This is a genomic window from Verrucomicrobiia bacterium, from assembly GCA_035946615.1.
Lineage (GTDB): Bacteria > Verrucomicrobiota > Verrucomicrobiia > Limisphaerales > UBA8199 > DASYZB01.
Window position 1 is genome coordinate 1 of the sequence record DASYZB010000065.1, and the last position, 50390, is coordinate 50390.

At 58.0% G+C, this 50390-nt stretch carries 40 protein-coding genes and 1 pseudogene; 14 read left to right on the plus strand and 27 right to left on the minus strand.

Translation table 11 applies throughout. The features are described from left to right. Positions 1-103: 103 nt before the first annotated feature. Positions 104-1537, minus strand: a complete 1434-nt coding sequence (locus tag VG146_10060; protein ID HEV2392692.1) for a hypothetical protein — start codon at positions 1535-1537, stop codon at positions 104-106. Positions 1538-2472: 935 nt separating this feature from the next. On the opposite strand from VG146_10060, the gene VG146_10065 reads away from it, so the two are divergent. After that, positions 2473-3705: a DUF1015 family protein gene (locus VG146_10065; protein HEV2392693.1), complete on the plus strand. Its 1233-nt coding sequence runs from the start codon at positions 2473-2475 to the stop codon at positions 3703-3705. Positions 3706-3813: 108 nt separating this feature from the next. After that, a complete protein-coding gene (locus VG146_10070; protein HEV2392694.1) occupies positions 3814-5040 on the plus strand; it encodes an acyltransferase family protein in 1227 nt (408 codons plus the stop codon). A gap of 107 nt (positions 5041-5147) precedes the next feature. Here VG146_10070 and VG146_10075 read toward each other — a convergent pair whose 3' ends face one another. The 6 genes from VG146_10075 to VG146_10100 form a co-directional block, all read right to left on the minus strand. After that, positions 5148-5618 (minus strand): hypothetical protein, encoded by a 471-nt coding sequence (locus VG146_10075; protein HEV2392695.1) that lies wholly within the window; start codon positions 5616-5618, stop codon positions 5148-5150. A 58-nt stretch (positions 5619-5676) separates the two neighbouring features. Then, positions 5677-5856 carry a hypothetical protein gene (locus VG146_10080; GenBank protein ID HEV2392696.1) on the minus strand — a complete coding sequence of 60 codons (180 nt, stop codon included), beginning with the start codon at positions 5854-5856 and terminating at the stop codon, positions 5677-5679. Between the two features lie 227 nt (positions 5857-6083). Further along, a complete protein-coding gene (locus VG146_10085; protein ID HEV2392697.1) occupies positions 6084-10424 on the minus strand; it encodes a PA14 domain-containing protein in 4341 nt (1446 codons plus the stop codon). A gap of 176 nt (positions 10425-10600) precedes the next feature. After that, a complete protein-coding gene (locus tag VG146_10090) occupies positions 10601-11734 on the minus strand; it encodes a beta-propeller fold lactonase family protein (GenBank protein ID HEV2392698.1) in 1134 nt (377 codons plus the stop codon). 303 nt (positions 11735-12037) lie between these two features. Beyond that, on the minus strand, positions 12038-13432 hold the full coding sequence (gene lpdA, locus VG146_10095; protein ID HEV2392699.1) for a dihydrolipoyl dehydrogenase: 1395 nt from the start codon (positions 13430-13432) through the stop codon (positions 12038-12040). 187 nt (positions 13433-13619) lie between these two features. Further along, positions 13620-13781 carry a hypothetical protein gene (locus VG146_10100; GenBank protein ID HEV2392700.1) on the minus strand — a complete coding sequence of 54 codons (162 nt, stop codon included), beginning with the start codon at positions 13779-13781 and terminating at the stop codon, positions 13620-13622. A 216-nt stretch (positions 13782-13997) separates the two neighbouring features. Between VG146_10100 and VG146_10105 the strand changes: the two genes are divergently transcribed. Continuing rightward, positions 13998-14513, plus strand: coding sequence for a response regulator (locus VG146_10105; GenBank protein HEV2392701.1), 516 nt, complete (start codon positions 13998-14000; stop codon positions 14511-14513). Here VG146_10105 and VG146_10110 read toward each other — a convergent pair. The 5 genes from VG146_10110 to VG146_10130 form a co-directional block, all read right to left on the minus strand. After that, positions 14445-15221, minus strand: a complete 777-nt coding sequence (locus VG146_10110) for a beta-ketoacyl-ACP reductase (protein ID HEV2392702.1) — start codon at positions 15219-15221, stop codon at positions 14445-14447. The genes VG146_10105 and VG146_10110 overlap by 69 nt on opposite strands. 175 nt (positions 15222-15396) lie before the next feature. Beyond that, positions 15397-16062, minus strand: a complete 666-nt coding sequence (locus tag VG146_10115; protein ID HEV2392703.1) for a response regulator transcription factor — start codon at positions 16060-16062, stop codon at positions 15397-15399. Next, positions 16055-17857 (minus strand): ATP-binding protein, encoded by a 1803-nt coding sequence (locus VG146_10120; protein HEV2392704.1) that lies wholly within the window; start codon positions 17855-17857, stop codon positions 16055-16057. The genes VG146_10115 and VG146_10120 overlap by 8 nt, the downstream gene beginning before the upstream one ends. Before the next feature lie 129 nt (positions 17858-17986). Continuing rightward, a complete protein-coding gene (locus VG146_10125) occupies positions 17987-19540 on the minus strand; it encodes a hypothetical protein (protein HEV2392705.1) in 1554 nt (517 codons plus the stop codon). A gap of 246 nt (positions 19541-19786) precedes the next feature. After that, on the minus strand, positions 19787-21520 hold the full coding sequence (locus tag VG146_10130) for an FG-GAP-like repeat-containing protein (protein HEV2392706.1): 1734 nt from the start codon (positions 21518-21520) through the stop codon (positions 19787-19789). A gap of 897 nt (positions 21521-22417) precedes the next feature. On the opposite strand from VG146_10130, the gene VG146_10135 reads away from it, so the two are divergent. After that, positions 22418-24475 carry a PHP domain-containing protein gene (locus VG146_10135; protein HEV2392707.1) on the plus strand — a complete coding sequence of 686 codons (2058 nt, stop codon included), beginning with the start codon at positions 22418-22420 and terminating at the stop codon, positions 24473-24475. 67 nt (positions 24476-24542) lie between these two features. Here the strand turns inward: VG146_10135 and VG146_10140 are convergent, their stop codons facing one another. Together VG146_10140 and VG146_10145 are read right to left on the minus strand one after the other, a co-directional pair. Further along, on the minus strand, positions 24543-24839 hold the full coding sequence (locus VG146_10140) for a type II toxin-antitoxin system RelB/DinJ family antitoxin (protein ID HEV2392708.1): 297 nt from the start codon (positions 24837-24839) through the stop codon (positions 24543-24545). Between the two features lie 324 nt (positions 24840-25163). Next, positions 25164-26219: pseudogene (locus tag VG146_10145) on the minus strand (TIM barrel protein). 236 nt (positions 26220-26455) lie between these two features. On the opposite strand from VG146_10145, the gene VG146_10150 reads away from it, so the two are divergent. After that, entirely contained in the window at positions 26456-27268 is an 813-nt protein-coding gene (locus tag VG146_10150) for a hypothetical protein (protein HEV2392709.1), read from the plus strand. Between the two features lie 91 nt (positions 27269-27359). Then, positions 27360-27497, plus strand: a complete 138-nt coding sequence (locus tag VG146_10155; protein HEV2392710.1) for an entericidin A/B family lipoprotein — start codon at positions 27360-27362, stop codon at positions 27495-27497. Positions 27498-27579: 82 nt separating this feature from the next. Here VG146_10155 and VG146_10160 read toward each other — a convergent pair whose 3' ends face one another. Next, a complete protein-coding gene (locus tag VG146_10160) occupies positions 27580-28881 on the minus strand; it encodes a lipid II flippase MurJ (protein HEV2392711.1) in 1302 nt (433 codons plus the stop codon). 30 nt (positions 28882-28911) lie between these two features. Continuing rightward, complete coding sequence (locus VG146_10165) at positions 28912-30018, minus strand: M20 family metallopeptidase (GenBank protein ID HEV2392712.1); 1107 nt, start codon at positions 30016-30018, stop codon at positions 28912-28914. Positions 30019-30201: 183 nt separating this feature from the next. Between VG146_10165 and VG146_10170 the strand changes: the two genes are divergently transcribed. After that, positions 30202-30924 carry a tetratricopeptide repeat protein gene (locus tag VG146_10170; protein HEV2392713.1) on the plus strand — a complete coding sequence of 241 codons (723 nt, stop codon included), beginning with the start codon at positions 30202-30204 and terminating at the stop codon, positions 30922-30924. A gap of 8 nt (positions 30925-30932) precedes the next feature. On the opposite strand, the gene VG146_10175 is transcribed toward VG146_10170, so the two are convergent. The 3 genes from VG146_10175 to grpE all read right to left on the minus strand — a co-directional run bounded on the left by VG146_10175 (position 30933) and on the right by grpE (position 33436). Then, positions 30933-31520 carry a hypothetical protein gene (locus tag VG146_10175; GenBank protein ID HEV2392714.1) on the minus strand — a complete coding sequence of 196 codons (588 nt, stop codon included), beginning with the start codon at positions 31518-31520 and terminating at the stop codon, positions 30933-30935. A gap of 5 nt (positions 31521-31525) precedes the next feature. Next, entirely contained in the window at positions 31526-32473 is a 948-nt protein-coding gene (locus tag VG146_10180; protein ID HEV2392715.1) for an SDR family NAD(P)-dependent oxidoreductase, read from the minus strand. A 105-nt stretch (positions 32474-32578) separates the two neighbouring features. After that, positions 32579-33436, minus strand: a complete 858-nt coding sequence (grpE, locus tag VG146_10185; protein ID HEV2392716.1) for a nucleotide exchange factor GrpE — start codon at positions 33434-33436, stop codon at positions 32579-32581. A 166-nt stretch (positions 33437-33602) separates the two neighbouring features. Between grpE and VG146_10190 the strand changes: the two genes are divergently transcribed. Next, entirely contained in the window at positions 33603-34049 is a 447-nt protein-coding gene (locus VG146_10190) for a host attachment protein (GenBank protein ID HEV2392717.1), read from the plus strand. Here the strand turns inward: VG146_10190 and VG146_10195 are convergent. Next, entirely contained in the window at positions 34046-35869 is a 1824-nt protein-coding gene (locus VG146_10195; protein HEV2392718.1) for a GreA/GreB family elongation factor, read from the minus strand. The genes VG146_10190 and VG146_10195 overlap by 4 nt on opposite strands. Before the next feature lie 50 nt (positions 35870-35919). Between VG146_10195 and VG146_10200 the strand changes: the two genes are divergently transcribed. Further along, positions 35920-37422: a transcription antitermination factor NusB gene (locus VG146_10200; protein ID HEV2392719.1), complete on the plus strand. Its 1503-nt coding sequence runs from the start codon at positions 35920-35922 to the stop codon at positions 37420-37422. A 27-nt stretch (positions 37423-37449) separates the two neighbouring features. Then, complete coding sequence (locus tag VG146_10205; GenBank protein ID HEV2392720.1) at positions 37450-38667, plus strand: hypothetical protein; 1218 nt, start codon at positions 37450-37452, stop codon at positions 38665-38667. 121 nt (positions 38668-38788) lie between these two features. Here VG146_10205 and queG read toward each other — a convergent pair whose 3' ends face one another. Genes queG through thiD form a run of 3 tightly spaced genes read right to left on the minus strand, consistent with a single transcriptional unit; the run spans position 38789 to position 41255 of the window. Continuing rightward, the gene (gene queG, locus VG146_10210) at positions 38789-39871 is read right to left on the minus strand and encodes a tRNA epoxyqueuosine(34) reductase QueG (GenBank protein HEV2392721.1); all 1083 of its coding nucleotides are present in this window, start codon (positions 39869-39871) and stop codon (positions 38789-38791) included. Further along, positions 39868-40407, minus strand: a complete 540-nt coding sequence (locus VG146_10215) for a shikimate kinase (protein HEV2392722.1) — start codon at positions 40405-40407, stop codon at positions 39868-39870. Before VG146_10215 ends, queG begins: the two co-directional genes overlap by 4 nt. Positions 40408-40460: 53 nt before the next feature. Further along, on the minus strand, positions 40461-41255 hold the full coding sequence (gene thiD / locus VG146_10220) for a bifunctional hydroxymethylpyrimidine kinase/phosphomethylpyrimidine kinase (protein HEV2392723.1): 795 nt from the start codon (positions 41253-41255) through the stop codon (positions 40461-40463). 113 nt (positions 41256-41368) lie between these two features. On the opposite strand from thiD, the gene VG146_10225 reads away from it, so the two are divergent. Continuing rightward, positions 41369-42034: a HEAT repeat domain-containing protein gene (locus VG146_10225; GenBank protein HEV2392724.1), complete on the plus strand. Its 666-nt coding sequence runs from the start codon at positions 41369-41371 to the stop codon at positions 42032-42034. A gap of 5 nt (positions 42035-42039) precedes the next feature. Here VG146_10225 and VG146_10230 read toward each other — a convergent pair whose 3' ends face one another. Beyond that, positions 42040-42447 (minus strand): hypothetical protein, encoded by a 408-nt coding sequence (locus VG146_10230; protein ID HEV2392725.1) that lies wholly within the window; start codon positions 42445-42447, stop codon positions 42040-42042. Between the two features lie 119 nt (positions 42448-42566). Between VG146_10230 and VG146_10235 the strand changes: the two genes are divergently transcribed. The 3 genes from VG146_10235 (at position 42567) to VG146_10245 (ending at position 46896) form a co-directional block, all read left to right on the plus strand. After that, positions 42567-44528 (plus strand): tetratricopeptide repeat protein, encoded by a 1962-nt coding sequence (locus VG146_10235; GenBank protein HEV2392726.1) that lies wholly within the window; start codon positions 42567-42569, stop codon positions 44526-44528. Between the two features lie 250 nt (positions 44529-44778). Next, the gene (locus tag VG146_10240; GenBank protein ID HEV2392727.1) at positions 44779-45720 is read left to right on the plus strand and encodes a hypothetical protein; all 942 of its coding nucleotides are present in this window, start codon (positions 44779-44781) and stop codon (positions 45718-45720) included. Between the two features lie 252 nt (positions 45721-45972). Further along, on the plus strand, positions 45973-46896 hold the full coding sequence (locus VG146_10245; protein ID HEV2392728.1) for a hypothetical protein: 924 nt from the start codon (positions 45973-45975) through the stop codon (positions 46894-46896). A gap of 137 nt (positions 46897-47033) precedes the next feature. On the opposite strand, the gene VG146_10250 is transcribed toward VG146_10245, so the two are convergent. The 3 genes from VG146_10250 to VG146_10260 form a co-directional block, all read right to left on the minus strand. Continuing rightward, the gene (locus tag VG146_10250; GenBank protein ID HEV2392729.1) at positions 47034-47636 is read right to left on the minus strand and encodes a hypothetical protein; all 603 of its coding nucleotides are present in this window, start codon (positions 47634-47636) and stop codon (positions 47034-47036) included. Positions 47637-47846: 210 nt separating this feature from the next. Beyond that, on the minus strand, positions 47847-49649 hold the full coding sequence (locus tag VG146_10255) for a hypothetical protein (protein HEV2392730.1): 1803 nt from the start codon (positions 49647-49649) through the stop codon (positions 47847-47849). A 265-nt stretch (positions 49650-49914) separates the two neighbouring features. Further along, positions 49915-50390: PEP-CTERM sorting domain-containing protein (locus VG146_10260; GenBank protein ID HEV2392731.1), on the minus strand; the 476-nt coding region annotated here is incomplete at its 5' end.

Sequence of the window (50390 nt, forward strand, 5' to 3'; positions counted from 1 at the left end):
GCGAAGGCCGGCGCGAAGCGTTTGGATCTCAGTTCCGCCTACCGCCCTCCAGCGTGCAATCATACCGTTCCAACCGCCTTCATTCTAAAAGCTCCTTCCCCTTCTACCCAAACTCAGCCACTAAATTCCCCGAATATCCTAGAATCGGGGAAGGGTCACCGGAGGGTTGCTGAACGAAGTCCAAGTCGAACGCTAGCAAGCTATACTCATCTCCAACGTACCACGGGTATGGCCCTTCCTGAACATACCTCGCCGACGCGTAGGTAATCGGGCTCGTGGGTGTTCCCTGACTGATGAACTGGGACCCCTCCCAAACATCAAATCCGAGGTAATATATCCATGGTTGATAATGCCCATGGCCAACATAAAAATCCGTCCTTAGGCCAATAGCGGTTCCGGGCAGAACGGTAATGGTCGCACCCTCCACCACCATCCCGCCGGACGTGAAATCCAAAACATCATAATAATAGCCAAGGTCAGGAGAGCCAGAGATATAGCGGGGAGTCTGTGGGAAAAACGTGAGTTGGCCGGATAGGGACATCTGCGGCATGAGCGAGATTGGCGGAGAAGTTGTGCGGCCCTTCAAGTCGGACAAGAGGCCCGATGGGATTGAGGTGGTCCCTTGTGTCCTGAAGGGTGAGTTGCCGCTGAGATAGTGAGCCCCAAAATCGACGACCTGGAAGGGCGAAGGGCTTGCTGGCGCAACCGTCCTGCTCGCAGTATTCCCGAACTGAACCGCCGTCGGGCAGTTCCAAAAACCCAGGTTGTTCCCGAGGCATGCGGCGCAACCTGAAGTTTGAATTGAGATATTAGCGACGATCGAGTTGACAAAAGTCAACGCTCCGTAAGAGCCCGTCTCGGTAATCAACTGGGATGGCGGGGTGGTTGTTCCGTCAACCGTGCAGTGGTAAAACGAAGCGCTGTGTGTGAACGGGAGACTCGATGTAATGGGGTATTGGACCTGTGCCATCAGGATGTTCTCTCCCGTAAGGAAGGTGCCACAGCAGCCGCAACCGCAGCCGCTTCCCCCTTCAAGCTTGATTGCCCTTAAGCAATCCACAAATTGGGCATGTTTGATTGTAAACGCGCTGGTCTGCGTTCCGCCGGCTTTCACCGCTTCCTGGCAGTATAGAAATCGCATGTTGCTGAGGGAGGCCGAATTATAGGTGAGGTTGAGGGACGGGTTGGCGTACCAAGCGCCTGCGGTCATCCCGGAATAGTTGTTCCAGGTTCCATCCAGGGTCAGGCCAACGCTGTCATCATCGCCGGCTGTAAAAATCGCTGGACAATAGCTTGACGTTTTTAACGTGAGCGCGCCGCTGACCTCGATAAAGGCCGTAACAGCGCCGTTGCCTGTCGAGTTGGGATACTTAAATACCGCGGACTCCATCACCACAAAACCACAATAAACCGGGCCCGACACGAAATAGGTGGTACCGGCTGAAAATGTGGCGGGCGTCGAATAACCAGGGCCTACAGTTTGGATGTAATCGATAGTAAGCCCAGTGGGGATTGTTGCTAAGTTGGCCGATGCCATACGGACCTGCCCGGAGAGCGACTTGGATGAACCCTGCCGGCCCGGTCTCGGGATACCCGCGTATCCAGCGGACCATGTAGTGCGATTCTGGCTTCCTCTATTAGAGCCGCAGTCTGGCAGCGTTTGGAGGCTCGCTTGAACGGGTACGCAGGGAGCGGCGGCAAGTTGGTCATTTGAGCGGGTACGGACGGAGGCAAAATCAGAGGAATCAGTATCAGCAGCCATGTGCGCGCAGGCGGCGGCAATGTGCCGCTCTTTTCTCTGGTTATCGGTTTATTCATTTGTCGGTTCCTTGGTTACTGAATCGCGCACACCTCGCAAAAAGACAACGGCCCGGAGGCAACATTGGCGTAAAGCCCGAAGCCCGTGCGGTCAAGGCTTGAAATCTCTATATTGCAGACGGCCTGGAATGCCGGGTTATGGGCGCAACCCACATTGTCAGCTGGTGAAAGAGATTCAGCCGTAGCGAACGACCCTAACGCCATAGATTTCACACATTGGTTTCCCACAGTAAATCCTTTGCGCACGCTGTCGGTGATCTGCTTCGCTTGTAGATCAGACCCCGAACGGAAGCAAGAGAAATCTTTGGAAATATTCGATCCTGACGATCCTGATCGATTGTGTTGTGTTTAATAATCTTGCAACTCGGCGGCAGGTTTGGAATGGATTAATGCTTGCCAACGAACGAGGTTTCTTGGGCGAGGCCCGCTGCGGGAGCTTAGGGTTTGTGCGAAAATAAAGGCCGAAGTTGAGGCGTCATTCTAACATTTTGGAACGATGACTGGCTACGAAAACGGCGGGATGCGCCGCGCTCCAAACGCTTCGCGAAACAGGGACGCGCGACCGCAATCGCGAAGCGTCTGGAGCGCGCGGTATTCCCGCGCTTTGGTCACGCCCAGCGTCGCAAGGATCGGAAACAATTGCACGGGAGCTTAATGGCCACAATTAAACCATTTGCCGCCCTGCGACCCAAACCGGAACTGGCAGCCCGGATTTGCGAACTGCCTTACGACGTCATGTCGGCGGAAGAGGCCCGCCGCCTTGCGACCGATAACCCGCTGAGCTTTCTCCACGTCAGCAAACCGGAGATCGATCTGCCGCCCTCCACCGATCCTTATGCGCCGCAGGTTTATGAAACAGGCCGGCAGAATTTCCAGCGGCTGGTTGCTCAAGGCGCGTTAAGACAGGACCCGCAGCCATGTTTCTATTTATACCGCCAGGTGATGGGCGCTCACACCCAGGTCGGACTCGCGGCCGTTGCCAGTTGCGAGGATTACCTCAAGGGCGCGATTAAAAAACACGAACTGACGCGGCCCGAAAAGGAAGATGATCGGGTCCGCCACATCGAGACGCTGAATGCTCAAACCGGCCCCGTGTTTTTGGTTTATCGCGCCAATGCGGCCCTGGATGAGTTGTTTGGCCGGCGCCTGGCGTTGCCGCCTCACATTGATTTCACCGCGGCGGATGGGATTCGCCACACCGCCTGGGTTATCGAGGAACACCCCGACATTGACTTTATCCAAGCCGAATTCGGTCGAATCCCGTCTTTATACATCGCCGATGGCCACCACCGGTGCGCCGCCGCGGCCCGTGTTTATGAGGCCCGGAAAGGCCATGGCCATAGCGCCTGGTTCCTAAGCGTCATTTTTCCTCATAACCAGGCGCAGATTCTTTCTTATAACCGCGTGGTCAAGGACCTTAACGGACTCGTAGCTGAACAACTCCTCGAACGGCTCGATGGTATTTTCAGCATCTATCACGCTTCCTCTGTTCTGCACCCAGCCGTTCCGGCGCCGGCTCGCAAACATCACGTCAGCCTGTACGTGGCCGGCCAATGGCACACATTGCATTTTCGCAATCGGTTTTTGGCCTCAAGCGAGCCTGCCGAGAACCTAGATGTCACGTTACTCCAACGCCACGTGCTGGACCCAATCCTCGGTATTGACAATCCCCGCACCAGCCACCGGCTCAATTTCGTCGGCGGCATCCGGGGCACAGCGGAGCTCGAGCAGTTGGTCGATAGCGGCGAATACGCCTGCGCGTTTTCAATGTACCCAACCGGCATCGAAGACCTGATGGCCATTGCCGATGCCAATGGGCTCATGCCGCCCAAAAGCACCTGGTTCGAACCGAAATTGCGGGATGCAACGTTCTGTCACCTGATCTAAATTAGCGTCAGAAGTCTCGCCGTGTGAGGGCAGGCGGCCTGCAGAGTTCTGTCAGACCGGGTTGACCCCGGCGCAATTGCTTTCGGCGCTTGCATTACAAGTTTGCAGATGGCCGCGGAAAACGAATCGCAAACAGTCTTGGGAACCGGCCCGATGGGTTCCGTCACCAAGGCGACGCCCGCCTTTCAGAGCGCGCCCCCGAGAGCCCGGTTGGAGTTTATTGATAATCTGCGCTGGGTTATGATCCTGGGGGTCGTCAGCATGCACGCCGCGGTTACCTACGGGCACCTGGGCAGTTGGTATTTCATGGAAGACCCCAAACCCGGGTTGGTGACCTTGCTCATTTTCGCCACCTACCAGACCTTTCTCCAGGCCTTCTTCATGGGATTGTTGTTCCTGATTGCGGGTTATTTCGTTCCAGGGGCTTTCGAGCGAAAGGGCTTGGCGAAATTCCTGCGCGACCGGGCGGCGCGCCTTGGCATTCCTTCGCTGATTTTCATGGTCATCATCCAGCCCGTCACGGTTTATTGGTTGTTGCGCGATTTTTCCGATCTTTCCCGCCCGCCGCTTTCCCGGGCCTACGGGCCCTACTTAATCAGCGGGCGGTTTCTCGGGGGTTCGGGGCCGATGTGGTTCGCTGTGGCGCTGCTTCTCTTCAGCGTGGTATATGGCATGGCAAGGACAGTCAGCCGCAGAACTCCCCAAAACCAGCTCAACGCCCCATTGCCCGGGCATCGCCAACTCATGGGACTGGCAGCCGTTATGGGGCTTTGCACGTTCCTGGTGCGCATAGTGCAGCCCATGGGCACGAGCATCCTTAATATGCAGCTCTGTTACTTCTCCCAATACATCCTGCTTTTCACTGTGGGAATTTTTGCCTGGCGCCGAAATTGGCTCCTGCGCATTCCTTACACTTTCGGCATGCGCTGGCTGATTCTGTCCCTGACGCTGGGCACCCTGGTTTGGTTCGGATTGCTCTGGGCCCTTCTTAAGACCCATACCGAATCGAAGCTGCCGGGCGGCTTTACCTGGCAAAGCGCGGTGCTCAGTTTCTGGGAAGCCTTCTTTTGTGTGGGTATTTGCGCCGGGCTGTTGGTCCTGTTCCGTGAAAAATGCAACCGGCAAGGGCCCCTGGCGCGCTGGCTGAGCGACAACTGCTTTGCGGTCTATATGTTTCACACGCCCATTCTGATAGCAATCACCCTGGGCATGCGCGGCTTCGAGGCGCCTAAACTGATCAAATTTGCTTGCGCCACCGTTTTGGGGATTACGGCGACATACCTGGCCAGTAGCCTGGTCTTACGCCGCCTGGCCGGCCTCAAACGCGTGCTGTGACTTTGACAAAGTACCTGGCGAGCCTTGGCAACCGACAAGGTCCGTAGCGCGCCCTGGTAGTCTGACGCATCGCCGATTGGCTCGGGCCAAACCTGGGCGAAGCCAGTTTATTTTGGGTGTCGCAACCGTTCCAACTCGCTGAGAAGCGGCAACCAGTAGGCCTTGTCCTGGGTCCGTTGTCGCTTTTCTTCATCGTCCAGTGCGCGTTCCAATTTTGCGAGGTGGCTGGCGCTCGCGTGGAGGAGCAATGAACGGCGAGCGGCGAGCCGGTCTGCCAAATCCCGGTGTTTCCGGGCAAGTTCCAACAATAACTGCGGTGTGCGGAGTTCCAAGAGCCAGAACTTTAGCGCCGCCGCGTCTTCCTCTTGCTGATGCTGGAAGTAGTGGGCTTCCAACAGTCGCCGGATCATGGACCAGTCTTTGTCCCGCTGAGTTTTCTTGGCCTGGACAAGGTCGGGCAATGAGAGCAGATCGCACTGCGTGCCGTCGGGGAGTTTGACCGTCGTGCGTCGCTTCCAGAGGTGCGCGAAGGACTCCACACCACGCATTTTGGACATCACGTCCACTCGCAGGCGCAAGGCTTCAGGATGATGACAGCGAAAACGAAGGGCATGGCCGCGTTCGAGGTATTTTAACTCAAAGGGGGGGCACGGCGATGAGTTCGGCGCGCAACTCCGCCAGGGCTTTGCGCAAACGGGAAATGTTGGCGGCGTTCGCGTGGATGGCGAAATCCGTGTCGCGGCTAAACTCTGCCGCGCCGTAGAACACGCAGGCCTGGCCGCCCATGAGCAGGGGGCGAACGCGGTGCGCGCTCATCGAAGAAAGGACTTTGCGTATCGGGTTCGGGATCAAGTGAGCCTCCGAGGTTGAGGTAGATTTGCCAGAGCTTCTCGCTTTCCAGCCAACGCTGCACGGGGGAGAGCCGATACCATTCGGCCCACTCCTCGCCCACCAGTTGTTCCGACGAAATCACGGCCAAGGAGTAACAAATCTACGCCCTCGGTGCAAACCTATAGCAAGGCCATCTTTGAAGTGGACATCTGTTACTGCTCGATAGCCCGGTAGAAGCGCACGGGGAAATCTGTGCTGTGAGGGTCCACCAGGTTGAATAGCGGGGTCGAGGCGACATTAGTGCTGAGCGACACCCAATTCAGCAAATCCGTGCTTCCCTGGAAAATGTAATTCCCCCCGGCCATGCCTGCGGCCTCCAACTGGAACACGCCATTACTAAAGTACCCCGAGGGGGTAAAGAACACGGGCGGCAGAGTGGTGATTGGATACAACTGATTTTGGGGGATGATGGAGAGGGACGTCGAAGGGCTGCTCCAGGCAAGCTGGGCCACGGCCCCGCCGAGGGCCTGGAAATAGTCCATCTCGATGGCGTAATGCTGAAAGGCCTGCAGGTTAATGGACCCGCCCCAAGTCGTGGGTGCTTGCCGCGACCAATGATCGATCAGCAACTGATTGTTCACCCACAACCGCACGCCATCGTCGGTGGTGGTGTAAAAGGTGTAGGTCTCACTGAAGAGCGGCTGGATCATGCCAGTCCAACGGATGGTGTAGTTGGTCGGCGGGATGGAGGGATCGGGAGAGGCGGTATTCCAGTTGAAATCGATGACCGCATCAGTGCGGACCAGCGGTGAGCCCACAAAGGGATTCGATGACAGGGTATTGGGGTAGTATTGGCCCAAGAGCCCCGCGCCATGGCCTTCGACGGCGCTGTTGATGAAGGTAGCCTGGGCGATGCTGCTATTGGATGCGCCGGGCATCACCGCGATGGCTTGTACCCCGGCGTTCTGCGTCAGCACGAACGGGCCGGTGTAGAGAAGCGAGTTGGTCGTTGGGGTCGAGCCATCGACAGTGTAATAGAGCGTCGCTCCAGGAACCCCCTCGGTTAAGCTGACGCTGACTGAGTTTGTAAACGGGCCGCCGTTGGGAGTAATAAGCGGAAGGGCCAGAAACGTATTGTTACCATAAACCGCCAGCGAACCCACTGTGCCGGCATATACTTTGCCATTGGCCACCGTGGGCACCGTAAATCGAATCGGCGAGCCAGGATTATCCCGGGCGAGATTTTGGCTGCTGTTATAAAGTTCCTGGGCGACGTTGGTGGCGTTATAGGCGTGGAGCACGGCGGGGTTGGCGGCCTGCATTGCCCAGACAATCGCATTGGCATTGCCATTGGCCGAGATGCTGGGTGTCGAGGACCCGATAGCATTGGGTCCCACGCCGATGGGCGTTGGGTTGATAACCCCGTTGGATAGAGAGAAGGCCTTCAGCTTGTCTCCCGAGGCGATGTAATAAAACACCCCGTTAAACCACGCGGGCGTACACCACATCCCGTTGACCGCGCCATTGACCGATTGCACGATCTGGGTATCGCCGGAGGCGTTGAAATGGCCCAGGTTATCCCGGTCCAGCAAGTAGATCGTTCCGGCTTTGCTCCCAGCCAGCAGCAGATGCCGATGCGTCGCGCTCCCTGCGGAATCCGGCAAAACAACTTGCCCAGCGGAGCCGAGGTCAATATCGCGCAGGTTCAGATCAAGCTGGTTATAAGGTGTAAACCAATCCGCTAACGCCAGCCCATTGGTAGTCGAGAGTTTAAGCACCGAATCGCCAAAATTGCTGTTGGTTGAATCCCAGTTCCCATTGCCGCTTTCGAGATAAATCGCTCCGGTCGCATCGGCGGCGGGGCCGCAGCCTGATTCCCAGAAGCCACCGCCTGAACCGTTGGGGTTGGCATTGAAGAGGCCCGTCTGCGCCAGGGTGTAGGCATCGTACGAAAACACCCAGCCATGATAGGGCGGATAATCGAAATGCCCGGTAAAGGCAATATAGACATGTCCATTGAGCAGCAGAAGGGACGAGCGCTGATGGTGCTTCAACTGGATAAACGGGACATTCCCGTGCCCATCGTTTCCGTCCCCTACGCCCGGCACACTCCCTTGGATAACCACTGGCCCGCCAAATTTCTCGGCGCCTGTGGTCACATCCAAAGCGTGCAGCCGGTTATAGAAGTTGGTCACGCTATTGACCACCTCCTTGGTAATGGAAACCACATAGAGCGTCCCCGAAACAGGGTCAATGACCGGGGTGCCCGTGATGCCCAGTTCCGGCCCGACAAATCCCCCTGCGATGCTGGCCAGATCGGCTACCGCATTGATGGGATAGATTCCTGCTGAGGGGTTAATGAAACTGGCGTGCCACAGCGGTTGAGAGTTTGCGCCACTGTTGTTATCGGCGTCCAATGCATAAACCGAGTCGTGCTCAGTGGCGGCAAACACGACGTTGTGGACCCCTTTGCCGGGGATCGTCACGTTTGGCAACACCAGCGGTTGGGCGACCAGGTAACCATCCAAAGCGTATGAGAACAGTTTGCCAAAGGTATTGGTATTCACGTTCGCCACCGTCAGCGCGGTCTCGTTTGTATTCTGGCCGGTCCGGGCGGCATCATTGCGATAAGTGAGCACTGCGACCAGGGGTGAGGGCGCCAGATTGGTGGCAGGTGTTGTGAAGCTCGCGACAGGCATCCAGGCAGCTCCGGCAGCATTGACCGCTTCCGCCGTGAAATAAAAAGGCGTGTTAGGTGTTAGACCGTTGATCAGTTGCGCGAAGCGCCCCACTTGCGTCCCTAGCGGGACGCTGTTTGCCCAGGCGGCGGGATTATTCGCGCCATTGAGCGGACCATAATAAAGTGTCACCGCCGGCGCATCGTCTCCGGTCGAGAGCACCTGTCCGGAGAGCAAAGCGGAATTGGTTGTCACATTGGCCACCGGCAAGTTGGTGAGGCTCGCAAGAGAAGCCGCAGCCGTAGTGAAGCTTTGAGAAGGAGTCGCCCAGGCAGTTCCCGCGGAATTGATTGCGACCGCCGTAAAATAATAGGTCGCATCGACAGCCAGGCCGCTGAGCGGCAGGGCAAAGGAACCGCTCTGGGCGCCCAACCAAACCCTTTGCGCCCAGGCGGCGGCATCCGTGCCTCCGTTGGCCGGTCCGTAGTAAATCAGCACCTCGGGGGTGTCGCCGCCGGTGGCTACGACGTTTCCAAGCAACGTTGCAGAGCGGGCAGCAATGGCTTGTGCAGGCGCATTGGTGACCGACGCCACAGCGAATGGCCCGTTGCTTTGGTCTCCCTGAGTGCCACTGACGGCGTAAACCGCGGTGGCCCCTGCGCCGGGGGCCTGGTTAAAGGTCAAGCTGGCCAGCGGTTTGTTCGTTGCGCCCAGCAAAGCCACCAAATCAAGGATAGTCTGGTAAAATCGCGGGTTGTCTGGCGCCCCTTGCAACGCGCCGGTTGTCAGGTTGATTCCTTCCACTCCGCTGAGCGCAAATCCGCTGTTCCCAAACCAGTCGGGGGCATAATAGGTGGTGGTGAACGAGGTCCCGTCGGTAAAACTCAGCGTCAAATTCGGCGAACCCCCGCCGGCGCCCGAGTTGGCCAGGATGGCCAATGTGTTATAGGTCGATGGCGTGCTCAGAGTGAGAGTTGCGGTGCTGGTTCCGGTGTCGCTGCTCAATACCAACGCATTGTTCGCCGTATAAGGCTGAAGCTGAAACAGTGCGCCATCGAGCGCGCTGGCGAAGGCGCCTGAGAGCGGCAGACCATTGGATGTGCCCGGCAAGCCCTTTTGATAAAACGCCGTGCCTTCGCCGGGAACCAGTTCCGCCGCGTCGCTGGTGTAAGGCAAGCCTGTAGCAGTGTTTTCGACCACCACATCCCGATTCCAGCCGGTCAAAGCGATTGGCCCTGCGCTGCTGGCTGCCAACTGCCCACTCACCGCGTAAATAGCCGTCGAGCGGGCTAGGGGCTTGCCGAAAGTCAGACTAGCCAGCGGTTTATTGGTCGCCCCGAGCAACGTCGCCAGATTGATCGTGGTTTCATAAAATCGGGGGTTTTGCGTTCCACCGTCATCGGCGCCGGTGGTCAGGTTGATGCGGCCATTGCCGAACCAGGCGACATTGGTGGCGCCGTTAAACCAATCGGGCGCGATATAGGTGGTCATAAAGCTGGTGCCATCTGCGAAATGCAGCGTCAAGAGACCGGTTATATTCGTGGCATTCCCGGAATGGGCAAGGATGGCCAGCCGCGCGTAAGTCGCCGGCGCGGCAAGGGTCAGCGTGCCGCTGGTCAGCCCCGTATCACTGCTGAGCACCAGCGCATTGCTCGACGTATAAGGCTGAAACTGGAAAATCGTGTTGTCCCCAACCATGCTCACGAATGCCCCGGAGGGCGGCAGCCCCCAGGCGTAGCTGGGCAACCCCGTTTGATAACACGCGGCGCCCTCGCCGGCGTTCATCTCGCTGGCGTACTTGGTGAACGGCGGACCAACTGCCGTGCTTTCAACGATAATGTCCCGATTCCATCCGGTCACCGCAACCGGCATCATATTCGTCGCGGCAGGTGCAGCCGAAAGACGGCCGCTAAGCAAAAAGCTCCAAAGGAACAGCGTGGGAAAAAAGGCCAGACGAACGCAGTCAGACTGCCTCCAGCCTACTCTAATGAGGGTCATAGCCTTTTTTTATCATAAAAACGCTCCCCCGGGCAAGATCGAAGCAAAGCGCATTATGGAACCACCGCGACGCCCCAGGGGCTTGCGCCGACTTTGATTCGCCGGGCCTCTTTACCGGCGGCGAGGTCCACGACCGAAAGATCATTCGAAGGCCCGTTTGCCACGTAGAGTGTCTGGCCGTCGGGCGACAGCGCAATCCCCCATGGACGCGGTCCAACTTTGATTATATGAGTGACCTGCTGGCGCCCGGTATCAAACGAGCAAACGGTCCCCGCCCACCCCATGCTGACGTAAAGCGTTTTACCGTCTGTTGTCATGGCTAAGCCCATCGGGCGCGAGTTGGGTGGAAGCCGCACCTGGCCGAGAATGCTTCTGTCCGCCGTGTCAACGACATGGAGGACGCCGGTTGACTCCGATGGGATGAACGCGCGGCTCCCGTCTGGCAGGAACGCCACATTGCGAGGGCGCCCGCCAACAATGAAATGTCCGATGCTCTTGTTCTCCTTCGTATCGATCACGAAGATTTCGCCTCTGGTTTCGCAGGTGACGTAAACGAACCTGCCATCCGGGCTAAAGGCCACTCCTTCGGGCTCTTCTCCGACCGGGATAGATTGTTCGACCTTGCCGTCGGCGGCATTGAGAACGCTCAGCAGCCCCGCATCCTCGTTCGAAACATAGAGCATCGAGCCGTCAGCGCTCACAGCGAATTGCTCCGGGTCCGAACCGGCGGGGATTTTGCGCAGGAACTTCCTCGTACCCAGATCAATGATTCCGATGCCATCGGCGGAGTGGTCGGCCTTTTTGGCGTTGTCATCGTCGTCAACCGTGCCGGGGCCCTGATGCCGGGGGCCCCCAATAGGGCTTCCGCTGAGCGCGACAAAGAGCAACCTGCCATCCGGGCTGGGGTGGATGCCGCGTGGCCGCTTGCCAACCGAAATGGTGGTCAACACCTGGCCGGCCTGGCCATCGATGAGGGTTACATTCCCGGAGCGCTCGTTGCTGACGCAGACCATCGGGGTGGAGTTCGCCACGACAGGGGTCAGGACTGCGAGCAGGACAAGCAACCAGAGCAGCGGTGCCTTATCAGTCGGTGGCGCAACGCAATTCTGCCCTGCGCAGGGGTCCATGGCATGACCGGCGGGCGCTTCCCCGCTCCAATCGGTGGTGACAACAAGTCTCAATTTCATGATATCTTTCTTTAATAACAATGTTCAGTGGTAAACTCCAGACCCGACCCAGGGCCAATTACAAGGTCAGTTCCAAACCTTTGTAGGAGACGACGTAAGGAGGGAGTCGAGCCTCTGACCAAGATTGTCGGCTGGCCGCCTTTGGTTCACTCGGAAGTCGCTGATCAGAGACTCCTTACGTCGTCCCCTACACTCAGGAATGGCGGCGCGTTGCTTCGACTCTGTCATTAGCCTCGACGCGACCGATTGTCCGCAATACACTCGTAACCTCCCATTGGCGTTGAATTGAGCTGTCGATGAGCGTTACGCGTTAATGGTCTGGCCGCTCACGGCCAGGGCGGCTTCACGGAGCGCCTCGCCCAAAGTCGGATGCACATGACAGGTGCGCGCCAAATCCTCGCTGCTCGCGCCGAAGGCAATCGACACGGCCACCTCGTTGATCAGGTCCCCCGCATGCGGCCCCAGAATGTGCGCCCCAATAATCCGATCGGTTGTGGCATCCGCCAGGATTTTGATGAAGCCATCCACCTGGTCCAGGGTCCGCGCGCGGCCATTGGCTCGGAAAGGGAAAACGCCTTTGCGGTACTTCGTTCCAGCCTCCTTCAACTGCTCTTCAGTTTTGCCAACCGATGCTATTTCGGGCTGGGTATAGACCACTGCGGCAATTGCGTCATAATTAACATGGCCATGGCCGGTGGCCAGGTACTCGACACAAGCCATGCCTTCCTCCTCGGCTTTGTGCGCCAGCATCGGACCGGCGATGACATCGCCAATGGCGTAAAGGCCTTCGGCGCTGGTTGCAAACCGCTGGTTAACGGGGATAAACCCCTTTTTGTGCAGTTCGATACCGGCGCTCTCGGTACCGAGGTTCTCTGTGTTGGGCACCCGCCCAACCGCCACCAGAACACGATCACAGGTAATGGGTTCCTGTCCCTGGATTTCCACCAGGCACTGCCCGTCCTGCGCTCGCGCAGCGGTCACTTTCGAGTTGAGTCGAAATTCCAAGCCTTGCTTTTGGTAGAGCTTTCTGGCCGCGGCGGCAATTTCAACATCCATTCCAAACAGAATTCTATCCAGGTACTCGAGGACGGTGACGCGCGCCCCGAGCCGCCGCCAAACGGAGCCCAGCTCCAGCCCGATGTAGCCTGCGCCAATGACCACCAGGTGTGCGGGGACCTCGGGGTACGAAAGGGCTTGGGTACTCGTCCCAATGCGGTCCTGGTCGAGATTGACTCCGGGCAGGGTGGCCGGTTTGCTGCCGGTGGCGATGAGGACCCATTTGGCCTTCAATTCCAAAGCGCCCTGGGCCGAATCAATCCGCACACAACCCGGTCCTTCGATTTTACCGTGCCCAAGGTAGCGGGTGATTTTATTTTTCTTAAACAGGACTTCAACCCCACGGGTCAGTGCGCTCACAATCTGGTCTTTGCGCCGCAGCAGCGCAGGCAAGTCGAGCTTCAGGCCTTCAAAGTGGATACCGTGGACGGCCAGCCTTTCCTTGGCCTCGCGGAACCGCTCGCTGGATTCGAGCAGGGCCTTGCTGGGAATGCATCCGATGCGCAGGCAGGTGCCACCCAGGACCGGCTCCTCCTCGATGCAGGCGACGTTCAAGCCCAATTGCGCCGCCCGAATAGCTGCAACGTAGCCGCCTGGCCCGGCCCCGATAATGACCAAATCATATTCCTGTGCTTTTGCCATAAGTCCCTATCCTCCTCGCGTCGCCTTCTGGCGCTCACCTGGAACACTCTAGCGAGGCGCAAACCCCCAGAAAACCAGCCCCGTGGAAAACCGTCTGCTCTGCCGTGCTGGATCGGCAGAAAGGGGCGGCGGTTCTGGGTCTGTCGAATCCTTCCTGGCCCAGCACGGGCGCTTATGAAAACGGCCTCTATTTGCGCCGGATGCCCGCCAGTGTTTTGTGGGCGTACGAGAGCCAAAGCAGACTCAGCAGGCCAATAATGGCGATCTGACTGATGATGGGGAAACTGTAAATCAGGAAGGCACTGAGTCCACAAAGGACCGTTGCTTTGATCAAATCGAACACGTTCATAAAAACTGCACAACTTCTAACTGCGCATCAGGGTCCCTGGCGATCTCGTCCACCCGTTCCACACGCGGGTAGCCGCCGGTCCTGATAAACACACCGCATCGCCCTATAATTTTCTTTACGCCCTCTTTTGCAGGATGCCAAGTTAAAACCGAGATAAATTGAAAAAAATCGCTTGAACCGGGGCAGGAAAAATGGTCTAAAGACACCTAAAATCTGATGGAGCGAGAATCAGACAAAAAAACATTAAAAATCCTGGTCGCCGAGGATGATCCCAATGACGCCTTCCTCTTGCAGTATGCCTTCTCCAGGGCCGCCCTGAGGCCCCAGCTCGATTTTGTTCAGGACGGGCAGGAGGCGGTGGATTATTTGAACGGGACGGGCCAAGCGGGGGCCAGACGCGCTCCGGACCTGCTGTTGCTGGATTTGAAGATGCCGCGCCTGAATGGGTTCGATCTGCTCAAATGGCTCAACCGCCAGCCGAAGTTGCGTCTGGTGCCAGTCATTATCTTCAGCGCCTCCCAGGAGCCAAGCGACATCGAGCGCGCGTATGGCCTAGGCGCGAGTTCGTTTCTGGTGAAGCCGCCCACGTCGGAGGGCCTGGACCAGCTCATCGGTTGTTTCCACAGGTACTGGGCCGAGTGGAACCGCGCCGCGGAGCAGGCCTCACATGTACATGCCGCCGTTGACTCCCAGCACTTGGCCGGTGACGTAACTGGCCCTGTGGCTGGCTAGAAAGACGACAGCGTCGGCGATCTCCTCCGGTTTGCCCAGCCGCCCCATAGGGGTCATGGCCTTAACCTGGTTGACAGCCGCCTCAGGCATCCCGTTGACCATATCCGTCTCGATAAAGCCCGGGGCGACGGCATTGACCGTTATCCCCTTGCGGGCGAGTTCTCGGGCAAGACTTTCTGTAAGGGAAATGATGGCCCCTTTGGTAGCCGCGTAGTTGGCCTGACCGAAGTTGCCAGTCTGGCCGACGATTGAGGAGATGTTGATGATGCGGCCCCAGCCGGCGCCGACCATGTCTTGGGCGACCAGTTGCGTGGTGTAAAAGACACCATCGAGGTTGACGCGCATGACCTCATCCCACATGGCGCGGGTCATTTTCAGGAAAGACTTGTCGCGAGTGATGCCGGCATTATTGACCAGGATGGCGATAGGCCCCAAATCACGGAGCACCTGTTGAATGACATTCTGCATCTCCTCGGAGTTGGCAACATTGGCCTGATAACACCGGCAACGCACCCCTTTCTCAGCCATGATGCTGTTGGCCAGCGCCTCAGCCTGCTCTTTGGAAGCCTGAAACGTGAACGCCACATCCGCACCCGCCTCGGCCATGGCCATCACCGTCGCTCTCCCGATGCCCCGGCTCCCTCCGGTCACCAGGCACACTTTGTTCTCCAGTTCTTTGCTCGAATGATTGTTGTTGGAATTGTTCATTGTTGCTTCCTTCCGCGTTTTGACTGTTTGCCGCGCGCCAGCCAGCTCCAGGACCACTTCCCCAGTCCGGAAGGCGCAAGCCCCTTGTTCCCTAGTTACCTTGTTACTAGAGCAGAAAGGAGGGGCTAATGGCTAGGTAGGTAATCGCCCCAGGCATTCCAAAGTCTAATGTTGATTATTCCTGTGAGATCAGCCCGGTTTGCAGCGCGAACCGGACCAGGCCGGGGATATCGTAGATATTCAAACGTTCCATAAGTTTAGCCCGGTGGTACTCGACGGTTTTGGGACTCACCTTGAGGATGAGGGCGATGGCCTTAGTCGTCTGGCCCTCGGCGATAAGTTGGAGAATCTCTCGCTGCCGGTCGGTGAGCTTTTCGAGGGGGCTTTTTTGATGAGCTATTTGCTGGAGCGGGAGTTTTTTCAGCAGGCGGCTGGAGATTTCCCGGGTGAGGTAGATTTCTCCTCCCGCTACCCGATCGAGAGCGGCGCCCAGTTCGGCGGTGGCCGCTTTCTTGAGCAGGTACCCTGCGGCGCCGGCTTTGAGGGCTTGCCAGAAGTACTCTTCGTTCTGGTGCATCGAAAGAATAATGACACGGGTTTTGGGAAATTCTTTGGTAATACGGGCAGTGGTTTCCAAGCCGTTGAGGCCCCGCATCGAGATGTCCATGAAAACGATATCGGGTTGCCGTGCCTGGAGCAGTTCAAGGGCTTCACGGCCATCGCTGGCCTCGGCGACGATTTCGACCTGAGGCAGTTTCTCGAGTTCGGCGCGAATGCCCGCCCGGACAATCGGATGATCGTCGGCGAGCATGACCCGAAGGCGTTTGGCGGTATCATTCATCGAATTCAGAGGTTGTTTTGAGGCCCTGCGACTCCAGCGGGAACCAGGCATGGACCTCGGTGCCACGGCCCGGAGAGGAATTGAATTCCAGGCCGCCCCCAGCCAGGGAGGCGCGCTCCTCCATGCTCAAGAGCCCCAGGCTTGCCCCCTGCACGGCCTCGCCGCGAGAAGCATGGACATCAAACCCAACCCCATCATCACGCACCGAGAGGTGCAGATGACCGTTCAGGCGGGTCAGTTCCACTTTGACTGCATGGGCCTGGGCATGGCGCACCACGTTCGTCAGGGCCTCCTGGGCGACGCGGAAACATTCCGTTTCGACAACCGGGTTGAACCGTTCATCGAGGGCCTCGGCGCAGAATTCCGCCTTCATGCCGGTGAGGGCGGCTTGACGCTGGGTGTACCAGCGCAAGGCAGGAGCAAGGCCCAAATCATCCAGAATTGAGGGGCGCAAGTTGAGCGAGAGATCATGCACCTGTTCGAGGACCCGTTCAACGGCCCGAATGCCCTCCTGAAGCCGGCGGTCGAGCGCGGCGCGGCTCGAGGTTTGGAGGGCCGCCTGCAAGTTCATCTCAGCCACGGTGAGGCTCTGGCCGATTTCGTCGTGCAGCTCGCGCGCAATATGGCGCCGCTCGCTCTCCTGGACCTCAACCAAACGCTGAGAGAGGGCTTGGAGTTTGCGATTCGCTCGTTCGCGCTCGCGCTCGCGATGCTCCAAAGCCCCGGCCATCTTATCGAAAGCGAAGGTCAGTTGGCCCAATTCGTCATGGCCATGAGCCAGTCCGGTTCGCGCGCCCAGATCGCCTGCGGCCAGCCGCGCGCTGGTGCGCACTAGCGCATGTACAGGATGCAAGATGAGCAATTGACTGCCAATCCAGCCCAAGGCGATAGCGACGCAGGCCGCGATTCCGAGCCAGGTCAGATTCCGTTGCAGCAGGAGGTCCGCGCGCGCGAAGATTGCCCGTTGTGGAATGGCCAGAATGGTCCCTTCGTCGCCAGAAGCTAAATGACTTGGCGCCGCTCTAAAGGCATACACCATCGGCACGCCGGCCTGGGTTCGCTGCACGACTTGGCCGGGGTGAACAAAAGCGCTGTCCACCAGCGACCGATCTGTCATTTGGCGGCCTACCCATTGTTCGGGCGCCGGAAAGCGGGCGAGGATCGTGCCGCGCCGGTCGATTTGTGTCCAGCTCGCCTGAGGCGGCAATTGCCCCCGCAGTTGGGTGCGGGGCCCAGACTTTCTCAAATCCAAATCGGCATACAGGACTGCCAGCATTCTGTCCGAATCGTCCAGAATCGGGTAACCGAAAGCGACGACAGCCGGATTCCTCTCAGCATCAGAGGAAAGAGCCCCCAAAGCAAACGTGCGGGTCTCGAGGACCTTTCTAAAGAGTTGAGGCGCGGTCTGGTCCCGGTTTAAAACAGGCCGGGCGCTGGCCAGAAGAGTCCCATTGGTGCTGATGATCCCCAAATTGGAATAGCGCGGATAGGTCTTCAACAAATCGCTCAAGTATTCCGCCGCCTTCCCCGGATCGAGCGAATGGACGGGAGAAGATTCCGAGATGGCCAGGAGCAATTGGCGTCCGGCCGCGACGGCTGCCTGCTCCTCCTGCTGAGAGATTTGGAGCATTCTTTGTGAGCGCTGCCGCCAGTTTTCCAAAGCGCGCCGGCGCTCTTCGCCCGCCGTGTGCAAAGTCAATGCCACAAGCGGCGCGCAGGTCAGCAACACCAGCAAGAATAGCCGGAACCTCAAGCCGGAGAAGACCCGAATCATAAAATGCCAAGGGGCTCTCATTGCAGATAGCTTACCACAAACATGCCCGCGATAAACAGGCTTTTCAAACGAGCCCCGAAAGGCGGCCCGCTTGTCTGGCCTGCTATTGTTATTGATAAAAGGTTCTGCCGGCCCACCGGATTGCTGATACTACTGCTGGAGGAGACGATAAAAGATCAGCGGATTAGTCCCGCCCGGAAGGAGGCTTTGGACCAGATTGGTTTGAGCATAAGTTAAAAGCGGGTTCCAATTGGCCAGCCCAATGGAGTTGGTGCAAAACTGAAGTTGATAGCTGACTCCCGGGTTGCCAAACACGGTCAGGGTGCGCGGACTTGCGTTTGCCACTGCCTGGAGAATCGGTTGACCAGCCACAACCACTACCTGGCCAGCCTGAGAGAAATAGTTGGCATAGCTTGCGCCGTTTGGCTTCAACGCATTGAGATTCCGAATCGGCAAGCTAATGATGGCGGAACTCTGATTGGAGGCGCTCTGAAATCTCAATTGCGCGACAACATTCGAGCCGATTAAGGAGTTTCCCGAAACGGTTTGGAACGAGAGGACGAGATTGGTTGGTTGGGTCTGGACCGAGCTTGAGGAGATTCCCGGCACAGCAATAAACAGGGACGGATTGAGGAAACGATTGGTATCCCAATCCATCGCAAACATCAGGTTGGTGGCGCCGTCGCTGCACGACAGCCAAAGAGGCGCCACACCGCTCTGCCCGGCTTTGAGCACAGTCGAGCCGGCGCCGACCGCCAGGTAATCCAGCACAATAACCTGCACCGTTTCGTTCGTGCTTAACGAAACCGTGGTGGTATCGCTCAGGACGATTTGGATGAGGTTTGTTGTCGAGGCTTGAGCGCTGGTGGGGGTCCAAACCAGTCGCGAAACTCCCTTTTTGGTGGTAATTTTTGCGCCGGCGGGTGCTCCTGAACCAAGACTGTAGGAAAACTTGTCTCCGTTGGTAAAAGGCGGATTGATTGGGAATACGAAAGAGGTGTAGGGCGCTATGACAGCATTTGTAACGGGCGGGGGCGGCGCGGGAGGCGCGATGACAGTGACATTGAACGAGCGGATGGTCGTATTGCTGACGGTTGCCCCGTCATCAACCATGACTGTCATGAGCACCGAGCCATAGGAGTTTGCAGCGGGGGTAAAGGAGATTGTGCCGTTTGTGTTGGGGCTCGTGTAATTGACGGTGGGATTTGGAACCAGTCCGGGGTTGCTGGAGAAGGCGCTCACGGAAAGGGTTTGGACCTCATTGCTCGAGCCGGAAGTAATCCCGGTGAGGTTGACGATTTGCATTGGAGCATTCTCAGGAATGCTCATATCAGCAATTGGGTCCAGAGTTGGTGGCAGATTGGAAGCCCCATTAGGAACCGTGTAGGAGGCCTCAACCGAATAATCGCTTTCCAGCCCAGTGGCCGTGAAGGTCGTTGCCGCAAAATAATAAGTGGCCCCAGGGGCCAGGTTGGAGAGGGTAAGCGAGGTCGCCAAGCCCGCGGGCGTCAGATTCGTGTAAACACGCGAAGCAGTGCCTGAATAGACATTATACCCGACTACTGTTGCATCGGTTGTCGCATCCCAGGCCAGGGTCACATTGCTGGCGATGCAAAGAGAAGGTGCAAAGAATGCGAGGCCGGCAATAAAACACGTACGCTGGACCGCCTTGCTCATCCGGCCCAAAACTCCTGCAAATCTCATAGTGCCCTCTTTGCAATGCATAACCATTGCCAACCCGACAGGAAGGCTCCGGCATGTTCATTAGGTTAGCTACCAAACCGGTTGGATGTCCTTTTTACGCGAGGAAAACCGGCAAAAAAGCAGGGGAATTAAACTCATGAGAGAGTTCGATGAGCTTCCCTATTATTGTCAGAGATGATCATCCGAGGGCAAGTGGTGTCCCGTCCTGAAATGGTTTAGGACATATTGTCCCGAACGGAGACCCGGTCACCGAGGGCCGACGATTCTCCAGGCAGTCCCCACGTTGCCCGGACTGAGCAGACCACTTCGGAGCCGATTGGTCCCCGTCATCTGCCAGTAACCCAGCAGCCCGCTATCCTGCTGCCATAGAATGGCAACTTGGCCATCGCCATTGAGGTCCACCGTTCCCCTCATTTTCCAACTGGGGTCCACCTTTGGGGGATTCAACCACGCTGTTTGAGTCCGGTTTGTGCCGTTCATAAACCAAACATTCAGCGAGCCGTCATTCTTTTCCCAGAGAATGTCCATTTGACCGTCGGCGTTTAAATCTGCTATGCCCGTCAAACGCCAACTCGGATCGACCTGCGACGGATTCAGGTAGGCCGTTTGAACGCAGTTTGTGCCGTTCATGAACCAAACCCCGACCCAGCCATTTGTATGCTCGAGCAGCAAATCCTTTTGTCCATCCCCGTTCAAATCCCCCGTTGCCATCACATTCCAGCCTGGCTGCAATTGAGGAGACAAATAGACCCCGCGCGTATTGGTCGGACCATTCATGAACCAGGCCGCCAACTGGCCACTGGTATTTTGCAGAATGATGTCTTCGTTGCCGGTGCCGCCGAAATGGCCACTGCCAACGATCTTCCATTGGGTACCGATATTTGCGGGTTGCAGCAGGCTGGCGCTGAGGCGTGTGCTGCTTTTCATTGTCCATTGCCCTAATGTCCCGCTGCTCTGTTGCCACCACAACGTCCAGGTCGCCGGAGCACTATTTGTAGAGGTTTGGTTGACGGTGACGCCAAACGAGGTGGTGGCTGTGTTGTTGGCCGGTTGGCCGTCATTGACAGTGACGGTAATGGTGGCTGACCCAAAAGCGTTGGCGGCGGGAGTGAAGGTCAGCGTGCCTGTCGGGTTAGGACTGGTAAAATTGACGGCAGGGGCGGGTATGAGGCCGGGGTTACTGGAAACCGCCGTCACAACAAGCGACTGATTTGAATTGGTGTCACCTGAAGAGATGCCAGAGAGGTTGACTATTTGAAGGCTGGCATTTTCATTGAGAACGAGGTTCGCCAACGGATCGATGGTGGGTGGATTATTGATCGAGTTAATGGTCACCGTGAACGTGCGGATAACTGTGTTACTAACTGACCCGCCGTTATCGACCATGACCGTGATCACGACCGAGCCATAGGAGTTGGAGGCTGGGGTGAAGGTGAGCGTGCCGGTCGTGTTAGGACTGGTGTAATTGACGGCGGGATTTGGGACCAGACCCGGATTGCTCGAGAAGGCGCTCACGGTGAGGGTTTGGGTCTGATTGGTCGAGCCAGAGGTAATGCCCGTCAGGTTGATTATTTGTGACGGGCCGTTCTCGTTGAGGGAGACGTTATTGAGCGGGTCCAAGGTCGGCGGCTGGTTGGTTGCTCCGCCCGGCACGGTGTAAGAGGCCTCGACGGAATAATCGCTTTCCAAGCCGGTGGCGGTGAATGTCGTCGCCGCAAAATAATAAGTTGCGCCAGGGGCGAGATTGGAAAGAGTCAAAGAAGTGGCCAACCCAGCGGGAGTAACATTGGTGTACGCTCTTGATGTAACACCGGAATAGACGTTGTAGCCTACGACGGTCGGGTCGGTTGTGGGGTCCCACGCCAGTGACACACTGTTTCCGTATGCAGTCGATGCCGCCAAAGCCGCCCCCGCCAGCACCAGGGTGAAAACAAGATAAACCCTGGCTCTGGCTGAGCCCAAAACTGCCGAAAATCGCATATTAAACCGCGCTAATGCATAAGTGCTGCCAACAATTCTGAGCCCTCCAGGAACTCCTCGCTGTCCGGCGGAAGAGCAGAGAAATGCCCGATCCGACATGTCGAAGATGCTGGTGAGTAGATGGTTATAACCGATTTCGAGAACCTCCGTCTTGGGCAAGCCAAACAGGCTCGTTTGGCCTCTAATCCAACCATTGTTAGGACCCCTTCCGATATAGGACAACCTGTCTCGCAAACATTCAGAGAGGACGGTCTGCCGCCGACTCCCCAGACAAAGGTTTAATCAAGAAATAGAATCAGCTCCTTTTCCAACTCAGTCCCCAGAAGCCCGAGTTCAAAGCGGTCCCGAATTGGGACAAAGAGTGTCTCGTTTCACCACAAAACTGCTGAGTAAAACGAGCATAGATCGCTCAGGAATGGCGGCTTGTTGCTTCGACTTTGTCATTACCCCCGCGGAAACTCCCAGAGAAAACGCTCGTTTGTGCGTTCGGCCAGAGGCCAAGGCACAGTTTGTGCTTTCTTAAAGGTATGGCAATCGTAATTGTTTCCTGGCTTTGTCTCTCCGTTGTTATCCTTCTTGCCATTTTGGGAGCAGCCGCGCGTCCGCGGCCCGTTCATGATGAATCCTTCATCACTCAGCCAAAGGTTGGAACCCAACGCGGGGGCTCAGTCGCAGGTCGGCCTTCTCGGCCAATGGCAGTGCAAACGGCCTGACTTGAGATCTATTTAAGGCTTCTTCCAGCTCGCGGCGAGGGTTCCCTGGACCTCGTTTAGCGCGGCTTTTTTAGGACGCACCTTGGAACGGTTAGCAGTAATTATCCCCAGTGCATGGGGTAAACGTCGCCCAAGTGTCACCGCTTTGCCATCCAAGCGTAACCCGCAGAAGTTAAACTTTTGCATGGTCGCGAGAAATGTTCTAATACTGACTGCTGGTTTTGGCGACGGCCACGACGCCGCCGCATCGAGCTTGCGCGATGCCTTGGAGCAGGTCTGTCCGGAGGCAGAAGTGACCGTCGCTGATGTTTATGAGCGCAGCTATAAACGCCTCAATCATCTGGCGCGCAAGGCCTATCTGGGCGCCGTGCGTTACGCCCCGGCTTTGTGGGCCGGAATTTTCAAGCTGGTGGACCGCACTCCCTGGCTGACGGACAGCCACCACGGAATGGGCCGCGTGCTCGCCTCCCTGGCTGAGCTGCTTCAAGCCACTCAACCCGATTGCGTGGTCTGCACCTACCCGACCTATCCCGGTTTGATTAATACTTTGTTTCGCGACCATTGCGAAAAGCCTTTCCGTCTCGTGACCGTTATCACTGACGCACGTTCCATCAATTCGGTTTGGTACCGTTCGCCCAGTGACCGTTATGTTGTCTGTGATACAGAAACCGCCAAGGTCCTCGCCCGCGCCGGCGTCCCGGAGGAAAGAATGCAGCCGCTGGGCTTTCCGGTTAGCCCCCGTTTTGCCGGACCCGTAGCCGACCCGCCGCCGGCCCCGCGGGCGGGTTTGGGTTATCGAGTGCTGTACGTGATTAACACGGGCAAAAAGAAACTCGGCAAGAGCATCGATCGATTGCTCGAGCTGCCCAATATCGATTTGACCATCACGGTAGGCCGGCACGCCGAGCTGAAGGAAAAGCTCGCCAAACGCGCCCGGCGCTACGGCGCGCGGCTCCACTTGCTGGGCTGGACCAACCAGATGCCGGAGCTGATGATGCGCAGCCATCTAATTGTCGGCAAAGCCGGCGGCGCGGCCGTTCAGGAAGCCCTGGCCGCGCGCTGCCCGCTGATTATCAACCAGGTGATTCCAGGACAGGAAGAGGGCAACGCCCGGTTAGTCGAGCAACTCGGTGTCGGAATCGTTGCCGATAAGAACAAGGAAGTCGCCCGCGCCGTCGAGCGCGCCTTTGCCGATAATGGCGCTTTATGGCGTGAATGGCGCGCGCGGTTGGAACAACATGGCCGCCCCGACGCTTCGCTGCGCATTGCCCGGCTGGTGCTCGATGAATGCGAGCTGGCCAACCATTGCAGCGGGCGGCCCGAGGCCTATACCGCTGCGCCCAACGGCACGAAGCAAAGCGCGCCCCTCCTTCAGCCGTGCAGGACGGACCCCTCGAACCACCGCGCCTTGCTATGCGATTTCCACATCCATACCAATTACTCCGACGGCAAGCTCACGGTCCCTGAGGTGGTGGATTTCTACGGCTCGCGCGGGTTTGACTGCATCTGTATCACCGACCATTGGACCGACCCGCGCCGGCTCATTGGGAAGCTGTCCAGGTTAACCCCATTCACCTTGAGCTATGATCAGATCGAAGAATATTTCGAGGTCATCGCCCGCGAAGCCAAGCGCGCCTGGCGCCGTTACTGGATGCTGGTGCTGACCGGTCTTGAATTCAACAAGGATGGGCCGACAAAGCGGTCCTCAGCCCATCTGCTGGGGATTGACCTCAAAACGCCGATCAGTCCCCGGCTGGATTTGCCCGAAACCGTTGAAGCCATTCACGCCCAGGGCGGGCTGGCCGTTGCCTCGCACCCGCATGTGATGAAGTCCGAATGGACGAAAGACACGCTTTATCTCTGGGAGAACCAGGACCGGTTCGCGCCGTTAATTGATGCATGGGAAATCGCCAATCGCAATAACCTGTTCACCCCCGTGAGCCTCAAGCGGCTGCCGTTCCTGGCCAATAGCGACTTTCATAAGCCCAAACACATCTACTCCTGGAAAACCCTGTTGCATTGCGAGAAAGAAGCCGAGGCCATCAAGCGATGCATCCGCCTCAACGAGCGCATCTCGATAACCCTGTATCGCGACGAACCGGTGGGACCTTCAGTTCCCGCCTTGGCCCACGCGCCTCGCGCGAAAAAAATCCCGGCCCAAAAGGAAGTTATCAGGCTGGAAGCTCTCTCGACGATTCCGGCGCCCACGCCCGAACTGGCGCTGAAGGCAGAGGGGCATTGAAGGGGCCGTGATCTCTGGTCCGAGCTTGCCCGCACCGCGCGCCAGCCTGGGATTGATGTCGAGCGAATCAAGCAAGCTTGCCTTTAAACTCAAAAACCTTTCCGGCTTTACGCGCGGCTTGGATTTCCGCCAGCGCCTTGTCTTCGGCGACCTCGGCATCGGCAAGCGTAGCCCCATATTCTTCCAAAACCGGAAACTCCGATGGCCGAATCGGGAGTGCACGAAGTTTGACCATTTGTGCGAAAAACAAAGAGATCATTTGCGATGATGACAGGCCGATCTCCGTGCCTACCTGTTCGGCTTTCTTGACCAGTTCCCGATCAATTCGATAAAGCTTGCTCAGTAATGCCTCGATTGTCCTCACTCTTGCGCCTTGTCAACCAATCCGCCAAGGGCGAGGAGTTCGCATTGCTAATCTCAATCAAATATTGCGAGCGGCTTAGCGCCGGCCCTTCCGCCGCGGCTTTGGCTTGCGTGACCTGGTTTTCAGAGCTGCTTTTGCCCTCACACGTTTCTTAATCCGTTTTGGTTTCATAATCCGTTTTTTGGACACCTTGGCCACCTTTTTCCTGGCCGGACGCTTCTTCACCGGGGCTTTTTTGGGCTTTTTCCGGGCAGGCGGCTTGCGAATCCTTGTTATGCGCAGTTCGAGCGATTCCGGCGCAGTGGCTTGCGGCGCCTCAGCCTCCTCGTGCCAGCCATGCGCGTCCCGCACCGCAATCATCGCCCGCAGAATGCTGTTCCAAGTCTCTGGCTGGCTCATGACGGCGTTAGGGAACATGCACCCGTCCCAGCAAATGTGGCGGAAGGCCTTGGTGGCCTGACCGTCGGGTCCCCGAAGCCAGTATCCAGCATGGCGCGCGATCGTCAGCTTTCCGTTGGGATCAGTGGGCAGACAATGATGGCCCGTCTTGTCATGTGTGCCGGACCCTTTCACCGTTCCGTCATTCTGGGCAACGTGAAAATCAATCGTCCACGGACGAAGGGCATCGGTGAGTGTCCGGAGGGCGGCATCCAGGCGGCTGGCGATGGACCAATCCCAATCCGCAGGCAAAATCGCGTCCTCGGGCGCATTATAACCCAAGATATAAAGGAGCGTATGGGCCATGTCGGCTTGAAAACCCAGGGTCTGGGGCCGATTCACCCGCTCGAGCAAATCGACCATCTTTCGCCAACTGTGCATCCCGCCCCAGCAAATCTCGCCTTCGGCGGCGAGGCGCTCGCCGGATTGCTCGGCGACATTGCAGGCCTCTTTAAATGTTTCTGCAATCCGTTCCTGGTGCGTGGCAGGGTCTTTGGCCCAGTCCTCGACGCCGCAGGCTGAATCGAGCCGCACCACGCCATAAGGCCGCGCTCCCAGTTCACGCAGCCTTTGCCCGATGCGGCAGGCCTTGCGCACCTGCCCGACAAAACGCCGCCGTTCCTCTTCGCTGCCCATCGCCGAACCGCCTCCGGTGGGCGCCCATACCGGGGCCACGATCGAGCCCACAACAAATCCTCTGGACTGCACCTTGTCCGCAACACGCTTCAGCCCATCATCATCGATGTCGATGCTGATGTGCGGATCAAACAGGAATAGGTCCACCCCATCGAATTTGGCCCCATTCACCTGTGCGCTCGCGGTGAGATCAAGCATCGTATCCAAATCAATGCAGGGTTCAGCCCCTGGACTGCCCTTTCCAACCAGCCCAGGCCACATCGCATTATGAATTTTAGGGAAGGTGTTTTGTTGTTGGGCGCTCATAAACTCGGAAATCTCGTGAGGAAGCTACAAACCCGCTCGGCGCCGGGCAAACTGAAAATTGTACGGGGCCGCGGCGCGAAGCGTCGTGGAGTGCGTCCAGTCCTCTGGCGTTTTGGGGCCTAACATTTGGAACAGGGTTCCACCCCATTTCAACTGGCATCCGAGTAGGTGCGAAGTGCGCTGCCGTGGTCGCCAGACTGTTAGTCTGCCGTATCGCCGGATGAAGTAATGCCTCAGTGACTACGGGGCTGCCGGCTGAAGCCGGCGTTCCGGACGCGCGGAACGCCGCCTTTAGGCGGCAGCGCCCGCCGTCACTAACCGATTACCGGATGAACCGTTTGCCTCCTGGAACAAGCGGAGCTAAGATTGTGATGATGACAAACGTCGTTTCCAAGCCGTCGTTGCAACGGCATTTCGGACCTGGTGCGGCCATTTCACTGGCCCTTCTCTGTGCTGCATTCGTCCTGGTTCCGGTTTGTGTCCATGGCGACCAGGTGCAAATGCAAAATGGGGATAGCTACTATGGACGCGTGCTCTCTTTATCCCAAGAGACGCTGGTGATTCAAAGCGAGGTGCTCGGAACGCTCCTCTTGCCGCGCGCCAAAGTCGCGCATATCATTTTGGGGACCAATACCGTGACCAACGCGGCAGTTCTGCCTGTTGCAACGAACCGCCTCGCACAGCTCCACTCGCCTTTAATTGGCGCAACCAATTCCGTGTCGCCGGCTTCCTCCTCACTGGCTCAACTCGGAGCCAGTTCGAATATCCTTCACCAAATCGAGGCCCAGTTCCTGAGCGACGCCGGGCCTGAGGCGAAGGCAAAATTCAACGAATTAGCCGGCGGCCTGCTCAATGGCTCATTGTCCATGGACAACCTTCGCGCCGAAGCCAAGTCGGCTGCTGACCAACTCCGCTCGATGCGAAAGGATGGAGGCAGCGAGGGGGGGCGGACCATGGATGCCTATCTGGCGATTCTGGATAATTTCCTCAAAGAAACGGCTCCAGCAAATGGACCTTCAACCAACGCTCCTGCTCTCGCGCCTAAATAACCCCGCCGCGCAGTAAAAGACCCCATGGCATTGGCGGCAGTCATGCCGGAGTTTGGCCACGTAAAAAATTACTGAGAACCAATAGTGAATTATGCTCAAACGAATTCTGCTTACAGGATTGGCTTTGGCGGCGCTGATAATCGGTGTCAGCGCGTGCCACACCGTACACGGCGCCGGTGAAGATATCTCAAGCGCCGGCCAAAAAATTCAGGAGAACACGCCCCCTTGAAAAAATCGCGCTGTATTCGAGCGATTTTTCTCTGGGAACAGGGACGAGAACGACAGTAGCTCGGCCGCGAGTTTGTTGTGTCTCAGAGCGTGGTTACAGGCTCATGAGCCTGAGATTGGCCGGTCTTGTGGGACCAGGAAAACCAGGCGCAGAGGGCGAGGAGGATGAGGTTGAAGACGCCCAAGGTCTGTAGGACCATTACCAGGCTGGCATGGAAATGGGAAAGGGCGACCAAGTAACCAACAGCAACGCCAAACACGCACAGGGCCAGGCCCAGTTTTGATGCGGGCCGCGCCAGCAAATCGTTGAGCAACACATTTGCCAGCGCCAGGGGCACCATGGCCGAAACGTACCAGGGAAGGATCGACGAGGTCACTGCCACATAACTGTGCTTGTACACCAGGCCCACCACCCACGGCCCCAGCAGGCTCAGGCCCAATGCACCCGCTGCAGCCAGGACCCCTGTGCCCACGAATACCAGCCCCAGCAGATTGCTTTTCTCCCCTTTCGCAGCGGTATGCACCAGGCGGGGGAACATGACCGTAGCCAACGGAAGGACCAGCCACATCAACGCGCGCGACATCGTCCCGGCGCTGACATAGAAATCGACAGTGTCTTTATTAAAATAGCTCTTCACCAGCAAGGTGTCTGCCGTGAAGAGAATCTGGAACCCAAAAAATGCCAAGAGCATGGGCAGGACCTGGCCGCCCAAGCCGCGCCAATCGGATGGGGCGGGCTTTGCCAGCCACAGCTCGCGCGTTTGCCAGGCGCCTATGGCCGTGGCGGCCAAAATGCCCAGCAGAACTCCGCCCATCATCCCCGGCGCATAGATATGCAAGACCAGAACCGCCACGGCAGCTATCCCCAGGCGCCCAGCCGAGTTGATAATCATGCTCCAGCCCAGCCACAGAAAACTCTGCTTCCCTTGCAGCACCCCCCAAAACATGGGAAGCCAGACAGACAACAACACAATCGGCATGGTGATCCAAAGCCCGGTGGCTTGATTCATCTGCCAGCTCGCGAGAATCTGGCGCTGAAAAACGAAAACTGCCCCCGCTCCAACCAGCCAGACCATGGTGGTCACCCACCAAAAGAGGCGTATCACACCTGAGAGTTCGCCCCGGTGACCCGTTGCCAGGGCTTTGGCCGTCTGCTGGGCCAGTATCATTTGCAGCGGCATGGTGGGCAACAACATCACAATGGCAAGAAAAGCGCCGAAACTGCCGTATTCCCCGGGAGGGATGGCCTTATTCAGCAGATGCACCGCATACATCAACACACCGCCGCCGATATTCGCTATCATCAGCCAGCCGCTTTGCCGGAAAAACGACGCCCGGTGAATCTCTTGCGCCGGCAGGGGGCTTTGGACTTTCTCAATAACCATTGGACTTGGACGTATGTGGGGATTTTTAGTTCAAGGCAGCGAGCGAAAAAAAGCGGTCAACTTTCGCCGGGCTTTCTCGACCTGGTCGAGCGAAACCCATTCGTCAGCGGTGTGGGCCTGGGCGATGTCACCCGGGCCAAAGACGACACTCGGAATGCCGCCCTCAGCCAGCACCGCCGCGTCGCAAAAGTAATACACCCCCGCCGGACGCCGCTGGCCGAGGCTGCGCAAGAAGGCAGGCACCAAGCCCGAGCGCGCATCTGTTTCCAGAGGCGGGCAGGGCGCCGCTTTGTCCCCGATGCAAGTGGCCGCCAAGCCGTGCTTGCGCAATAGCCCCCGCAGTTCGCGCAGGACGCCGTGTTCTGTCTCACCGGGCAATGTGCGGCGATCGATAGAAATGCAGCAATGGTCGGGAACAATGTTGGGCTGTGTGCCCCCGGAAATGACGCCCACACTCACGGTAGCATGGCCCAAAAGAGGGTGTCGCCGCCGAGCCAATTGTGTGGCGTACTCCGTTTCCAACAAATCGACAATGCGCGCCATGGCGTGGACGGCATTGCGCCCCAACTCGGGCCGTGAGCCGTGGGCGGAGCGCCCGCTGGTTTCGATGCGCAGCCAGAGGCTGCCCTTGTGCGCAGTAACTGCTTTGAGGCCAGTGGGCTCGCCAACGATCGCCAGGTCCGCTTTGAACCGGCTTCGGACCAAAGCTCGCGAGCCGCGCTGGGCATTCTCCTCGTCCATCAAGCCTGAGAAAACGATCTCGGTCGCCTGCGGTCGAGGGCCGACCTGTGCCAGGCCGAATAGCGCCCCCAGCATAGCGGCCACAGACCCCTTTGTATCGCATGCCCCGCGGCCGTAAAGCCGGCCTTGGCGAATGCGGGGAGTGAATTGCTCGTCGGCGCCGTTGACGGTATCGAGGTGAGGCGCCAGTAAAACTTTTTGGCGCGATTTGCTTCGAGGTTTTAGGCGCAGCAGAACATTGGCCCGCCCAGGCGAGACCGGCAGCCAATCGACTTCCAAACCAAGAGCGGCCCCTCGGTCGGCAATGAATTTGGCAATGGCTTGTTCACCCGCGCGCGGGTGAGTGGGGGGCAGAAAGGCCGGGTTAACGCTTGCTAACGCTACCAATTCGCTCAACAATTTTGTAAGGCTATCCTGCCGCAAAGGAAGCTCAGGCTACGTCAGGCCACTGCACGAGGGCAAGTACGGAAGGCCCCCAGGCAAATTGCCGGGACGAGATTTGGTAGTCATGCCGATTGTGGAAAAGTGGGGCAAGCCTTACAAATAGGAGCAGATGAAGTTAGTGAATGACCTGGCTTTATGAAGATCGGCTCGATACTGATTCCGGTGGCGGTTGGATTATCGGTGGTTTATTGCTCGTATTGGCGGTTGGAGCGGGTGTATGACCAAACCCGCGCCCTCCAGGGAGACCGGGAGGCCCAATACCGGCTGGGCCAATCTTACCTTAAAGGTGAGGGCGCTTCGCGCAGCTATCCTGAAGCGATCAAATGGTTCCGCCAGGCCGCTGAACATGGCCAACCCGGGGCCCAAACGGCTCTCGGGTTGCTTTACTTTCAAGGCGATATTGTTCCCCGCAAAGATTCTGAGGCAATCAAATGGCTGCGCAAAGCCGCCCAACAGGGCGTGGCACTCGCCCAGAACCAACTGGGCATCATGTGCGCCCAGGGCCGTGGGACTACCCGCAATCTGGATGAAGCCATCGACTGGTTCAGTCGCGCTGCTCGCCAGGAGTTCCCTGGGGCCCAGAAGAATTTGAGGATTGCCAGGGCAGCAAAATGCAATTTCCTGCCCCGGGTCAGGACGCGGGATGGAAGAACCTACACCTGCGCGAGGGTTCAGAAGATTGAGCCCGACGGCATTACGGTTTCCTATGTGCCGCAAAAGGGAGCGGTGGGAGTGGCGAAACTAAAGTTCAAGAATTTGCCGGCGGATGTGCAGGAGCGCTACGGATATGACCCCACTGCCGCAGGTGCTCTTTCTTCCGCGGGCCAAATGGGTGTTGTGATTGCCCAGCAGCTTTAGAACATTTGCTAGTGGGGATGCCGCAGGAAGCGCCCCCAGAGATGCAACACCCGCAGCGCGTAACGCTCGTAGGCGGTGAGGACGCGCCCATGGGCCAGGGTTTCGTGAATCGCCCGCAGAGTCATGCAGAAATCCAGGTCGTGCAGTGGCCGGTCGCGAACCAGGCGCTTTTCCCAGCGCTGCCGGTCGGTAACCTCCTCGACCTGGTCCTCGGGCTTGCCCGGACGGAATGAGGCCAGCCACTCGTCCCGGCGCACGAAGCCTTCTGACTCGCCTTTATTTTCAAACCATTCATCGCACAACATCAGGCACACTGATTTGCCCTGGAACGAGCCGACCCGGTAAAACACAAGGCGCGCGCCGAAATCGGTAAAATGGTCATAGGCGATTCGCTCCGCATTGAGCGGAGGGGGTGTGAAGCGGGTTTGAAAACCGAGGCGAAAACCTGTGGGACTTGTTGGGTCCTTTTCATAACAAAGGTTTTCCTCGAAAATCCAGAGCGGCTCGGCGGCCAAGCCGCGCTGGTGGAGCAGGTCCTTCCATGCGTGCAAGGCCTGCTCGAAAGAAGGCCGGATGTATGGCGCGTTGTGCTGCATAGGAGTCAGGTCTGTTTGAACCATTCAATGAACCTCGGAATGCCCTGCTCGATACCAATACGGGGAGTATATTCAAGTCTTTTGCGGGCTTTGGAAATATCGGCGCAGGTTAGTGGCACGTCCCCAGGCTGAAGCGGCTGCCGCTCCAAAATGGCCCTGGTGCCCAGCGCCTCTTCCAGTAATTCAATGAGTCGATTGAGCTTCACGGTTTGCGATTCGCCTAGGTTCAATACCTCATAACCGAATTCCTGCCTTGTGCAAGCCATCAGCCCGTCCAGGATATCGCTGATGAAGGTATAATCCCGGGCAGTCGAGCCGTCTCCAAAAACTGGGATAGGTCTGCCCTCGCGCATGAGGCGGGCGAATTTGTGAATAGCCAGGTCGGGGCGCTGCCGCGGGCCATACACCGTAAAAAAGCGCAACATCACTACGTCCAGCCCATATACATGATGATACACATGCCCTAGGGCCTCACAGGCCAGCTTGCTGGCCGCATAAGGGGAAATGGGATGAAAAATCGGGTCGCTCTCGGCGAAAGGGACCTTTGCGTTCACCCCGTAAACGGAGGATGACGAAGCAAGGACAAGCTTTTTGACGCCATGCGAGCGGGCCGCTTCGAGCAAATGGGTTGTGCCCTCGACATTGACGCGCTGATAAGCCGCGGGGGCCTCCAGGCTTGGGCGTACTCCCGCGCGCGCCGCCAAATGAATGATTTGATCGAAGCGAACGCTGCTGAAAAGCTCATCGAGTGTTGCCCGGTCCGTCACATCCCCCAGGACAAACTCGAACGGTTTGGCAAGCGCCTGGATTTGCCGGATGTTGCGGCTTTTGAGTTGTGGATCGTAAAAGGGGTCCAGGTTGTCCAACGCCCAAACCGAGTGGCCATCGAGCAGCAGGCGCTCGCAGACATGCGAGCCGATAAACCCAGCGCCGCCGGTAACGAGGAAATTCATCAATTGATCGGCAGCATGACCCCAGAACCGGGCACCCAAGTCAAGCCTGCGGATCAGTGGCTGGACGCTCCGGTGATAAACCCAGGGGGCGCCCCAGTTGCAAGATCAGTTTTGGCCGCTCAGAGGCAACTGATCTTGTTCGTTGGGTTCGTTCACGGGACTGTTGGCGGGTTGCGTGGAAGCAACGCCGCCGTTTGTGAGCCGGACGATGGCCTGGCGCAGGAGCCGTCCTTGAAACGTGTAGCCGGTGGCGACGGTTTCAGCAACCAGCGCCCCGGGCTCAGGGGCGCCGTTGCCATCCACAAGCTGATGGCGCTGGGCGTCGAATGGTTCGGAAGCAACGGCCAGAAAAGGCGTGAGGCCCACGCGCCGGGCGGCCTCGCGGCAGGCATTCTGGAATTGGCCGAGTTGCTCGATGAGGTTGGGCTGGCCGGACCGCAGGGCGCCGTTGTGCAAGGCATACACGTGATCGAGCATCCGAACCAGCACCTGGAGCCAATCCCCTTCCGCGCGACGCAGCTTTTCAACCTCCAGCCGCAAGGTAGCTCGCTCGCTGTCGTTGATACGTTGCATGAATTCCTTGAATGCCTTCGCCTCCGCTCCGATTCGTTCCGCAATGGCCTTGGCGTCGAGGGTCGTTTTGTCAGCAGCGTCCTGCACATTCTGCCAACTCCCCGTTGCGCTGCTGATTTGGGAGGCCACCGTTTCGAGCTTTTGAATCTGTTCGATTACGGTCGTCAGCGCGCCGGCCTCCACCATCTTGGCCAGCGCCCGGTATTCAAGGATAAAGGGCACAACAGCAAGTGCTGCCCCAAAAGCAACACAAAGGGTTGCCAGGGCCACCGAGGTGGTCTCCACCGGCGTCTTGCTCGAAGTTGAAATCCAATAAGCCGTGCCAAGCAACAAAAGGTCGCCTGCAAAAAATGGCCATTTGGCCGCCTTGAGTGGCGTCGGATCATGCATCGAGTCAAGATTAAGTGTAAAGCCTCCTGGGGTTCAAGCTTAGAAGCGGATGGCACAGAGCGCCTGGAGCGCCAAGAATCGCAGGTTGGCAAACCATGTGCTAGTGTACTCTTGAGGCCGGCACGGGCGGGAAAGCCCGCTGGCCGGCTTGGTTCTCAACGCTAATATGAAGAACACATTGCTTGTTGTAGCTGACTTGGGAGGGTTCAAAGCCTTTAAACTCGAAAATAATCAACTCAACCGCGCGCCGCGCCTGGAATTCCTCGAGGAATTCGATAACAAGGCCGCCCATGGGCGTTTAGTGGACCGGGTCACTGATTTGGCCGGGCGTTTCCCGCGCCGGACGGGGACCAGCGCCGGCTGCGCGATGTCGGATGGCGAACGGCACAACATTGAGCTGGAATCGCGCAGACGACTGGTTCGCCAACTGGCCCAGCGTCTCAACACCCTGGCCCGCGGGCAGGAAATTGAGCGCTGTTTCCTGGCCGCCAGCAGGGAAATCAATCATCAGCTCATCGACGAGCTTGACCCTGCGGTGCGCGCAAAAATAGCCAAAAATGTGCCTGCGGACCTGACGAAATTGGAGCGAACCGACATCCTAAGCCATTTCTAGACGGTTGGCTTATAGACCTCGATCGAGTCGATCCGGTGATGATGCTGGACTCCGTGAACCTCGAACTCGACCTCATCGCCGATCTTGTGATTGAGCAGCGCTTGGGCCATGGGGGATAGATAGCTCACGACCCCTTTATCCGGGTCTGAATCCCACGCGCCCAGAATGGTGAAGAGTTCAGGCTGATTGGCCTCCAGATCGGTAGCGCGGACGATCGTCCCGATGCTTGCCACATCCGTGCGCGGGTTGGCAAAATCCGTCCCGCGCGCTCGAACAAGCTGTGTCTCGAGCTCGGCCTTTTGCTTCATCAGGAGCTTTTGCATCTCCTTGGCGGCTTTGTATTCGTGGTTCTCACGCAGGTCCCCGTAGCTGCGGGCAATGGCGATTTCCTTGGAATTGGCGGGAATCTTCTTCTCGACCAGTTCGTGATACTCGTTTTTGCGCCGTTCGAGGCTCTCCCAGGAGACGACCAAGTGTGATTCCTGCTTGGTTTGCTCGCCGGAAATGAGCGACTGGATGGCCGGGTAGCTCTTGACGATACGCGCCAGGAGCGAACGTTTATCCATGTCATCAAACGACGGAGAGAGCTGCAAGGCCCGAGTGAGGTCCTTGATGATTTCCAGGTCAGCCGACCCGATGAGTTCGACGAGTAGTTCCTGGTCGTCGAGGATAAAATCGCGCAAGCGGTTCGAGCGCCGCTCGTTGAACTGGTCTCGTTCCATGGCCGTCAGCATGGCGCGGAAGACCTCCGGCCCCAGGATATCGGCGAAGGAATCGTTGCGGTCTTTGGCCAGCCAGAGCAGCAGTTCGCTGCTGGCGGTGTGCTGGCTTATGAGCCGGGCCAGGGTCTCCTTGAGCTGGTCCATCTTGCCTTCATGGATGAGCAAGCCGGCAAATTCACGGCAGAGTTTGGCCGAAACCGAATTGAGCGTGTTCTCCAGCACCTGGGGCCAATGCTCGGGATTGGCAGCTTTGAAGGAATCGAGCGACCGCCGATGTTTGGCGGCAGGCAATTGCTCCATCAAGGCGCCCAGCTTCATGTCCTGTGACCAGATGGCCGTTGCATCCAGCTCGCCCGGGGTGGGGTCCACGGCGGCGTTGGCGCGAATATCATCCCGCAAGAAAATGGCCTCGAGGGCAACCGCCGGCTGGGTGCGCTGGTAGCTGGGGATTTCGTTATTGAAGGCCGAGATAACCTCGGTAGCAACAACTTTCTTATCCGACAAATCCTCGGCGTTCTTCAGTACCTCGCCAGCCACGGCAATACGGGCCTTGAGCCCTTTGGCGTCGCGGAATTCCTGCACCAATCGTTCCTGTAATGAGACTTCCTTTACCTGATAAATAATCGGGTCGCTCTTTTTAACCGGCACTTGAAAGTGTCCGTCCTTTTTCAATTCCCTTTTGGCAGCCTCCCACCATTTCTTCCAGTCATCGCGAATAATATCCGGCACCAGCACCTGCTGGATTTGGTCGGCGGTGGCTTTGCCACCGTAGCTGTTGAGGACGAGCTTGACCAATTCCAGATGGTTGGTGGCGGCCATCTGGCGCAGTCCCTCCAAATCGGCGGCCTTGCGGGCCAGGATGTGGTCCTTGGAAATGGGCTTGAGGGATTCGGCGGCGAAGGCCAGGTCCATAGTGTGGCCTGCCTTGTTGGGAAAGTCGATGGTGAATCGAGCAAAAACAGTATCGACGGTCTTGATCCTGCCAAACCCCCAGCTCCGGTGCATGCAAAAGCCGCTATTGGTCAGTTGCACCAACGCTTCGATATGGTGGCGATCCAGCTTGCCTGCTGTCGCCATTTTCTCGAATTCTTCTTTCATAAAAGGTTCTTAGCGCTCGCGTCCCCCGAGCAGAATGTCTATTAAAGATTGTGAGCGGGGAAAAACCAAGAGAAATTGCGGCTCGGGTCCTGGGGCGCCGGGGTGGGGCAGAGTTCATCGAGGCCCTACTGGATAGGGCGCTGGCGAAGGCGGGACTGACTGGGCCAGACCGCAGGCTCTGCCAGGAACTGGTTTATGGCGTGGTCCGCTGGCAGGCGACGCTCGATTGGCTGATAGCCCGTAAAACGGGCGCCCGCACCCAAAAGCCTGCCCTTCAGGACCTCCTCCAGTTGGGGCTCTACCAGGTCTTTTGGCTTGAGAGCATTCCCAACCATGCGGCTGTACATGAAACCGTCGAGATGGCCAAACGCGCCGGATTCGGTCCCCAAGCCGGGTTTATCAACGCGGTGCTTCGGGGGTACCTGCGCGAGTTTGAGCCAACCAGGCAACTGCTGGCAGACCTCAAAGTCACTCAGCCGCATCTGGGCTATTCCCATCCGGAATGGCTGGTAAAGCGTTGGCAACAACGATGGGGCGCCGAACAAACGGGACAATTGATGACCTGGAATAATACACCGCCCAAGACATTCGCCCGCGTTAACACTCTGAAAGCTGACGCCGGCAAGCTGGTGGCCCAATGGCGGGAAGAAGGGGTCGAGTACGATTTCGTGCGCGCCGATTGGCTCGAAGAGAACCTGGTCTTCGAGTTAAAATCCCACCCGCCCCTGGCGCGGCTGCCCAGTTTTCAACAGGGATTCTTTTATATCCAGGACCCCAGCACGTTGCTGGCTGTGGATGTGTTGCAGCCTCGCCCAGGCGAAGCGGTGCTGGACATGTGCGCAGCCCCGGGAGGCAAGTTGACGCACATCGCGCAACAGATGCGTAATGAAGGCCGCCTTGTCGCTCATGATATTTCACGGGAGCGCATCGGCTTAATCGAGGAGAATTGTGCGCGGCTTGGCGTCAAGCAGGTCGAGACAGTCTGCTCGGGGCCTCAAACCACGCCGAAGGGCGCGTTTACTAAACCGGGCTTGCCCTATCCGCAGCATCGCAAGAGCAACCTGTACCTGGACGGTCCTCAGGGCCCGATGGACCTGAATCCGGACGATTGCCCGCCCCAAAGCCAGATCTCGTTGCCTGGTGAAGGGCAACTGGGTTTGGCGGCAGCAGGCCTTTCACGCAAGGGCTTAGGCCCAAGTCCGCAATTCGACCGGGTCCTGGTGGATGCTCCGTGCTCAAATACCGGCGTGATGCGCCGGCGTGTGGACCTGCGCTGGCGAATCCGGCCAGAGGAAATCACACGGCTAAAGCGGGCGCAGATTGGGTTATTGCGCCAGGCAGCGCCGCTTCTGAAGCCCGGGGGGACCCTGATTTATAGCACGTGCAGCCTCGAACCGGAGGAAAATGAGGAGGTGGTCGCGGAGTTTTTAGCCGAGAACCGCGGTTTTCAAATGAACTTAGCCCGTGCGCTCTGGCCCGTCAGGGACCGTGTGGACGGGGCGTATGTGGCAAGAATAGTTGGGCCGGTTGCCGGCTCTTTTTCCGTGCCATAGGGCCGCCCGCGCTGTCAAACTGATGTCATGACCGCGACAGCCGGCATCATTCACACAGTGCTTACCCTGGTGCTGTTTGCTGGGCTGCTGGGCTGGCTGGTGTTTGTTTCCATCAAAACCGCCGATGACCCGGCGCGGATGGTTTTTAAATGGGTCATTACCATTCCGATTGTGGCTTATATGATTTGGGTGGTGGCGCCCTTGGTCGCCCGGGGAGGTTATTCAGGCGCTTTTGGTGGCATTCCCATGGCCGCAATCTGCGGGTTGGCATTGGCCATTATCTGGCGCAGAAGCATCGCCGAGATTGTCGCCAATCCGCTGTCCCACCTCTACGACGGGGGCAACGTGCCGCCCGAGCCGCGCCCGGCCTATTCGACTGCCCAGGCACGGCAGAAGTCGGGCAAATACCTCGAGGCAATCGCCGAGGTTCGCAAGCAACTCGAAAAGTTCCCGACTGATTTCGAGGGCCACATGCTCCTGGCCCAGATTCAAGCGGAGGATTTGAAAGACCTCCCCGGGGCTGAGCTAACGATTCAGCGCCTTTGCTCGCAGCCAGGTCATGCCCCGGCTAACATTACTTTCGCCCTGCTTTCCCTGGCCGATTGGCAGCTCCAGGTGGCTCAGGATCGGGAGGCCGCTCAGCGCGCCCTCGAACAAATCCTCACGCTGCTGCCGGATTCAGAATTTGCTCTCACCGCCGCGCAAAGAATCGCCCACCTGACCAGCCCGGAAATGCTGCGGGAACGCAACGAAGAGAAGAAATATGCGCTGGCAGAAGGGATTCAGAACGTGGGCCTGGCAAAGAACCTGAAATCACTTCAGCCAATCGAGAAGGACCCGAGCCAGGCGGCGCTCGATTATGTCCAACACCTCGAGGAACACCCGTTGGACAGCGAGGCGCGGGAGAAACTGGCCATTCTTTACGCCGACCATTACCATCGCCTGGATTTGGCAACGGACCAGTTGGAGCAGATGATCCAGCAACCCAATCAACCCGCCAAACTCGTGACGCGCTGGCTCAATTTGCTGGCGGACCTGCAAATCCGTTGCGGAGCCGATTATGACACCATCCGCTCGAGCCTCGAACGCATCGTCGAACGCGGACCGAACCTGGCCCCAGCCGAAAATGCGCGCAACCGCATTAGCCTGCTCAAGCTCGAACTAAAGGGAAAACAGAAAACGGATTCTGTAAAGATGGGCACTTACGAGCAGAACATCGGATTAAAACGCGGCACAAGACCTTAGTGGGTGTTTTGAAATCGTAGCAGCCGACGCCAGGAGGCTCTGATTTCAGCCCTGAGTTTCACCGGGCCGAGCCAGCGTGTTGACCAACAGAAGAAGGATCAGAGCCTCCTGGCGTCGGCTGCTACGGACCAGGGCGAGAGCGGATTTGTTCTATTGCCCAGTGGGCGTGTTCGGCGATAAGCGGCTCCTGGTCATTCGCCGCCTGCTGCAACGCGGGAAGGGCGCTCGCGTCGCCCGTATTGCCCAGCGCCACACAAACATTTCTCTGCAAACCGCGCCGGCGCGCGCGAGCGATGGGAGTGGCGCCAAAACGTTTTTTGAAACCGGCCTCATCCAGCGCCAGCAACTCCAACAGGTTCGGCCGCTCGAGACCGACTTGCGCAGACGCGCGCATCAAATGGCCTTGATGCGCAAATCGGTTCCAGGGACAAGCGGCGAGACAATCGTCGCAACCATAAATCCGGTTGCCGATCGCCGGGCGCAACTCGATGGGGATTGGCCCCTTCAATTCGATTGTCAGATAGGAGATGCAGCGGCGGGCATCCAATCGGAATGGGGCTGTTATGGCCGCAGTAGGGCAGGCGCTCATGCAACGCGTGCAGGAGCCGCAGTGGTTTCTCTCGGGCGCGTCCGGTTCGAGTTCAAGCGTGGTGAGGATTTCAGCGAGAAAAATCCAGTTCCCAAGCCGGCGGCTGATGAGGTTGGTGTGCTTGCCGATAAAACCCAGGCCGGCGCGCTGGGCGTAGTCCCGTTCCAACACCGGGCCGGTATCCACATACCATAACGAGCGCGTGCGCGGTCCACCGAGGTCATTGAGGAATTCAGTGAGGGCCCGAAGCGGTTTGCGCAGCACCTGGTGGTAATCGGCATAACGCGCGTAGCGCGCCACCACGCCCGCAGGCAGGTGCGCACTTATCCCTGAGCCTGCTCCCTTACTGGGAGAACCGTGGGATGGACTCCCGTTGCTTACCATCGCGGGCGAAGCGTAAGAGGCTGCCAAAGTGATGATGCTCCTGGCTCCGGGCAGGACTTTTTGCGGATCGAACCGCTTTGCGGCATTGCGTTCGAGGTAAAGCATCTCGCCATGGCGCTCTTGGGATAACCAGCTTTGCAATCTGGCCGCAGACTCGGGCGGGTGCGCCGTGGTGACCCGGCAATCATCGAACCCCAACTCCCGTGCGCGCTGCCGAAGACCGCTTTTCATCGATAGGCCGCCTGCGCCATGTGAAACTGGTGTATGACCTGTGTCGCCACTTCCCGCACGGTGCGCAACTCGGTATTCACGAGCACATCGGCCTGACGATAATATGGCTCACGCTCGGCCAGCAGGCTGCGAATTTTTTCAAGCGGGTCCGCTCCATGCAACAGGGGCCGGTGATCGTGGTCGCGGACGCGCTCGAAGATGGCTTCGGCTGAGGCCCACAAACAGACGACCAGCGAATGACTCTTGAGGCTCGTCAGATTGCTCGGGGTTGCCGGCAGACCGCCTCCGGTCGAGATGACCGTTTTGGTGCGCTTTGCCACGTCCTGGACGATGCGCCGCTCCCAGTCGCGAAAGGCAGGTTCACCATCTTGTTGGAAAATATTGGCCACAGACTTGCCGGCCCAGGCCTCAATGACCTGATCGGTGTCAAGGTATGTGAAATGCAAGTGAGAGGCAACCAGCCGGCCCACAGAAGATTTGCCGGTCCCCATGAAGCCAATCAACGCGAGATTGTGGATTGGCCGGGTGCTGTTCACACTCTGGATTAGCGGATTTTGGCGCGATTAGCACGTGGATTTTGCCTGGTCTTTCAGAAGCCCTCCCAATGGAGCACCCAATGCCCTGCCACTCTCCTGCTTTTCGCGATAGCTTTAGTAATAAACCCTTTGGCCTTGGTAACGGCTTGCACCATCCCCAGGCCACGTGCCAAATAGGCCGTCACCGCTGCCGAGTAGGTGCACCCGGTGCCGTGCGTGAGCACACCCCGCACCAACGGGGCGCTGAGAAGCAGTTCCTGGCGACCGTCGTAAAAGATGTCCATGGCGTCCCGGCCTCGACGCAAATGGCCGCCTTTGACAAGAACCGCGCAGCCAAAGCGGGAATGCAGTTGCCTGGCCGCGGTGCGCAGGTCTTCAGGCGAACGCAGCCGTTCTCCCACGAGGACTTCCGCTTCGTGCAGGTTGGGCGTGACCAACGCCGCCAAGGGCAGCAACTCGTCGCAAAGGGCGCGGACCGCGCTGGGCCTGATCAAGGGTCTGCCGCTGGTCGAAATCATAACCGGATCGACCACCAGCGGGATGGGATGCCGCGCCAGAAATTCGGCTATTATTCGAACAATGGCGGCTGAGTAGAGCATTCCGGTTTTGGCAGCGGCCGGGTGCAAGTCATTGATGACTGCCTTGAGTTGTTGCTGAAGGATGACCGTGCTGCAAGGCTGGATGCCCAGGATGCCACGAGGCGATTGGGCGGTGAGGCAGGTAATGGCGCAAGTTCCATGCACGCCCAGGGCGGCAAACGTTTTCAAATCCGCCTGGATTCCGGCGCCGCCGCCGCTATCGGACCCGGCGATGGTCAGGGCTGCGCGCATATTTCGGGAAGAGGGCATCAGGAGTTCAGGCTACCATGAACGATGACGGAGGAAAGGCAAACCAAAAGCCTGAACTCTCCCTTGAATTCCCTCCTCCACAAGCGGATGATGGACAGGACTAAAGAATAGCCGTGAAAAGGCCCCTGTATATCGGTCTAGGTCTCCTGGGAACCATAATCCTGGGTGGCCTTTTGGCGTCTGTCCCCCATTCCAGCCGCCCAACTTACCAGGGCAAGACCGTAACCGAATGGGCATTACTTGCCTACAGCGGTGATGGAAGGGCAGCTCTCGAATTGAAGGCGCTCGGATCAAATGTTGTCCCCGAGTTGGTCCAGATGCTGGATGCGAAAGACCCGGTGATTGAAAAAGAGATGTGGGATTTGCAGCCAAAAATACCGCACCCATTTCGGTCCATGGCGCATGTCAAGGCGCCTCAGGCAGCGGCAATGCGCGGGGCAGGGGCGCGGTCGTTGGGCATCCTGGGCCCCGCTGCTGGCGCGGCGGTCGCTGCCCTCGGTAAAGCGCTCTGCGGCAATGATCACCAACTCCGGTGGGACGCCTCGGCGGCGCTGGGAAGGATTGGCAAGAAATCCGTGCCGGTCTTGACGGAGGCGCTAAAGGGTCAGGACCCGGATGTGCGGCGGGCGTCTGTCTATGCGCTCGCCGAGATAGGGACACAAGCTGAGGCCTCGCTGCCCACGCTGGCCAAATTGCTCAACGATCCGGACGCGAACGTGCGAGCCGCAGCGGCCTACAGTATGCACCAGATAACCGGGCCGCACATCCTGGCCAATTGATTTGATTATTTCGACCCCGAATCCAGGGCCTTATAGGCCTTGGCAATGCCATCGTCGATCGAGCTTGAATGGCTTTCGTGCGGGTATTTTTGCCGGTAAGCACGAAACTCCTGAATGATCTTTAAAAGCTGGGGATTTCCCTCCGCAGCCGGTTGGGCGGCGAGAGCAGCGCCTAACTTGGCAACGTCGGCGTCGAGGTGATTCTCCATGAGTGACATCGCTTCGGCGGTTTTGCCTGCTCGCAATTGATTCAAATAGGAAATTGTGACACTGGCCTGCTGCGCCCACAGCAGGGTTGTCATCGTGGTTTGGGCAGGCGCTTGCGCATCGGTACTGGTGTTGAGCAGCAAACCTACCAGGACACCGCAGCCAAAGAGCATTGAGGCAAGTCCCAAAGGGAGTTTTCGTTTCATAAAAATAGCCATTTCGGTTTAGCAATCCATTTCAGCTTAGTCCACCCCATCGAGCAGGCTCGCTTATTAGAAAGGAGTGTAGTTTCCCATTCCTCGACTGTCAATTACAACACGGCAGCTTGCCGGCGAGAGCCGAATTGGTCAGCATCCCAGTCCTGATGTCCCGGAACGGCAATACTCGCTGGGCAATCGTCTGTTGCGCAATACTGGCGGGCCTGGTGCTAGCCGCATTTGGGCCGGTCGCAGGCAACGGGTTTATTAATTACGACGACCCGGACTACGTCGTGCGCAATGAGCGGGTGCTGTCGGGACTAACGTGGGACAACACGGTTTGGGCCTTTCAAACCTTTCATGCCGGCAATTGGCATCCCATCACGTGGCTCTCGCATATGGTGGATTGCCAGTTCTTTGGCCTGAACGCCCGCGCTCACCACCTGACCAGCCTCCTTTTTCACCTGGCCAACAGCCTGATTTTGTTCTTCCTCATGCTGCGTCTGACGGCCACCCTCTGGCGCAGCGCGTTTGTGGCCGCGTTGTTTGCTCTGCATCCATTGCACGTCGAATCGGTCGCCTGGATTTCCGAGCGCAAGGACGTGTTGAGCGCATTCTTCGGGCTCCTCTCCATCTGGTTTTATGCCAGTTACGCGAGACGCACCTCCGACGCTCCACGCTCCACGCTGCATGCTTTACTGCCCTTTCTCCTCTCTCTCGTCCTGTTCGCCCTCGGCCTGATGAGCAAAGCGATGCTCGTGACGTTGCCATTCTTGCTCCTTCTGCTGGACTTCTGGCCTCTTCAACGAACCCGGTTGCCAATTGTGCACGAAGAATTATCACTCGCGAACGAGGTCTCATCCAAGAGTTCCTGCCCGGTCGCCTTTAGCCGGCTGGTTCTTGAAAAACTTCCATTCCTCACGCTGGCCGCAATCTCTGGCGTAATCACCTTTTGCGCGCAGAAGCGCCAAGGCGCTGTGGTGCCGGTCACGCTTCTCTCGCTGGGTTCGCGCTTCGAGCACGCATTGGTTTCTTACGGTATTTACCTGATGAAGACATTTTGGCCGGTTCGCCTGGCTGTCTATTATCCATTGCCTGACCAGGAGCCACTAGGCGCGGTAGCTTTGGCAGGCGCGGGGCTGACGCTAATCTCGCTGAGTGCGGTGCTTTTGTGGCGCACCCGGCCATACCTGGCGGTTGGATGGCTCTGGTTCGTGGGCATGCTGGCGCCTGTGAGCGGGCTGGTCCAAACGGGCCTGCAGGCCCAAGCGGACCGATACAGTTATCTCCCATCGATTGGCTTGTTCATTGTGGTGGCCTGGGGCTTGGCCGACATTGCACGGGCTTCTCGAATTCGCCAAATCAGCTTTGCCTCGGGTTCTGCGGCAATCCTCGTCCTTTGCGGGATTCTGACCAATGCCCAAACGCGCTTGTGGAAGGACAGCGAAACCCTTTTCCGCCACACGATTGATATTACCCCTGAGAATCCCGTCGCCAGGGTGAATCTCGGTTCTGCGCTCATCGAGGAGGGCAAATTTGCAGAGGCAAAGCAGCAATTCGCGGAAGCCGTCAGGCTCAAGCCCGGATATGCCGAGGCGCAAAGCAACCTCGGGTTTGCCCTGGCCATGCAGGGCAAAAGCGGAGATGCGGTTGCCCAGTATAGGCTCGCATTAGGCATTAACGCCCGCCTGGTGCGCACTCGTTCTTTGCTCGGCAGCGCGCTTCTGGCCCAAGGAAAACGCGCCGAAGCCGTCGCCGAGTACAGAACCGCTCTGAGAGAGGACCCCGACTGGCCGGCCGCCTTGAATGATCTTGCCTGGGTTCTTGCCACCAGTCCTGAAAAATCCCCCGACAACGGCGCGGAGGCCGTGCGCCTTGCGGAGAAGGCCTGCACCCTCACTAAGTTCCATGAACCGCTGTTCATCGGCACTTTGGCTGCCGCCTACGCGCGGGCCAACCGCTTCAAGGAAGCAATCATGACGGCTGAAAGAGCAAAGACCCTCGCGGCCAAACTCGGAGAGAAAGCGATTGTCGAGCGCAATGAACACCTGCTGGAACTTTACCATGCCGGAAAGCCTTACACGGAGTAGAACTGGCAGCGCTCCTCGCCAAGCGTCTTGGACTGCGCCAGTCCTCTGATACTTTTGGAGTGGGGTGGCAAGCGCAGCGCGACACCGCTTTTGGTCTGCAACTTTCACGCAACTGAGTCTGCTGCCTTCTCAAAGCGCCGTCGCCGCTGCGCTCTGCCGGCGCACTCCAAAGAGATTGTTGCGGGAATTATTCCCCACTATACTGGCTTTGGTGAAGAACTTTGCTTTGTTTGCCCTTGCCACCTTACTGATGGCTCAGATCCCGGTTTCCGCGCAGGAGATTTCGTCCAACCCTCAGCCTGTTTCGACAAGGTTTGCCGGCTGGGCCACTAATGCGCCTGCGGTTTACAAGTTATTCAGCCAAGCCGTTACAAACCCGGCACACCAACTCCGGTTCACGACGAATCCGGTTTTCGATCACTTCATTCCAGGGACACTCAGTTGCGAGACTTGGACGAATTTCATGGCCCACACCAACGGCGCGAGCATCGGTTTGTGGTCCGTCCGCTTGCGCCCGGCGGGCTGGCCGGCCATGCCGCCCGTCGTGAGGTGGAACACCCATTGCATCGCCTGGGGCATGGCGGGTTTGACGGCTATCAGTCCTTGTTGGGAGGGCGAGGGAGGCCCAGGGCAAGTGCCTATCACCGCATTGACAAAACGGCATGGGTACACCCGAGGCCATGGGATGGGCCCTGAAGGGTTCAGGAAGGTTTATGCCGGGAAGAAGGTCTGGTTTCTCGAAGCGGACGACACCCTCATCGAGCGCAGGATAGTTGAGAGTGTGACCCGCATCACTCAGGGCCGCGATTACACCATCATGCTCTTTAACAAAGACCTGCCCGACTCGATTGCCCCTATGCGCGTCGTTTCGACTGACATGGCCTGTATCAAGTGCCCCTACCGCCCCAATGCTCCTTGGTTGATTTTTCGCACCGAACAGGGCGGCTGCATCAGCACTACCATCCCCGGCTTCTCGACCATCACCTGGAAGGGGGGCGACTCTGGCTCACCCGACATGCTACCGCTGCCTGGAGAGCTGGTTTTTTTCCGGGGTCGAACCACAACGGGCCCAAGCCCCGAGATGCAAAAGGACATGGACGCGCTCTGCAAATCCGCCAGGCTTAACCCATCGAGATACCAACTCGATTGGGCCGATTTGTCCATGTACCCGTCTTTCGCTTCTGGGTTCTGAGGCCACGCGCGCTTGGGCTTCGTCCCCAGCCCTTACTCTCACTCTTACTCTTACTCCTGCACTTGCTCCCACTCGGCCTCCGAGGGGGACGTTCCCGGCGCCCGGAGGACGATTCTGAAAGGCCATCGTAAAAGTAAGATAGCCAGACCCTCTGGTTTCCACCGTTCTTTGTGCTCTTTGTATTCTTTTGCGGCTTTCAGAAAACTTCCATTTTGATGTGGTGTTTTATTTTGACAAAAGTATAATAAAAGCATGAAGAATGGTGGAAAGGTGTGGGTATGCATGGTCGGCAGCCTTGCTCTTTGCACGGCGGCAAACGCCATTACTGACACTGCCCCTTACCAGGGGATTGTCGAGCGCAACGCGTTCGGGCTCAAGCCCCCGCCCCCGCCGCCTGACCCCGAGGCCACCAAACCGCCCCCGCCGAAAATCATTCTCACGGGCATTCTTGCCGGAAGCGTATTTGGCGGCAAACGCGCGCTCATGAAAACGCCCCCGGCGCCGGTCAAACCCGGCCAAAAACCCGGTACGGAGGAGTATTACATCCTCAATATCGGCCAACGCCAGGGAGACATCGAGGTTCTGGATATTGATGATAAAGCCGGCAGCGTTAAGGTGAACAATGGCGGAACGGTTGAAACGCTGACGCTGGATAAAGACGGCCAAAAGTTGCCCACTACAACACCGCCAGCCGGGATTCCCACGCCAACCGGTATCGTGCCCCCGCCGATGTCCATTCCAGGCCGCGGCTTTAACCCGAGCGGCGGCGCCCCCGGCTTCACGATGCCCACGCGTGCTATGCGCTCCAATACCACCACGCCTGGAAGCCCTGGAATGAACCCGGGAATGGCTAATGGAATGGTTAATGGAATGGCCAATGGCGTGGCTCTTCCTGGTTTCGGTACGGCGCAAAGCGCGGCATCCGCGCAATTTCCTGAATCAAACTTGAGTCCGGAGGAGCAGGATGTCCTTATCGCAGCGCAGTATCAAAATGCCAAAATGAAAGGCGATCCCTCTGCAGCCTTATTCCCTCCAACCCGGCTTACACCTAACGTGAACACGGTCCCGATGCCCGGCGCTCCCGGCAGCGGAACTCCGAACCCGGGTGCGGGTCCGCAGGTGATGCCGCCTTCACCCTTCAACTTCGGCAGAGGGCTGCCCCCGGCCCCGCAATAAGATTCCCTCGCGTAAGAGCTTTGTCTTTGGAGCGCAGCGGCGACGGCGCTTTGGAAAGGCGGCAGGATTCAATCCCCGTGAAAGTCACAGCCCCAAAGCGGTGTCGCGCTTCGCTTGCCACCGCACTCCAAAACACGTCACCATTCGTTCACGACATCGTACTCGTCAGGGATTTGCAGCCGGTCTGTCTTAAAACGATAGATTGTCCTTACCTGGGCTGGAGTGGCTGTACGCTCGAACCATCTGGCCGAACACCACGGATACAGGCTTGCGAGGGGCGCCAATCCGTGCTTTACGGGATTCCTATGGACATAGTTCAGCCGCGCCAAATACGATTTCTCGTAAGTCAGTCGTGTTTCCCGAAAATTGTGCCAAACCTTCCGACCCGGCGTGCCATCCAGACGATTAAGCCACTTCGCGGTTTTCTCGTGCAGTTTACCGAGCATCCGCCGAAGGTTGGCTGCATCAGGTTCTTTTGGCGGTGAATGCGCGACGAAATGATAATGGTTCGAGAACACCGCCCAAGCCTCCAGGCGCCATTTAAATTCTGACGCTACAACAAGCAGACCACGATGCAGCACGCGCAGCCGCTCGGCGCCACGGAAGTGATGAGATTTCAAATAGGTTCCTGCGGTAACAAAATAAGTCCCGCCTTGAGAAAGCTGGTGAGTGGGTGCGCGCGGCCAGGGTATTTTCGGCTCCTGCATTCGCCAAAAGATGGGCATTCGGCGCAAATTCACCAGCATTTTTTGAGTGAGCGCCGGCAGAGCGCAGCGGCCGCTTTTGCCTTTGGAGTGCGCCGGCAGAGCGCAGCGACGACGGCGCTTTGGGAAGGCGGACAGTCCCAAGGCCAAATCGCAGGGGTAAACCTCGTTGGGCGCTACCAGGCAAAGCGGTGTCGCGCTTCGCTTGCCACCGAACTCCAAAACAGGTCACCAGCAATCCTATGGTCACTGGGTCCGGTACGGCTTTCCTGCGCGGTAGAGTTCAAGAAGGTCCTTGTTCTTCTGCGCCAATTCGGATTCATGCCAAAGCTGGGCGTGGTCGCAGGCCATTTGGGCAGTGGCAACCGCCGCATCGAACTGCCCCGCTTCGGCGTACGCTGCAGCCAATGTCCCGATAAAAACCGTTCTTTGGTAATCGGTTAGCTGGCAAGCGCGTTGGGCCAATCGAACGGCTTCAGTCCCGTTCTGCAGCTTGGGATCAGGGGAGGTTGCGCGCAACCACGCCAGGTTGTTGAGGGCCTCGGGAACATTCGGGTCGCTTTGAAGCGCCAATTCATAGTGGTGGATCGCCTCTGCGCATCTACCTTCGTCAGCGAGGACAGAAGCCAACTGGCCCTGGGCCTTCGCAAAACCCGGATCGATCTGGAGAGCTCTTTGTAATTCATAAGATGCTTCATTGAGTTTTCCCTGTTCGGCAAGGGCTTTGCCGAGGCTGAAGCGAGCAACGGAATTGTCAGGCGTGACCGACAGGGCATGCTGAAACAAGGTCAGTGTGTCCTTCCAGTAGCGAGTCTGCACATTACTCGCCATGGCACAGGCCGCCAGCAACATGAACCCCAGAGCAAAGGTGAGCTTCCTTGGAATGGCATGCTGGGAGGCCATTTCTGCAGTCAGCCAGGTGAGAGCGATGAACAAACCGACGAACGGCAAATAGCTGTATCGGTCTGCCATCGATTGGGCGCCGACTTGAACGATGCCGATTACGGGTATTAGCATGCCCAAAAACCAAAACCAGCCGGTTGCCAAGAATGGAAAACGCCGTGTCCCAAACAGGACGGCAATGCTGATCGCCAGCAATAGTGCAGCCGCCGCAGCGACTTGCCACAAAGCCCAATTCGCCGGCTGCGGATAAAACACTGTCAGGTCTGCTGGCCAGAATAGCTTCCCAAGATAACGGCAATATGAAACCAGGGCATTGGCCAGGCGCGCCGATAGCGGCAGCGCGTTGAGCGTAGCCACCGCGCCGCCGGCCTGTTGTACGCGTAACGTGACAAAGCTCGATATGGCGCTCAGCGCCAGAAATGGGAGTTTCTCGATCAGAATCCTTGGCGAAACGGACCGGAGCGAGGGCTGGAGGCGCTGCAAGGGCCAAAAATCCAGCAGCAGGAGAACGAAAGGCAGGGTTACCAGCATGGGCTTGCTCATCAAGCCAAGGGCGAACAAGGCCAGGGAAAGGAGGTAGGGCGGCAAAACGTCGAGCGTCGAGCGTCGAGCGTGGGGCGCCTTTGCGGCGTAGTTCGCGTAGGCCCAAATGGTTAGAAAGCCGAAAAACGCGCTAAGCAGGTCCTTTCGCTCAGAAACCCAGGCGACCGTTTGGACGTGCATGGGATGAACCGCAAAAAGCCCCGCCACGAGCGCGCTGCGCCAGAGCGACCCGGTCAATCGCTTAAGCAAAAAAAACAGAAGCAAGGTATTGGTGACGTGGAGGAGCAAGTTGACCGCGTGATGGGCACCGGGGCTGACGCCAAAGAGGGTCACATCCAGCATGTGCGAGGCCCAGGTTAAGGGGTGCCAATTGCCAGCCCAACCGGTGGTGAAGGCCCAAGCCAATCCCCGCCAGGTGAGCCCGGCCAGAACCTGGGGGGTTTGGGTGACGTAATCAGGGTCATCATAGTTGATGAACCCGTTGCGGAGCACCGGCCAGAAGGCGGCCACGGCGAGAGCAATCAGCAACGCGCTGAGCAGGAGGATGCAGACAAAAACGTCCAAATGCCTTCGATCATTTGCGCGCAGGTCTTCCAACATCATGACTTTAGCAGGACGCAATGAGATGGCAAAGCACAAGAATACGTTTGTTTCTTTGTTTTGGAGTGCGCCGGCAGAGCGCAGCGGCGACGGCGCTTTGGGCTAGCCGGACAGGGCCAACTGCGAATTGCGAAGGTTAAACCTTGCGGAAACTCCCAGGCAAAGCGGTGTCGCGCTTCGCTTGCCACCGCACTCCAAAAGGGCGCGTGTACAAAAAAAGAAGCCGCCCGTTTCCGAGCGGCTTGTGTGTGATTTAAAGAGCCTTCTCTTACTTGCGACGGCGGAAGATCAGCAGCGCAGCAGCGCCGAGACCAGCCAATGCGAAGGTGCCCGGTTCAGGCACCGCTGCGATAACATACAGTGAGAAGGGTGAGGTGATTGGTGTGCCTGCCGCTGTCGGTACTGTTCCAAACAACGGGAATGGAGGTAGTCCCTGCGCTCCGCCACCAGCTTCACCAAAGCCAACGCTTGAGAGACCAAAGAAGGCCGAGCCATTCTTGACAGTCCAATTTCCACCATTCCACTGACCACCACTGAAGGTCGAGCCGTTGAGCTCTGCGGCAATGGTGCTCCAATCATGGCCGAGGTTTGAGGACCAACCAACAACTGCAAATGAGTTGGTGACACCTGGTGCCCAACCAGTTGTCGTCGCGGCGGTACTGCCTCCGCTCAAGCGACCACCCGCTGGTATATTTGTAGCATAGCTGCCAGTAAATGTCCAAGTGCCCCCAAGTAAGGCAGCAC

Coding starts and splice junctions, on each gene's coding strand:
- VG146_10060 (HEV2392692.1), bottom strand. CDS start 1,537: ATGGCATCGGCCAACTTAGCAACAATCCCCACTGGGCTTACTATCGAT.
- VG146_10065 (HEV2392693.1), top strand. CDS start 2,473: ATGGCCACAATTAAACCATTTGCCGCCCTGCGACCCAAACCGGAACTG.
- VG146_10070 (HEV2392694.1), top strand. CDS start 3,814: ATGGCCGCGGAAAACGAATCGCAAACAGTCTTGGGAACCGGCCCGATG.
- VG146_10080 (HEV2392696.1), bottom strand. CDS start 5,856: ATGAGCGCGCACCGCGTTCGCCCCCTGCTCATGGGCGGCCAGGCCTGC.
- VG146_10085 (HEV2392697.1), bottom strand. CDS start 10,424: ATGATGCCGGTTGCGGTGACCGGATGGAATCGGGACATTATCGTTGAA.
- VG146_10090 (HEV2392698.1), bottom strand. CDS start 11,734: ATGAAATTGAGACTTGTTGTCACCACCGATTGGAGCGGGGAAGCGCCC.
- lpdA (HEV2392699.1), bottom strand. CDS start 13,432: ATGGCAAAAGCACAGGAATATGATTTGGTCATTATCGGGGCCGGGCCA.
- VG146_10100 (HEV2392700.1), bottom strand. CDS start 13,781: ATGAACGTGTTCGATTTGATCAAAGCAACGGTCCTTTGTGGACTCAGT.
- VG146_10105 (HEV2392701.1), top strand. CDS start 13,998: ATGGAGCGAGAATCAGACAAAAAAACATTAAAAATCCTGGTCGCCGAG.
- VG146_10110 (HEV2392702.1), bottom strand. CDS start 15,221: ATGAACAATTCCAACAACAATCATTCGAGCAAAGAACTGGAGAACAAA.
- VG146_10115 (HEV2392703.1), bottom strand. CDS start 16,062: ATGAATGATACCGCCAAACGCCTTCGGGTCATGCTCGCCGACGATCAT.
- VG146_10120 (HEV2392704.1), bottom strand. CDS start 17,857: ATGAGAGCCCCTTGGCATTTTATGATTCGGGTCTTCTCCGGCTTGAGG.
- VG146_10125 (HEV2392705.1), bottom strand. CDS start 19,540: ATGAGATTTGCAGGAGTTTTGGGCCGGATGAGCAAGGCGGTCCAGCGT.
- VG146_10130 (HEV2392706.1), bottom strand. CDS start 21,520: ATGCGATTTTCGGCAGTTTTGGGCTCAGCCAGAGCCAGGGTTTATCTT.
- VG146_10135 (HEV2392707.1), top strand. CDS start 22,418: ATGGTCGCGAGAAATGTTCTAATACTGACTGCTGGTTTTGGCGACGGC.
- VG146_10155 (HEV2392710.1), top strand. CDS start 27,360: ATGCTCAAACGAATTCTGCTTACAGGATTGGCTTTGGCGGCGCTGATA.
- VG146_10160 (HEV2392711.1), bottom strand. CDS start 28,881: ATGGTTATTGAGAAAGTCCAAAGCCCCCTGCCGGCGCAAGAGATTCAC.
- VG146_10170 (HEV2392713.1), top strand. CDS start 30,202: ATGAAGATCGGCTCGATACTGATTCCGGTGGCGGTTGGATTATCGGTG.
- VG146_10175 (HEV2392714.1), bottom strand. CDS start 31,520: ATGCAGCACAACGCGCCATACATCCGGCCTTCTTTCGAGCAGGCCTTG.
- VG146_10180 (HEV2392715.1), bottom strand. CDS start 32,473: ATGAATTTCCTCGTTACCGGCGGCGCTGGGTTTATCGGCTCGCATGTC.
- grpE (HEV2392716.1), bottom strand. CDS start 33,436: ATGCATGATCCGACGCCACTCAAGGCGGCCAAATGGCCATTTTTTGCA.
- VG146_10190 (HEV2392717.1), top strand. CDS start 33,603: ATGAAGAACACATTGCTTGTTGTAGCTGACTTGGGAGGGTTCAAAGCC.
- VG146_10195 (HEV2392718.1), bottom strand. CDS start 35,869: ATGAAAGAAGAATTCGAGAAAATGGCGACAGCAGGCAAGCTGGATCGC.
- VG146_10205 (HEV2392720.1), top strand. CDS start 37,450: ATGACCGCGACAGCCGGCATCATTCACACAGTGCTTACCCTGGTGCTG.
- queG (HEV2392721.1), bottom strand. CDS start 39,871: ATGAAAAGCGGTCTTCGGCAGCGCGCACGGGAGTTGGGGTTCGATGAT.
- thiD (HEV2392723.1), bottom strand. CDS start 41,255: ATGCCCTCTTCCCGAAATATGCGCGCAGCCCTGACCATCGCCGGGTCC.
- VG146_10230 (HEV2392725.1), bottom strand. CDS start 42,447: ATGAAACGAAAACTCCCTTTGGGACTTGCCTCAATGCTCTTTGGCTGC.
- VG146_10240 (HEV2392727.1), top strand. CDS start 44,779: ATGGCTCAGATCCCGGTTTCCGCGCAGGAGATTTCGTCCAACCCTCAG.
- VG146_10245 (HEV2392728.1), top strand. CDS start 45,973: ATGAAGAATGGTGGAAAGGTGTGGGTATGCATGGTCGGCAGCCTTGCT.
- VG146_10255 (HEV2392730.1), bottom strand. CDS start 49,649: ATGATGTTGGAAGACCTGCGCGCAAATGATCGAAGGCATTTGGACGTT.